General features: G+C 55.5%; 60 protein-coding genes. 56 read left to right on the plus strand and 4 right to left on the minus strand.

What is annotated here, in order from left to right; all coding sequences use genetic code 11:
* Positions 1–126: 126 nt before the first annotated feature.
* From cmk to rpsA, 3 genes are all read left to right on the plus strand, one after another.
* Positions 127–801 (plus strand): (d)CMP kinase, encoded by a 675-nt coding sequence (gene cmk, locus GJ1_RS04550; protein WP_066229078.1) that lies wholly within the window; start codon positions 127–129, stop codon positions 799–801.
* Positions 798–1,391 (plus strand): lysophospholipid acyltransferase family protein, encoded by a 594-nt coding sequence (locus tag GJ1_RS04555; protein WP_066229081.1) that lies wholly within the window; start codon positions 798–800, stop codon positions 1,389–1,391. The genes cmk and GJ1_RS04555 overlap by 4 nt, the downstream gene beginning before the upstream one ends.
* A gap of 179 nt (positions 1,392–1,570) precedes the next feature.
* Positions 1,571–2,734: a 30S ribosomal protein S1 gene (gene rpsA, locus GJ1_RS04560; RefSeq protein ID WP_066229083.1), complete on the plus strand. Its 1,164-nt coding sequence runs from the start codon at positions 1,571–1,573 to the stop codon at positions 2,732–2,734.
* A 296-nt stretch (positions 2,735–3,030) separates the two neighbouring features.
* Here rpsA and GJ1_RS17625 read toward each other — a convergent pair whose 3' ends face one another.
* On the minus strand, positions 3,031–3,165 hold the full coding sequence (locus GJ1_RS17625) for a YpzI family protein (protein ID WP_083509941.1): 135 nt from the start codon (positions 3,163–3,165) through the stop codon (positions 3,031–3,033).
* Between the two features lie 118 nt (positions 3,166–3,283).
* Between GJ1_RS17625 and GJ1_RS04565 the strand changes: the two genes are divergently transcribed.
* The 36 genes from GJ1_RS04565 (at position 3,284) to ypjB (ending at position 35,328) form a co-directional block, all read left to right on the plus strand.
* Complete coding sequence (locus tag GJ1_RS04565; protein ID WP_066229086.1) at positions 3,284–3,880, plus strand: YphA family membrane protein; 597 nt, start codon at positions 3,284–3,286, stop codon at positions 3,878–3,880.
* Entirely contained in the window at positions 3,877–4,779 is a 903-nt protein-coding gene (locus GJ1_RS04570; protein WP_066229089.1) for a YIEGIA family protein, read from the plus strand. The genes GJ1_RS04565 and GJ1_RS04570 overlap by 4 nt, the downstream gene beginning before the upstream one ends.
* Positions 4,769–4,954 carry a capping complex subunit for YIEGIA gene (locus GJ1_RS04575; protein WP_066229092.1) on the plus strand — a complete coding sequence of 62 codons (186 nt, stop codon included), beginning with the start codon at positions 4,769–4,771 and terminating at the stop codon, positions 4,952–4,954. The genes GJ1_RS04570 and GJ1_RS04575 overlap by 11 nt, the downstream gene beginning before the upstream one ends.
* Positions 4,955–5,074: 120 nt before the next feature.
* Positions 5,075–6,385, plus strand: a complete 1,311-nt coding sequence (der, locus tag GJ1_RS04580; protein ID WP_066229094.1) for a ribosome biogenesis GTPase Der — start codon at positions 5,075–5,077, stop codon at positions 6,383–6,385.
* Between the two features lie 244 nt (positions 6,386–6,629).
* Entirely contained in the window at positions 6,630–7,664 is a 1,035-nt protein-coding gene (locus tag GJ1_RS04585) for an NAD(P)H-dependent glycerol-3-phosphate dehydrogenase (RefSeq protein ID WP_066229095.1), read from the plus strand.
* A gap of 180 nt (positions 7,665–7,844) precedes the next feature.
* Complete coding sequence (locus GJ1_RS04590) at positions 7,845–8,048, plus strand: DUF2768 domain-containing protein (protein ID WP_066229098.1); 204 nt, start codon at positions 7,845–7,847, stop codon at positions 8,046–8,048.
* Between the two features lie 19 nt (positions 8,049–8,067).
* Positions 8,068–8,790 carry a YphF family lipoprotein gene (locus GJ1_RS04595; RefSeq protein WP_066229099.1) on the plus strand — a complete coding sequence of 241 codons (723 nt, stop codon included), beginning with the start codon at positions 8,068–8,070 and terminating at the stop codon, positions 8,788–8,790.
* Between the two features lie 157 nt (positions 8,791–8,947).
* Complete coding sequence (spoIVA, locus tag GJ1_RS04600; protein WP_066229102.1) at positions 8,948–10,426, plus strand: stage IV sporulation protein A; 1,479 nt, start codon at positions 8,948–8,950, stop codon at positions 10,424–10,426.
* 650 nt (positions 10,427–11,076) lie between these two features.
* Positions 11,077–11,349 (plus strand): non-specific DNA-binding protein Hbs, encoded by a 273-nt coding sequence (gene hbs / locus GJ1_RS04605; protein WP_008879623.1) that lies wholly within the window; start codon positions 11,077–11,079, stop codon positions 11,347–11,349.
* A 127-nt stretch (positions 11,350–11,476) separates the two neighbouring features.
* Positions 11,477–12,043 (plus strand): GTP cyclohydrolase I FolE, encoded by a 567-nt coding sequence (folE, locus tag GJ1_RS04610; protein WP_066229105.1) that lies wholly within the window; start codon positions 11,477–11,479, stop codon positions 12,041–12,043.
* A gap of 12 nt (positions 12,044–12,055) precedes the next feature.
* Positions 12,056–12,280: a trp RNA-binding attenuation protein MtrB gene (mtrB, locus tag GJ1_RS04615; protein WP_011231698.1), complete on the plus strand. Its 225-nt coding sequence runs from the start codon at positions 12,056–12,058 to the stop codon at positions 12,278–12,280.
* A 113-nt stretch (positions 12,281–12,393) separates the two neighbouring features.
* Entirely contained in the window at positions 12,394–13,173 is a 780-nt protein-coding gene (locus tag GJ1_RS04620) for a heptaprenyl diphosphate synthase component 1 (protein ID WP_066229275.1), read from the plus strand.
* Positions 13,174–13,177: 4 nt separating this feature from the next.
* Positions 13,178–13,882 (plus strand): demethylmenaquinone methyltransferase, encoded by a 705-nt coding sequence (menG, locus tag GJ1_RS04625; RefSeq protein WP_066229107.1) that lies wholly within the window; start codon positions 13,178–13,180, stop codon positions 13,880–13,882.
* Between the two features lie 15 nt (positions 13,883–13,897).
* Entirely contained in the window at positions 13,898–14,860 is a 963-nt protein-coding gene (hepT, locus tag GJ1_RS04630; protein ID WP_066229109.1) for a heptaprenyl diphosphate synthase component II, read from the plus strand.
* Between the two features lie 98 nt (positions 14,861–14,958).
* Entirely contained in the window at positions 14,959–15,408 is a 450-nt protein-coding gene (gene ndk / locus GJ1_RS04635; RefSeq protein WP_066229112.1) for a nucleoside-diphosphate kinase, read from the plus strand.
* 72 nt (positions 15,409–15,480) lie between these two features.
* Entirely contained in the window at positions 15,481–16,251 is a 771-nt protein-coding gene (locus tag GJ1_RS04640) for a CheR family methyltransferase (RefSeq protein WP_066229115.1), read from the plus strand.
* 99 nt (positions 16,252–16,350) lie between these two features.
* Entirely contained in the window at positions 16,351–17,517 is a 1,167-nt protein-coding gene (gene aroC / locus GJ1_RS04645) for a chorismate synthase (protein WP_066229118.1), read from the plus strand.
* Positions 17,518–17,519: 2 nt separating this feature from the next.
* Positions 17,520–18,659: a 3-dehydroquinate synthase gene (aroB, locus tag GJ1_RS04650; RefSeq protein ID WP_066229121.1), complete on the plus strand. Its 1,140-nt coding sequence runs from the start codon at positions 17,520–17,522 to the stop codon at positions 18,657–18,659.
* Complete coding sequence (aroH, locus tag GJ1_RS04655; RefSeq protein WP_066229126.1) at positions 18,616–18,996, plus strand: chorismate mutase; 381 nt, start codon at positions 18,616–18,618, stop codon at positions 18,994–18,996. Before aroB ends, aroH begins: the two co-directional genes overlap by 44 nt.
* Before the next feature lie 235 nt (positions 18,997–19,231).
* Positions 19,232–20,758, plus strand: coding sequence for an anthranilate synthase component I (gene trpE / locus GJ1_RS04660; RefSeq protein ID WP_066229129.1), 1,527 nt, complete (start codon positions 19,232–19,234; stop codon positions 20,756–20,758).
* Positions 20,752–21,771 carry an anthranilate phosphoribosyltransferase gene (trpD, locus tag GJ1_RS04665; protein ID WP_066229132.1) on the plus strand — a complete coding sequence of 340 codons (1,020 nt, stop codon included), beginning with the start codon at positions 20,752–20,754 and terminating at the stop codon, positions 21,769–21,771. The genes trpE and trpD overlap by 7 nt, the downstream gene beginning before the upstream one ends.
* Positions 21,764–22,540 carry an indole-3-glycerol phosphate synthase TrpC gene (trpC, locus tag GJ1_RS04670; protein ID WP_066229278.1) on the plus strand — a complete coding sequence of 259 codons (777 nt, stop codon included), beginning with the start codon at positions 21,764–21,766 and terminating at the stop codon, positions 22,538–22,540. The genes trpD and trpC overlap by 8 nt, the downstream gene beginning before the upstream one ends.
* Positions 22,527–23,168 carry a phosphoribosylanthranilate isomerase gene (locus tag GJ1_RS04675; RefSeq protein ID WP_066229135.1) on the plus strand — a complete coding sequence of 214 codons (642 nt, stop codon included), beginning with the start codon at positions 22,527–22,529 and terminating at the stop codon, positions 23,166–23,168. The genes trpC and GJ1_RS04675 overlap by 14 nt, the downstream gene beginning before the upstream one ends.
* A gap of 102 nt (positions 23,169–23,270) precedes the next feature.
* A complete protein-coding gene (gene trpB / locus GJ1_RS04680) occupies positions 23,271–24,488 on the plus strand; it encodes a tryptophan synthase subunit beta (RefSeq protein ID WP_066229137.1) in 1,218 nt (405 codons plus the stop codon).
* Positions 24,472–25,278 (plus strand): tryptophan synthase subunit alpha, encoded by an 807-nt coding sequence (gene trpA / locus GJ1_RS04685; protein WP_066229141.1) that lies wholly within the window; start codon positions 24,472–24,474, stop codon positions 25,276–25,278. The genes trpB and trpA overlap by 17 nt, the downstream gene beginning before the upstream one ends.
* Before the next feature lie 31 nt (positions 25,279–25,309).
* The gene (gene hisC, locus GJ1_RS04690; protein ID WP_066229146.1) at positions 25,310–26,407 is read left to right on the plus strand and encodes a histidinol-phosphate transaminase; all 1,098 of its coding nucleotides are present in this window, start codon (positions 25,310–25,312) and stop codon (positions 26,405–26,407) included.
* An 86-nt stretch (positions 26,408–26,493) separates the two neighbouring features.
* On the plus strand, positions 26,494–27,597 hold the full coding sequence (locus GJ1_RS04695) for a prephenate dehydrogenase (protein WP_066229149.1): 1,104 nt from the start codon (positions 26,494–26,496) through the stop codon (positions 27,595–27,597).
* Positions 27,598–27,623: 26 nt separating this feature from the next.
* On the plus strand, positions 27,624–28,907 hold the full coding sequence (aroA, locus tag GJ1_RS04700) for a 3-phosphoshikimate 1-carboxyvinyltransferase (RefSeq protein ID WP_066229152.1): 1,284 nt from the start codon (positions 27,624–27,626) through the stop codon (positions 28,905–28,907).
* A 284-nt stretch (positions 28,908–29,191) separates the two neighbouring features.
* Positions 29,192–30,448, plus strand: a complete 1,257-nt coding sequence (locus GJ1_RS04705) for a tetratricopeptide repeat protein (protein WP_066229155.1) — start codon at positions 29,192–29,194, stop codon at positions 30,446–30,448.
* A gap of 56 nt (positions 30,449–30,504) precedes the next feature.
* Complete coding sequence (locus GJ1_RS04710) at positions 30,505–31,038, plus strand: ReoY family proteolytic degradation factor (RefSeq protein ID WP_066229158.1); 534 nt, start codon at positions 30,505–30,507, stop codon at positions 31,036–31,038.
* Positions 31,039–31,127: 89 nt separating this feature from the next.
* Positions 31,128–31,583 carry a YpiF family protein gene (locus tag GJ1_RS04715; RefSeq protein WP_066229160.1) on the plus strand — a complete coding sequence of 152 codons (456 nt, stop codon included), beginning with the start codon at positions 31,128–31,130 and terminating at the stop codon, positions 31,581–31,583.
* Between the two features lie 144 nt (positions 31,584–31,727).
* A complete protein-coding gene (locus GJ1_RS04720) occupies positions 31,728–32,237 on the plus strand; it encodes a Rieske (2Fe-2S) protein (protein WP_066229162.1) in 510 nt (169 codons plus the stop codon).
* Between the two features lie 3 nt (positions 32,238–32,240).
* On the plus strand, positions 32,241–32,915 hold the full coding sequence (gene qcrB, locus GJ1_RS04725) for a menaquinol-cytochrome c reductase cytochrome b subunit (RefSeq protein ID WP_011231676.1): 675 nt from the start codon (positions 32,241–32,243) through the stop codon (positions 32,913–32,915).
* A gap of 50 nt (positions 32,916–32,965) precedes the next feature.
* Complete coding sequence (locus tag GJ1_RS04730) at positions 32,966–33,730, plus strand: menaquinol-cytochrome c reductase cytochrome b/c subunit (RefSeq protein ID WP_066229165.1); 765 nt, start codon at positions 32,966–32,968, stop codon at positions 33,728–33,730.
* 80 nt (positions 33,731–33,810) lie between these two features.
* The gene (gene lhaT / locus GJ1_RS04735; protein ID WP_066229167.1) at positions 33,811–34,431 is read left to right on the plus strand and encodes a lipoprotein heptaprenylglyceryl N-acetyltransferase LhaT; all 621 of its coding nucleotides are present in this window, start codon (positions 33,811–33,813) and stop codon (positions 34,429–34,431) included.
* A gap of 108 nt (positions 34,432–34,539) precedes the next feature.
* Positions 34,540–35,328, plus strand: a complete 789-nt coding sequence (gene ypjB, locus GJ1_RS04740) for a sporulation protein YpjB (protein ID WP_066229169.1) — start codon at positions 34,540–34,542, stop codon at positions 35,326–35,328.
* Positions 35,329–35,463: 135 nt separating this feature from the next.
* On the opposite strand, the gene GJ1_RS04745 is transcribed toward ypjB, so the two are convergent.
* Positions 35,464–36,336, minus strand: coding sequence for a YitT family protein (locus tag GJ1_RS04745; RefSeq protein WP_066229172.1), 873 nt, complete (start codon positions 36,334–36,336; stop codon positions 35,464–35,466).
* A 160-nt stretch (positions 36,337–36,496) separates the two neighbouring features.
* On the opposite strand from GJ1_RS04745, the gene GJ1_RS04750 reads away from it, so the two are divergent.
* From GJ1_RS04750 to nth, 17 genes are all read left to right on the plus strand, one after another.
* Positions 36,497–36,832, plus strand: a complete 336-nt coding sequence (locus GJ1_RS04750) for a nucleotide pyrophosphohydrolase (RefSeq protein WP_066229175.1) — start codon at positions 36,497–36,499, stop codon at positions 36,830–36,832.
* Entirely contained in the window at positions 36,829–37,626 is a 798-nt protein-coding gene (dapB, locus tag GJ1_RS04755; protein WP_066229179.1) for a 4-hydroxy-tetrahydrodipicolinate reductase, read from the plus strand. Before GJ1_RS04750 ends, dapB begins: the two co-directional genes overlap by 4 nt.
* Before the next feature lie 30 nt (positions 37,627–37,656).
* Complete coding sequence (mgsA, locus tag GJ1_RS04760) at positions 37,657–38,091, plus strand: methylglyoxal synthase (RefSeq protein ID WP_066229182.1); 435 nt, start codon at positions 37,657–37,659, stop codon at positions 38,089–38,091.
* Between the two features lie 5 nt (positions 38,092–38,096).
* Entirely contained in the window at positions 38,097–38,807 is a 711-nt protein-coding gene (gene bshB1 / locus GJ1_RS04765; protein ID WP_066229281.1) for a bacillithiol biosynthesis deacetylase BshB1, read from the plus strand.
* Positions 38,804–39,940 (plus strand): N-acetyl-alpha-D-glucosaminyl L-malate synthase BshA, encoded by a 1,137-nt coding sequence (bshA, locus tag GJ1_RS04770; RefSeq protein WP_066229184.1) that lies wholly within the window; start codon positions 38,804–38,806, stop codon positions 39,938–39,940. The genes bshB1 and bshA overlap by 4 nt, the downstream gene beginning before the upstream one ends.
* Complete coding sequence (locus GJ1_RS04775) at positions 39,937–41,151, plus strand: CCA tRNA nucleotidyltransferase (RefSeq protein ID WP_066229186.1); 1,215 nt, start codon at positions 39,937–39,939, stop codon at positions 41,149–41,151. Before bshA ends, GJ1_RS04775 begins: the two co-directional genes overlap by 4 nt.
* The gene (locus GJ1_RS04780) at positions 41,109–42,098 is read left to right on the plus strand and encodes a biotin--[acetyl-CoA-carboxylase] ligase (RefSeq protein WP_066229189.1); all 990 of its coding nucleotides are present in this window, start codon (positions 41,109–41,111) and stop codon (positions 42,096–42,098) included. Before GJ1_RS04775 ends, GJ1_RS04780 begins: the two co-directional genes overlap by 43 nt.
* Positions 42,099–42,364: 266 nt before the next feature.
* The gene (panB, locus tag GJ1_RS04785) at positions 42,365–43,201 is read left to right on the plus strand and encodes a 3-methyl-2-oxobutanoate hydroxymethyltransferase (protein WP_066229191.1); all 837 of its coding nucleotides are present in this window, start codon (positions 42,365–42,367) and stop codon (positions 43,199–43,201) included.
* Entirely contained in the window at positions 43,201–44,103 is a 903-nt protein-coding gene (gene panC / locus GJ1_RS04790; RefSeq protein WP_066229284.1) for a pantoate--beta-alanine ligase, read from the plus strand. The genes panB and panC overlap by 1 nt, the downstream gene beginning before the upstream one ends.
* Complete coding sequence (gene panD, locus GJ1_RS04795) at positions 44,085–44,468, plus strand: aspartate 1-decarboxylase (protein ID WP_066229194.1); 384 nt, start codon at positions 44,085–44,087, stop codon at positions 44,466–44,468. Before panC ends, panD begins: the two co-directional genes overlap by 19 nt.
* Before the next feature lie 52 nt (positions 44,469–44,520).
* Positions 44,521–47,286 carry an ATP-dependent DNA helicase DinG gene (gene dinG / locus GJ1_RS04800; protein WP_066229198.1) on the plus strand — a complete coding sequence of 922 codons (2,766 nt, stop codon included), beginning with the start codon at positions 44,521–44,523 and terminating at the stop codon, positions 47,284–47,286.
* Between the two features lie 287 nt (positions 47,287–47,573).
* Positions 47,574–47,744 (plus strand): YpmA family protein, encoded by a 171-nt coding sequence (locus tag GJ1_RS17635; RefSeq protein ID WP_083509942.1) that lies wholly within the window; start codon positions 47,574–47,576, stop codon positions 47,742–47,744.
* Between the two features lie 5 nt (positions 47,745–47,749).
* Positions 47,750–48,226, plus strand: a complete 477-nt coding sequence (locus GJ1_RS04810) for a cell wall elongation regulator TseB-like domain-containing protein (protein WP_066229208.1) — start codon at positions 47,750–47,752, stop codon at positions 48,224–48,226.
* Positions 48,227–48,247: 21 nt separating this feature from the next.
* Positions 48,248–49,429 carry a pyridoxal phosphate-dependent aminotransferase gene (locus GJ1_RS04815; protein ID WP_066229211.1) on the plus strand — a complete coding sequence of 394 codons (1,182 nt, stop codon included), beginning with the start codon at positions 48,248–48,250 and terminating at the stop codon, positions 49,427–49,429.
* 230 nt (positions 49,430–49,659) lie between these two features.
* Positions 49,660–50,955: an asparagine--tRNA ligase gene (asnS, locus tag GJ1_RS04820; protein ID WP_066229214.1), complete on the plus strand. Its 1,296-nt coding sequence runs from the start codon at positions 49,660–49,662 to the stop codon at positions 50,953–50,955.
* Positions 50,956–51,019: 64 nt separating this feature from the next.
* A complete protein-coding gene (locus GJ1_RS04825; protein WP_066229218.1) occupies positions 51,020–51,727 on the plus strand; it encodes a DnaD domain-containing protein in 708 nt (235 codons plus the stop codon).
* Between the two features lie 94 nt (positions 51,728–51,821).
* Complete coding sequence (nth, locus tag GJ1_RS04830; RefSeq protein WP_066229286.1) at positions 51,822–52,493, plus strand: endonuclease III; 672 nt, start codon at positions 51,822–51,824, stop codon at positions 52,491–52,493.
* Positions 52,494–52,658: 165 nt separating this feature from the next.
* Here the strand turns inward: nth and GJ1_RS04835 are convergent, their stop codons facing one another.
* Both GJ1_RS04835 and recU read right to left on the minus strand, forming a co-directional pair.
* Positions 52,659–55,358: a PBP1A family penicillin-binding protein gene (locus GJ1_RS04835; RefSeq protein ID WP_066229221.1), complete on the minus strand. Its 2,700-nt coding sequence runs from the start codon at positions 55,356–55,358 to the stop codon at positions 52,659–52,661.
* Positions 55,359–55,376: 18 nt separating this feature from the next.
* On the minus strand, positions 55,377–55,994 hold the full coding sequence (recU, locus tag GJ1_RS04840) for a Holliday junction resolvase RecU (RefSeq protein ID WP_066229224.1): 618 nt from the start codon (positions 55,992–55,994) through the stop codon (positions 55,377–55,379).
* Positions 55,995–56,193: the final 199 nt, after the last annotated feature.

Here is a 56,193-nt window from a genome sequence, read left to right on the forward strand (position 1 = left end):
CACCGTTGAAACGGCCGTCGACCGTTGACGGCGGATATGGTACAATGAACATGGGAACATGCAGGGTTTTCCTGCATTTTTCTTTGTGCACTCATCAAGCGATTTTAGGCAAAGCAGGAGGAAGTCATGAAACGACGAATAAGCATCGCGATCGACGGACCTGCAGCGGCGGGGAAAAGCACGGTCGCCAAACAGATCGCCAAACGGCTTTCTTACGTATACATCGATACCGGCGCCATGTACCGCGCGCTGACGTACCGGGCGCTTGCATGCGGCGTTGACATCCATGATGAGCAAGCGCTCTTGTTGTTGCTTCGCGATACATCGATTGAGCTCAAGCCGTCGCCGCACGGACAAATTGTCCTCGTCAATGGCGAAGACGTCACCGACATCATCCGCAACGAGGCGGTGACGAATGCCGTGTCGTTTGTCGCGAAGCATCCGCTTGTGCGCGAGGAGATGGTCGCCCGTCAGCGCGCCTTGGCCGAAGGAGGCGGTGTCGTCATGGACGGGCGTGATATCGGAACGCATGTGTTGCCAAACGCAGAAGTAAAAATTTTCCTGAAGGCTTCGGTCGATGAGCGGGCGCGGCGCCGGCATGAGGAAAATCTTGCCCGCGGCTTTCCGTCCGATCTTGAAAAGCTGAAAGAAGAGATCGCCCGCCGCGACCGGCTTGACTCCGAACGGGAGACAGCGCCGCTTCGCAAGGCGCCGGATGCAGTGGAAATCGATACGACGTCGCTGTCGGTCGAAGAGGTGGCGGAGCGGATTATGGAAATTGTCAACGAAAGGATTGGATGACGGTGGATTTTTATTCATTCGCCAAGGGAATCGTCAAGGGAGTGCTTACTCCTTTGTACCGCATTCAAACAATCGGGGTTGAACAATTTCCGAAGGAAGGCGGCGTGCTTCTTTGCGCCAACCATATCAGCAACTTAGATCCGCCGATCATCGGCATTACGGCGCCGCGGCCGATTCGGTTTATGGCGAAGGAAGAGCTGTTCCGCGCCCCGGTCGTGAAAACGCTCGTAAAGAACTTGCACGCCTTTCCGGTCAAGCGCGGCATGAACGACCGCCAGGCGCTGCGCACCGGGCTTGAGGTGCTGAAGCAAGGCGAAGTGCTCGGCATTTTTCCGGAAGGGACGCGCAGCAAAGACGGTCGGCTGAAAAAGGCGCTGCCCGGTGTTGGTTTTTTTGCTTTGCGCACCGAAGCCGCCGTCGTCCCGTGCGCAATTGTCGGCCCGTACCGGCCGTTTGTGCCGCTTAAGGTCGTGTACGGAGCGCCGATCGATATGGCGCCGTTGCGCGCGCGGAAGGCGAGCCCGGAAGAAGCGGCCGATTACATTATGGAACATATTCGCCGGTTGCTGGAAGAGCATCAGCGAGCGTGAATGGAACATGCTGTTCGAGACATCCCTTTCGCCGCCTCAATGAGCATTATAGTACATGTTGATTGAGAAAATATGGTATACTAACTAGAAAAGCGTCCTTATTTTGCCGACAGCCGGCCGCGGCCTCGGCGCGAGGCGCGCTTTTGACAGTTGTCAGTCGATGAAGGAGGGTTTTTGCGATGACAGAAGAGATGAATGTGCAAGTCAATGTGTATGAAGTGGGCGACATCGTCCGCGGCAAAGTGGTGAAGCTTGAGGACAAGCAAGTGCTTGTCGAGGTGGAAAACAGCAAGCAAAGCGGCATCATTCCGATCAGCGAGCTGTCGAACTTGCATATTGAAAAGCCGAGCGATGCCGTCGCTGTCGGCGATGAAGTGACGGCCAAAGTAAAAAAAGTGGAAGAAGGAAAAGACGGGGAAGAAGGGTTGCTCATTTTATCGAAAAAAGCGGTGGACGCCGAGCGGGCATGGGAAGACCTTGAGCGCAAATTTGAAAGCGGAGAAACGTTCGAAACGGTCATTAAAGACATCGTCAAAGGCGGGCTTGTCGCCGATGTCGGCGTGCGCGGCTTCATCCCGGCGTCGCTTGTCGAGCCGCACTACGTCGAAGATTTTTCTGATTATAAAGGAAAAACGCTCGCCGTAAAAGTCGTTGAGCTCGACCGCGAGAAAAACCGAGTCATTTTGTCGCACCGCGCGGTCGTTGAGGAAGAGCAAGCCCGGCAGCAAAAAGAGCTGCTCTCGCGCCTTGAACCGGGGCAAGTGTTGGATGGCGTCGTCCGCCGCATTGCCGATTTCGGCGTCTTTGTCGATGTCGGCGGGTTTGACGGGCTCGTACATATTTCCCAGCTTTCCCATACGCGCGTCGCTCATCCGTCGGAAGTGGTGAAAGAAGGCGATGCGGTAAAAGTGAAAGTGTTGGCCGTCGATCCGGAGAACGGCCGTCTGTCGCTGTCGATCAAAGAAGCTCTGCCGGGTCCATGGGAAGGTCTCAGTGAAAAAGTGAAACCGGGCGATGTCGTCACTGGCACGGTGAAACGGCTCGCTTCGTTCGGCGCGTTTGTCGAAGTTTTCCCGGGCGTGGAAGGGTTGGTTCACGTATCGCAAATCGCCAACCGCCGCATCGGCTCGCCGCATGAAGTGCTGAAAGAAGGCGATGAAGTGAAGGCGAAAGTGCTTGATGTCAACGAGGCTGAACATCGCCTATCCTTGAGCATCCGCGCCCTGCTTGAAGAAGAAGCGGCCGCGCCGGTTGAGGACTACAGCCAATACACGAGAACGTCGGAAACGCGCGGCTTCCAGCTTGGCGAAGTGATCGGCGAGCAGTTGAAAAAGTTGAAGTAACGAACTGTTAAGCAACCCCATTTTGGTGGCGTTCGCCATTAAAATGGGGTTGTTTGTTGGTTTCGCATTGGTCTGAGGCAGCGATATGGAGCAAATTGAACGCTCTCCCGCCTGCGCAAACGCTTAGAGGCAGGAGATTCTTGGGGGATCCTTGCCCAACGGCAGGCTGTTGACCAAGCCATCCCCGTGCGTCCCACGGTTCCGCTGTTCTCACTTACGCTGATCGCGTTGAAGTGGGGGCTTCTCGGTTGTTAGAAATGATAAAACGTTGGCCGCCGGTCTGGGCGGCCAACGCGTTAAACACCGTTTCGTTCCCGCGCTTCGTCCGGCGTATCAAGTCGGTCCGCTCCTTTGTACGAGAGCGATTGGTCGCGGTCCGACTCGACGCGCCGCGACTGTTTCAACTTTTTCTCCTGCCGGTCTTTGCCCACTGAATTCCGCTCCTTTCTATGTGCGAATCATTTTTACTATGGCCAAGCGCTCCTTTTTGTATGCATGAATGAACGCTCATAAAAGATGGCATAATGAACATCATAAGGGGTGGAAACAATGGAAGGGGCCTGTTTTTATTTCTTTTTTTGGTCATTATGGATTATAGCGACATTTTTGATGAAAAAGAGCGCCGACCGGACGAAGCTGGCCGCATTTGCGCTTTTGATGATCAGTTCGGCCTCATTGACGGTGAAGGTCGGCCCGTTTCATGCGGCGGCATCCTTTTTTGTCCTTTTTTTCTTCTCTTGTTACGCCGCGGTCAAGCAACGGCCATGTGGATGGCTGCGGATGGCGCTGGCATCATCCGGTTTGGCGTTTGCCTACGCCGCTTTTCGCCTGCTTGCCTTGTTTGATCCAGTTTGGATTTGGCTTGATGGCCAGTGGATGCTCGCGTGGTGGCTCGCTTTTGTCAGCGTCCTGTTTCATCGCAACGTGTTGGCCCGCCTTCTTTGCCTGGCGCTTGGTGGTTGCCAAGGGGAAATCGTGTACGCCATGGCCGTTTCCCGCATGGCATCGGATGATGTACTCGGATCGTTTTCGTTTTTGGATGCGATTTCCATCGGCGCATCATCTTTGCTCGTTTGGGAATCGATCCGCTTCCTCTCGATGCAGTTTGAGGAAAAACGGTCTGTAGGGGGGATGAGGCAGCCGTGAATGAATATACGCTTCCCATTTTATACGGCGTTGCTGCTGGGGTGTTGACGCGGCTCTATTTGCTGCGCACCGATTACCGGCAATACCCAACCTATTTGCACGGCCGGACGATCCATATCGCGCTTGGGGCCATCGCCGCCGGTTTGGGCACGGTTGCGGTGCCAGCGATTATGGAAAAAGAGTTTGCAGCGATTACGTTTTTGGCCTTGGCGGCTTCGCAGTTTCGCGATGTGCGCAATATGGAGCGCAATACGTTGAACGAGCTCGACCAGTACGAGCTCGTGCCGCGCGGCAAAACGTATATTGAAGGGATCGCCATCGTGTTTGAGGGGCGGAACTATTTAGTCATTTTCGTCTCTTTTTTATCGACGCTCTTTTATTTAGTATGGAACATTGGGGCCGCGCTCGTCGCCACCGCCATCGGCCTGATCGCGGCGCGGCGGTTTATGAGCGGAAGCCGGTTGAAAGACATTGCCGACGTCCAATATGTCAAGCCGCATTTTGAAGGCGTGGGGCTGTATGTGGACAACATCTACATCATGAACATCGGCTTGCCGGCGCGGCGGGAAGAAATTTTGCGCTATGGGATGGGGTTTATTTTAACGCCGAAAAACTTTAACGCCCGCACGACGATCGCCAATCTCGGGCAGCGGCAGGCGATTTTGCATGATGTATCGACCGCCCTTGGTATTTACCGCGATTCCGGAACGCCGGCGCTCGTGCCGCTCGCCAAGCGCGATTTGAACGATGGGCGCGTCGGCATTTTCATTTTGCCGCAAGTCGAGGATGTCGAAAAAGCAAAAGCCGTCATCGAAAACGTGCCGGTGCTTGAGAGCGCCATCCGCATGCCGAAGAAACGGCGTTGGAAGCGGAAAGGGGGGAGCGGCGATGACGCATGAAAAAATGATTTTGGCCGTCATTGCGATGGACGGCGGGCGCGTCGCCGGCGGTGCGCCGATCTTTATTTGCCAAACGAAAGAGGAAATGGAGAGAGTCGCTGCCAATTTGGAGGCGATTTTGGACGGCATCGCCCATGAGCTGGCGGAGGGGCTGCTTGTTATCGTCAAGCATTAAGCGGTTGTTGAGCGTTTTGCTTTTTGATAAAATAAAGCAGCTGTCATATGCCCTTTCCGAAAAGGGCGTTTTTTTTCAACTAATGAAACGATGCAAAAAATTGGGATAAAGGGTGATAGCATGGCAAATCCAGTTGTGGCCATTGTCGGCCGTCCGAATGTGGGAAAATCGACGATTTTCAACCGCATTGTCGGGGAACGAATTTCCATCGTCGAAGATGTGCCCGGAGTGACGCGCGACCGCATTTACAGCCGAGCCGAATGGCTGAACCATTCGTTTTATTTGATCGACACCGGCGGTATTGATATCGGCGACGAGCCGCTGCTTGTGCAAATTCGCCAACAGGCGGAGATCGCTATCGATGAGGCGGATGTCATCATTTTTATGACGAACGGCCGCGACGGCGTGACGGCGGCCGATGAAGAGGTGGCGAAGCTGCTCCGCCGATCGAACAAGCCGGTCGTGCTGGCGGTGAACAAAATCGACAATCCAGAGATGCGCGATTTGATTTACGACTTTTACGCTCTCGGTTTTGGGGAGCCGTATCCGATTTCCGGGGCTCATGGGACGGGGCTTGGCGATTTGCTTGATGCTGTCGTCCGCCATTTCCCGAAAGGCGGTGGGCAGGAGTATGAGGAAGACGTCATTAAGTTTTGCCTCATTGGCCGGCCGAATGTCGGCAAATCATCGCTCGTCAACGCCATTTTAGGGGAGGAGCGGGTCATCGTCAGCGACATCGCCGGCACGACGAGGGATGCGGTTGACACCTCGTTTGTGCGCGAAGGGCAGGAATATGTTATCATTGATACGGCAGGGATGCGCAAACGGGGAAAAATTTACGAAAGCACGGAAAAATACAGCGTCTTGCGCGCGTTAAGGGCCATTGAGCGCTCGGACGTTGTGCTTGTCGTGTTAAACGCCGAGGAAGGCATCATCGAACAGGACAAAAAAATTGCCGGCTATGCGCATGAAGCTGGGCGCGGCGTCATTCTCGTCGTCAATAAGTGGGATGCGATCGAAAAAGACGACAAAACGATGGCCGAATTTGAGCGGAAGATTCGCGACCATTTCCCATTTTTGGACTATGCGCCGATTTTGTTCGTATCGGCGAAAACGAAGCAGCGGCTGCATAAGCTCTTGCCGCTCGTCCAGCTTGTGAGCGACAACCATGCGATGCGCGTCCAGACAAATGTGCTCAATGAAGTCATCATGGATGCGGTGGCGATGAATCCGACGCCGACGCATAACGGGCGGCGCTTGAAAGTTTATTACATGACGCAAGTCGCCGTCAAACCACCGACGTTTGTCGCGTTTGTCAACGACCCGGAACTGATGCACTTTTCGTATGAGCGGTTTTTGGAAAACCGCATCCGCGATGCGTTCGGCTTTGAAGGCACGCCGATTAAAATCATCGCCCGCCCGCGGAAATAAGAAAAGCGGAGGCGCCGAGATTAGCTCTCGAAGCCAAATGTTCTTCCCCCTTAGTGGTGCTTGCGCCTCGAGGGGGGAAGGTTATTTGGCAGAAGAGAGCTAGGCGCCGCAGCTAGACAAAAGAAAAGCGGAGACCGTCATTTCGTCTAAAGGCGGCCCGCGGCCTGCGGGGAACGGCGAATGGTCGCCGTCCTAGCGATCTATTTTTTCAGTTGCGACAATCGGATAAAGGAAGTGGAAAACGATGGAGAACATCGCCGTATTGGGGGCTGGAAGCTGGGGGACGGCGCTGGCGCTCGTTCTGGCCGACAACGGGCACCGCGTCCGGCTTTGGGGCCATCGGGCCGAGCAGATCAACGAAATCAACGAAAAGCGGACGAATGAAAAGTATTTGCCGGGCGTCCGTCTGCCGGACGCCATTATCGGCTATGAAGACCTTTGCGCTGCGCTTGACGGTGTTGCGATCGTTGTGCTTGCTGTGCCGACGAAGGCGATCCGCGCGGTGCTTGCGGACGTGCGCGCCTGCTTGGCGGAGCCAATCACCGTTGTTGCCGTCAGCAAAGGAATCGAGCCGGGGACGCATAAGCGGGTGTCGGAAATGGTCGCCGAGGAAATGGGGGAATGGCTCGAGGATGTCGTCGTCCTCTCCGGACCGAGCCATGCCGAGGAGGTCGTGCTTCGCCATCCGACGACGGTGGCTGTGTCATCGCCGAACATGGAAGCCGCGCGCCGCATTCAAGACATCTTTATGAATCATCAATATTTTCGCGTGTATACGAACCAGGATTTAATCGGCGTCGAAGTCGGCGGGGCGCTGAAAAATATCATCGCCTTGGCGGCTGGCATCAGTGATGGGCTCGGTTACGGGGATAACGCCAAAGCGGCCCTCATCACGCGGGGGCTCGTCGAGATCGCCCGTCTCGGCTGCGCCCTTGGCGCCAACCCGCTGACGTTCGCCGGTTTGACGGGAGTTGGCGATTTGATCGTTACGTGTACGAGCGTCCATTCTCGCAACTGGCGGGCCGGTTACATGCTCGGCCAAGGAAAAAAGCTCGATGACGTGCTCGAAGGCATGGGGATGGTCGTCGAAGGGGTGCGGACGACGAAAGCCGCCTATGAGCTGGCGAACAAACTCGGGGTGAAAATGCCGATCACCGAAGCGCTCTATGAAGTGCTGTTTGCGGGGAAAGATCCGAAAGAGGCCGTCGATTCGCTCATGGCGCGCGGAAAAAAAGAGGAAATGGACGACTTAAAAAACATTTTTGCCGAACAAGAATGACGAAAATAGGCCAATGGCGGTACAAGTCGTCTTCGTTTTGCATACAATATGACGAACCATCATTGGCTTGAGCTTCCGGAAGGGTATGAGGCGATGCTGGAGTAAAGAAAGCCCCGCTTTACTTCAGCTTTTTTTTTGTCGATGCTATAATAGTAGTTGTCGAAAAAAGGAGGAGCGTCCATGTCACCGGCGTTAGCGAAAATGTGGATCGCCATCGCTTCGATGGTGTTTATGTTTATTTCCGTCGGCTTCATTTATTTAAGCCGCTATAAAGTCAAGATGAAATGGCTTCGCTTTCTGTTGGCGCTCGTCGCCTACGTCCTGTTAATTTTGGCTGGCATCATCATCATTTTCGTTGTGTTCAGCGGACCAACGCCGCAATAGGCAAAAAGGTGGAGGAAAGATGAAGCGAATCGTTCGTTTGCTGTTGTCATGTATATGTTTGGCGCTGCTTTCCGGCTGTTTGTATCCGGAAGAGCGGCTGAAGCAAAACCAAATTCCTTACAAAGATCAAGTGGCGGCTGTCCAATCGGCGGTTGACGAATACCGGAGGGCGACCGGCGGGCTTCTGCCGATTAAAACGCGCGACATGAACACGCCGATGTATTTGAAGTATCCGGTTGATTTTCAAAAGCTCGTTCCCCGCTATATGCAGGAGCCGCCGGGAAACGCCTATGAAAGCGGAGGCGTCTTTCAATATATGATTATCAATGAGGAGACGAACCCGACGGTCAAGCTGCTCGATTTGCGTTTGGCCGAGCGCGTCCGCGACTTGAAGTTGCGGCTGCGTATGTATACGGACGAGCATCGCTATCCGCCGTTTAAAGATGTCGTTGCGCCAGGCGTATTTACGCTCGATTACAAAAAGCTCGGCTACAAAGAGCCTCCGTATGCGGTCAGTCCGTTTTCCGGCAACAACTTGCCATTTGTCATCGACGGCAATGGGGAAGTTTACATTGACTACCGTTCTGATTTGTATGCGGCGTTGAAAAAATATCCGCACCGCTACAAGCCGGGCGACGACATTCGCCCGATTTTGACCGACCATTCGCTCTTTGTGCCGGCGTATTCGTTGCCGTATACGATCGACGCCAAGACGAACGAACCGATTTTTTTCACAAAATGAGTCATCATCCCTTCTCTAGGAAAATACATTCTAGAGAAGGGATTTTTTATATGTTTAGTCATAACTGAAACGGACAACATCATATGCATATAGTGTCCGACTATGCTAGCTCATTCCACTGTTTCTTATAACGACCGAAGGACTGGAGGGGAGTCATTTGGAAAAGGTCGATATTTTTAAAGATATCGCCGAGCGGACCGGCGGCGACATTTATTTAGGGGTCGTCGGCGCCGTCCGCACCGGAAAATCGACGTTCATTAAACGGTTTATGGAGTTGGTCGTCATTCCAAACATTAAAAATGAAGCTGATAAAGCACGCGCTCAAGATGAACTGCCGCAAAGCGCCGCTGGCAAGACGATCATGACGACAGAACCGAAGTTCGTGCCAAACCAGGCGGTGACGGTGAAAGTCGATGAGGGGCTTGAAGTCAACATCCGTCTTGTCGACTGCGTCGGCTACGCCGTGCCCGGCGCCAAAGGATATGAAGACGAAAACGGGCCGCGGATGATTCACACTCCTTGGTATGAAGAGCCGATTCCGTTCCAAGAGGCGGCGGAAATCGGGACAAGAAAAGTCATCCAAGAACATTCAACGATTGGGGTCGTCATTACGACGGACGGCACGATCGGGGAAATTCCGCGCCAAGACTATGTCGAAGCGGAAGAGCGGGTCATTAGCGAGCTGAAAGAAGTCGGCAAGCCGTTTATTATGATTGTCAACACCGTTCGGCCGCATCATCCGGAAACGGAGGCGCTCCGCCGCGAGCTTGCGGAAAAGTATGACATCCCCGTGCTCGCTATGAGCGTTGAGAGCATGCGCGAAGCCGATGTGTATAACGTGCTTCGCGAAGCATTATATGAATTCCCGGTGCTTGAAGTGAACGTCAACTTGCCGAGCTGGGTGATGGTGCTTCGCGAAGATCATTGGCTGCGCGAAAGCTACCAAGAGGCGGTGCGCGACACAGTGAAAGACATTAAGCGGCTGCGCGATGTCGACCGGATCGTGCAGCAGTTTGCCGAGTACGATTTCATCGAAAAAGCGACGCTTGCCGGCATCGAAATGGGGCAAGGGATCGCCGAAATTGACTTGTATGCGCCGGATGAGCTGTACGATCAAATTTTAAAAGAAATCGTCGGCGTCGAGATTCGCGGCAAAGACCATCTGCTTCAGCTCATGCAAGACTTCGCCCATGCGAAAGCGGAATATGACCAAATCGCTGACGCCTTGAAAATGGTGAAACAAACCGGTTACGGCATCGCCGCGCCCGCTTTGTCCGATATGAGCCTTGACGAACCGGAAATCATCCGCCAAGGTTCGCGTTTTGGCGTCCGTTTGAAAGCCGTCGCGCCGTCGATCCATATGATCAAAGTCGACGTTGAATCGGAGTTTGCTCCGATCATTGGCACGGAAAAGCAAAGCGAAGAGCTTGTCCGCTATTTAATGCAAGACTTCGAAGACGATCCGCTGTCGATTTGGAACTCCGACATTTTCGGCCGTTCCCTCAGCTCAATCGTCCGTGAAGGCATCCAAGCCAAACTCGCACTCATGCCGGAAAACGCCCGCTACAAGCTGAAAGAAACGCTTGAGCGCATCATCAACGAAGGCTCCGGCGGCCTCATCGCGATTATTTTATAGAAAAGCGGAGGCCGCGCGCCAAGCTCCCGAGGCAAAATGTTCCCCGCCCGCAGAAGTGCTTGCACTTCGAGGGCGGGGGTTATTTTGCGGAAGGGAGCTAGCGGCCGCAGCTAGACAGAAAGAAAAGCGGAGGCCGCGCGCCAAGCTCCCGACAAGGGGGCTCTTTTTTTGCCGCCGTTCTTTTTAAGATAAAAAGAGGAAAAAATCGCCGAACCCCTTGAGAAATCAGGTTTGGCACTTGATTATGCGCATGGCGTTATGGTAATCTTTTATCTGAAATCGTTGTTTTGGTGAAATATGCCTAAAATTGGTCGTTTTTGCGAAAAAAGAGGTTGAATTCCCGCGGCCAATTGGTTAAGATTAGGCATGTCACCGCCTGTTGGCGGGAAAAAGGCGGCTTCTCATCCTTCGCTTCGTTTGCGTCCGGCGAAAGAACAGGCGAAGTCCAAACCGTCAGGAAAGGGCTTCAGCCGGCAGCGTAGACGCCTCTTCTGTGGGCTGTCGCAAGACGGCCATAGAATGATTGGCTGCGCCGGCGCGGCGTGCAAGCCTTTTTGCCGCTCGATTTTGCCGCCGATGTATAGAAAAGCAGAAAAGTGTGAACAAATGGTAGTAAACAAGACAAGCTCCCTTGGGAGGAGGTGAATGGCATGAACAAAACGGAATTGATCAACGCAGTCGCTGAAACAAGCGGCCTGTCCAAAAAAGATGCAACCAAAGCCGTTGATGCGGTGTTTGATTCGATTACAGAAGCATTGCGAAAAGGCGATAAAGTGCAATTAATCGGTTTTGGGAACTTTGAAGTGCGCGAGCGCGCTGCTCGGAAAGGGCGCAACCCGCAAACGGGCGAAGAAATGGAAATTCCGGCTAGCAAAGTTCCTGCATTCAAACCGGGCAAAGCGTTGAAAGATGCCGTCAAGTAAGCCTACATAGCAGGAGCGTAGGAGGGAAGGGCAGGTGATTGACCGCCCTTCTTTTTTGTTTTTTTTGGCTCCCTATGCTAGAATCGGATTACATGCAGCTTTTATGACGCAGGAGGATGTTGTTTGTATGCCAGAGATCAATTTTGCACAAATTGAATATGCGGTCCGCCTCATTCTCGAGGCCATCGGGGAAGACCCGAACCGCGAAGGGCTCGTCGATACGCCGAAGCGGGTGGCGAAAATGTATGCCGAGGTGTTCGCCGGCCTGCAGGAAGACCCGAAGCAACACTTTCAAACTGTATTCAGCGAGCAACATGAGGAGCTTGTGCTCGTCAAAGATATTCCGTTTTATTCGATGTGCGAACATCATTTAGTGCCGTTTTTCGGCGTCGCCCATGTCGCCTATATCCCGCGGGAGGGAAAAGTGACGGGGTTGAGCAAGCTTGCCCGGGCTGTTGAAGCGGTGGCGCGCCGACCGCAGCTGCAAGAGCGCATCACGGCGACGATCGCCGATTCGATCGTCGAGGCGCTTGAGCCGCACGGGGTGATGGTCGTCGTTGAGGCGGAGCATATGTGCATGACGATGCGCGGGGTGAAGAAACCGGGGGCAAAAACAGTGACAACAGCGGTGCGCGGCGTGTTTGAAACCGATGCCAACGCCCGCGCTGAAGTGCTTTCGTTAATCAAAGCGTAAGGAGGGAAGAGAATGTACACAAACAGCGATTTTGTCGTCATTAAAGCGCTCGAAGACGGGGTGAACGTCATCGGGCTGACGCGCGGCGCGGACACAAGATTTCACCATTCAGAAAAGCTTGACAAAGGCGAAGTGTTGATCGCTCAGTTCACGGAACATACGTCGGCGATCAAAGTGAGAGGCAAAGCGTATATTCAAACGCGCCACGGTGTGGTTGAATCCGAAGGGAAAAAGTAAGCCGGCAAATTTCTAGCAAACTAGAGCGTTTTCGACAAAATTATGTTATAATGAGTCCGACATGGCGGTGCGGATATTTTTCGGGGACAAGGGTGATTCATGTGAATGACATCATGGTGAAGTTGGCGTCATTGAAGGAACAAATCGAACGGTGTCTTGACCACCCATTTTTGCGCGCGCATGTGCCGACTCCGGCTGTTGACGAAGACCGGCTGCTGCTTTCGCTGTCGATGATGACTGACGCTCCCGCGGTGCCGAATGAGCCGGACCGGTGCATCATCGCCATGATGCTCATGCAAATCGCCCTTGACACCCATGATGCGGTGACAGACCGCGGCGGCGATTTGCGGACGCGGCAGCTTGTCGTTTTGGCCGGCGACTTGTACAGTGGGTTATATTACGACTTGCTGGCGCGCTCGGGCGATGTTGCGCTCATCCGTTTGTTCGCCGAAGCGGTCCGGGAAATTAACGAGCAAAAGGTGCGGCTGTATGAAAGAAAGACGGAGCGGCTCGAGACGCTGTTCGCTGCGGTCGGCACGATCGAGTCGGCGCTGCTGGCGAAGCTTGCCGAGCGCATCGGGGCGCCGCAATGGGGGGAATTTGCCGGCCATTACTTGCTGTTGCGGCGCTTGTTGCTCGAGCAGGAAGCGTTCGTTCGCACCGGGTCATCGGTGCTGTTTGAGCAAATGGCGCATATCGCCTTTCCTCGGGCCAAGGTGCTGACGAAAGAACAAAAGCGGCATTTGCTTCGCCTTTGCGAGCGTTATATCAACCATTGCAAAGAAGCGCTGCCGGCGGCCAATTTGCCGATGAACGACGTGCTGCGGCTCCGCATGGCGGAGCTTGCCGGCGGATTTCAAGCCATCGTCAAAAAGTCGGTGGAAGAAGGGTAGAACGATGCATCAATCGAAAGAAGAGCGAGTCCATCGCGTATTTGAAAAAATTTCTGCACATTATGACCGAATGAATTCGATCATCAGCTTCCGCCGCCATTTGAAATGGCGCGAAGACGTCATGCGGCGAATGAACGTCCAAAAAGGGAAAAAGGCGCTTGACGTCTGTTGCGGAACGGCCGACTGGGCGATCGCGCTGGCGGAGGCGGTGGGGCCGGAGGGGGAAGTGTACGGCCTTGATTTCAGCGAAAACATGCTGAAAGTTGGCGAGCAAAAGGTGAAGGCGCGCGGCCTCGGCAACGTCAAGCTCATTCACGGCAACGCCATGCAGCTTCCGTTTCCTGACAATTCGTTCGATTACGTGACGATCGGTTTCGGCTTGCGCAACGTTCCTGACTATATGACGGTGCTTAGGGAAATGCATCGCGTCACGAAGCCGGGCGGCATGACCGTCTGCCTCGAAACGTCGCAGCCGACGCTGTTTGGCTTCCGCCAGCTTTACTATTTTTATTTTCGGTTTATTATGCCGCTGTTTGGCAAGCTGTTGGCGAAAAGTTACGAAGAATACTCGTGGCTGCAGGAGTCGGCGCGCGAATTTCCAGGGCGGGACGAGCTGGCTGAGATGTTCCGCGAAGCCGGTTTCGTTGATGTCGAGGTCAAACCGTACACGTTCGGCGTAGCGGCGATGCATTTAGGCTATAAACGATGAGTCAAGGTGAACACCATGAAGTTAAAGGCGATGTATTCGTTTTTAAACGATGATTTGGCGGCGGTCGAAGAAGAGCTGGAGCGGACGGTGCGCTCGGAATACGGGCCGCTCGGGGAAGCGGCGCTCCATTTATTGCGAGCGGGCGGAAAGCGGATCCGTCCCGTTTTTGTCTTGCTGGCTGCCCGCTTTGGCCGGTATGATTTCGAGCGGGTGAAACATGTTGCTGTCGCGCTTGAGTTGATTCATATGGCATCGCTCGTCCACGACGATGTCATCGATGACGCCGACGTGCGCCGCGGCCGGCCGACGATCAAAGCGAAGTGGAGCAACCGCTTTGCCATGTATACAGGCGATTACCTCTTCGCCCGTTCGCTCGAGCGGATGGCGGAGCTTGCCAGTCTGCGCGCTCATCAAGTGCTGGCGAAAACGATCGTTGAAGTGTGCCGCGGGGAAATCGAGCAAATTAAAGACAAATACCGGTTTGACCAGCCGCTTCGTACGTACTTGCGGCGCATCCGCCGCAAAACGGCGCTATTGATCGCCGCGAGCTGCCAGCTCGGCGCCCTGGCCGCCGGCGCGCCCGAGACGGTGGCCAATCGGCTGTATTGGTTCGGCCATTACGTCGGCATGTCGTTTCAAATTACCGATGATATTCTCGACTTCACCGGCACGGAAGAGCAGCTCGGCAAGCCGGCGGGAAGCGACTTGCAGCAAGGAAACGTCACTCTCCCGGTGCTGTATGCCCTTTGCGATGAACAGGTGCGGGCAAAAATTACGGCCGTCAACGCGGACACGGATGCCGAGGAGATGGCGGCGGTGCTGGCGGCCATTAAACAGACGGACGCCATCGAACGATCGTATGAGCTGAGCGACCGCTACCTGGAAAAGGCGTTGCGCATGCTTGGCGAGCTGCCGGCCAACGAAGCGCGCACGCTGCTTCATGATCTCGCCCTCTACATCGGAAAAAGGGATTATTAGCGCTTTCAAGGACGTTGTTGCCAACGGCGAGAAACAATGATACTATGATGGGTGGGAACCCGTTTCCCAGTACATACGACAGTAGAGGTGGAGAGCGAATGGCAGAACGGACATTTGTGATGGTGAAACCGGACGGGGTTCAGCGCAATTTGATCGGCGAGATTGTCGCACGTTTTGAAAAAAAAGGCTTCCAGCTTGTCGGCGCGAAACTGATGCAAGTGTCGCGCGAACTCGCCGAGCAACATTACGCGGAACATAAAGAGCGCCCGTTTTTCGGCGAGCTCGTCGACTTTATCACCTCGGGGCCGGTGTTTGCGATGGTGTGGGAAGGCGAAAACGTGATCGCCGCCGCCCGGCAAATGATGGGGAAAACGAATCCGCAGGAGGCTGCTCCTGGCACGATTCGCGGCGATTTCGGCCTCACAGTCGGCAAAAACGTCATTCACGGCTCCGACTCGCCGCAAAGCGCCGAACGCGAAATCAACTTGTTCTTCAAAGAAGAAGAACTCGTCAGCTATTCGAAACAAATCAATGCATGGCTGTACTGATGCGAAGACCGGCCGCGACTCGGCCGGTTTTTGCCGTTTTTGTACATTGACAGGGGAGAGGAACAGGCGAAGATGGACGATTATGCACAGTTCATTGCCAAAGTGAAGCGGAAAACGGGCATTGACTTATCGTTATACAAAGAAGCCCAAATGAAGCGGCGTTTGGCGTCGTTGTACATGAAAAAAGGGCTAAAGAGCTTTGCTGAGCTGTTTGCAGCGATGGAGAAAGAGCCGGCGCTATGGCATGAATGTTTGGACCGGATGACGATCAACGTCTCGGAGTTTTACCGCAACGCCAAGCGATGGGAAGTGCTTGAGGGCGTGATTTTGCCGCGGCTTTTGGCGGAAAACCCGCGCCCGAACGTATGGAGCGCCGCCTGCTCGACGGGCGAGGAGCCGTATACGCTTGCGATGGTGCTCGCCAAACGGCTGCCGCTTCACCGGGTGTCCGTATTGGCGACCGATATTGACGACAATGCGCTCGCCCGCGCGCGCCTAGGGCTGTATAGCGAGCGGTCGCTCGTGGAGCTGCCGGAAGAGATGAAACAAACATTTTTTACGAAAGACGGCGAGTATTATAAAATAGACGAAAAGATTAAACAAACGGTCAAGTTTCAAAAGCACAACTTGCTCGCGGATCCGTTTCCGCGCAACATGGATTTGATCGTCTGCCGCAACGTGCTCATTTATTTTACGGAAGAGGCGAAGCGAATGCTGTATCGCAAATTTCACGACGCGCTTCGGACGGGAGGCGTGCTGTTTGTCGGCAGCACCGAACAGATTTTCAATCCCGGCCTGTACGGTTTTGAAGTCGAAGAGACGTTTTTTTACCGAAAAAAATAGCTTGCGCCGGCTTCTTTTTTTCCTAAAACTATTTTCATTTTTCGAATTTATGATATATTTTTACTTAAACGCGTTAAAGACCTGAAGGGAGAGACAAACATGCGGTATTTGACGGCAGGGGAATCGCATGGGCCGCAATTGACGGCCATTTTGGAAGGAGTGCCGGCCGGGCTCGCGCTATGCGCCGAGCATATCAATAAAGAGCTGGCGCGCCGGCAAAAAGGATACGGACGCGGCCGCCGCATGCAGATTGAAAAAGACGAAGTGAAAATCACAGGCGGCGTCAGGCACGGGAAAACGCTTGGCTCGCCGATTGCGCTCGTTGTCGAGAATCGCGATTTTAAACATTGGCAAACGATTATGGCGGTTGAGCCGATTGATGACGAAGCGGAAGTGAAGCGGAAAGTGACGCGTCCGCGCCCAGGGCATGCTGATTTAAACGGCGCCTTGAAATACGGACATCGCGATATGCGCAACGTGCTAGAGCGCTCGTCAGCAAGAGAAACAACGGTGCGTGTGGCGGCCGGGGCGGTGGCAAAGCGCATTTTGGAAGAGGTCGGCATCCGCGTCGCGGGCCACGTCATCGAAATCGGCGGCGTGCGCGCAGAGAAGCTCGATTACCGTTCGCTTGAAGAATTGCAGGCAGTGACGGAAGAATCGCCGGTGCGCTGCTTTGACCCGGAGGCGGGGCAAAAAATGATGGAAACGATCGATTGGGCGAAGAAAAACGGCGATTCGATCGGCGGCATTGTCGAAGTGATCGTTGAAGGCGTTCCGGCCGGAGTCGGCAGCTATGTCCATTACGACCGGAAGCTTGATGCAAAAATCGCCGCTGCGATCGTCAGCATCAACGCGTTTAAAGGCGTTGAATTCGGGATCGGCTTTGAAGCGGCGCGCCGTCCGGGAAGCGAAGTGCACGATGAAATCATTTGGAGCCCAGAACAAGGCTTTTCGCGCCGGACGAACCGGGCGGGCGGCTTTGAAGGAGGAGTGACGACCGGGATGCCGATCGTCGTGCGCGGAGTGATGAAGCCGATTCCGACGCTGTATAAGCCGCTTCAAAGCGTGGATATCGAGACGAAAGAGCCGTTTGCGGCAAGCATTGAACGGTCGGACAGCTGCGCCGTGCCGGCGGCGAGCGTCGTCGCCGAGGCGGTCGTCGCCTGGGAAGTGGCGGCGGCGATCGTTGAGCAGTTTGGGCAGGACCGGATGGACTTGATTAAGGAAAATGTCGAGCGCGCCCGCCGTTATGCAAAGGAGTTTTGACGATGATCGAACGGACGATTGAAACGGCGACAAAGCGTTATCCGCTTCTGTTGGGCGACGGAGCGGCCCGCGAGCTGCCAAGCTTGCTTCGGTCGCTCGCCTGCCCGCCGGGGACGAAGCTTTTCATCATCACCGACGATACAGTAGCGCCTCTTTATTTGGACGAGGTGCGCGCGACGCTCGCCGCCGCTGAGTATGATGTGTACGCCTACGTCATTCCAAGCGGGGAAGCAGCCAAGTCGTTTGACAACTATTACGCCTGCCAGACGGCGGCCATCAAGTGCGGGCTCGACCGCCGCTCGGTGATTGTCGCGCTTGGCGGCGGCGTCGTCGGCGATTTGGCGGGATTTGTCGCCGCCACCTATATGCGCGGCATCCGTTACATTCAAATGCCGACAACACTTTTGGCCCATGACAGCGCCGTCGGCGGCAAAGTCGCGATCAACCATCCGCTCGGCAAAAATATGATCGGCGCTTTTCACCAGCCGGAGGCAGTCGTATATGACACCGCCTTTTTGCGCACGCTGCCTGAGCGCGAGATTCGATCCGGGTTCGCTGAGGTGATCAAGCACGCGCTCATCCGCGACCGTCGGTTTTACGAGTGGCTGCGCGCAGAAATCAAGACGCTTGCTGACTTGCATGGCGACAAGCTCGCCTATTGCATTGAAAAGGGTATTGACATTAAGGCCTCCGTCGTGCGTGAGGATGAGAAGGAAACCGGGGTGCGCGCCCATTTGAATTTCGGCCATACGCTCGGCCATGCGCTGGAAAGCGAATTAGGCTACGGCACGCTTACTCATGGGGAGGCGGTCGCGATCGGCATGCTGTTTGCCGTCTTTGTCAGCGAACGGTTTTACGGCCGGTCGTTTGCTGAACACCGGCTGGCCGACTGGTTTTCTGGATACGGATTTCCAGTGTCGCTGCCGGCAGCGGTGCAGACGAGCCGCCTGCTCGAAAAGATGAAAAGCGACAAAAAGGCGTACGCCGGCACGGTGCGGATGGTGCTTCTCTGTGAGATCGGCGACGTCGAAGTGGCGGAACTCGAAGACGACAAACTGCTCGCGTGGCTGAACGAGTTTGCCAGACGGGGGGAGAACGATGATTCGCGGCATTCGCGGAGCGATTACAGTGGATCGAAATGACGCCGAGGAAATCGTGGCGGCAACTGAAACGTTGCTTCGTGAAATGATCCGCGCAAACGATGTCGCCGCTGCCGACGTGTCGTTTGTGCTCATTTCCGTCACCGACGACATCACCGCCGCGTTTCCGGCGCAGGCGCTGCGCCGGTTGGACGGCTGGACGTATGTTCCGGTCATGTGCATGAGGGAAATTCCGGTTCCCGGTTCATTGCCGCGCTGCATCCGCGTCATGATGACGGTGGCGACGGAGAAGAAGCAAGAAGAGATTTGCCACGTGTATTTAAAAGAGGCGGTCGTGCTGCGCCCCGATTTGTCGTTGACAAAAAAAACAGAAATGTAATATAGTTAAAATAACCTCTTTGCCCCCCTGAAACAGCGGGGACGTTAGAAGCTGAGCGAGAGCAGAGAGCGAGCGTAGGGTAGATGAGAATGAGCGAGTTTAGCTGAGGTGAGCGTTTTTTTTCATTCGCCGACATCTGCCCAAAGACGGTCGTCTTTGGGCATTTTCTTTCCCCATTGTTTCGCCTCATAAACCCTCATTCTTCGCCCGTCGATCACGAAAGGGAGGAGAAGCGATGTCTGCTGATGAGCTCGCCGCTTTTTTGGCGGAAGCGAACGAATTTCGCACCATCCCGATTGTGCGCAAATTTTTAGCCGATGTTATTGAACCGCTCGGTGTTTTTGCCAATTTGCGCGAGGAAGCGGTGTTTTTGCTTGAAAGCAAGGATGACGAATCGCCGTGGGCGCGCTATTCGTTCATCGGTGTGGCGCCGTTTTTGACGCTCGAAAGCGAAACAGGAGAAACGTTTTCGGTGAAAGACGAAAACGGGGTGGAACGAATCACGGCGCCGACGCTGAAAGAAGCGTTTCAATGGGCCGAGCGGATGCTTGCCGTCAAGCCGCTCGTCGGGACAGTGCCGTTCACAGGCGGCGCGGTTGGTTTTTTAGGGTATGATTTCATTTCCGCCATCGAGAAAGTGCCGCGCCATAAAAACTGCGATGTGCCCATGAAAGCGGGTTATTTCGTGTTTTGCGAATCGCTGTTTGCGTTTGACCATCAAAAGCGCGAGCTGCTGCTCATTCACTACATTCGGTTGTGCGGCAATGAAACAGAGGAAGAGAAAATCGAAGCGTACCGCGCGGCCGAACGGCGCATGGCCGATCTCGCGGCGAGAGCGGCCCGCGTTCGCACCGAGCAGCCGCTCTTGCCGGCGGAAGGCGAATCGGGGCGGGCCGCCTCGTTTGCCAAAGCGGCGTCCAATTATGACAAAGAACAGTTTTTGCGCGATGTTGAGGCCGTGAAACAGTACATCGCGGCCGGCGATGTGTTTCAAGCCGTCTTGTCGCAGCGCTTTTCGGTGCCTGTCCATGTTGGCGGGTTCGCCATTTATCGGCTTCTTCGCCATATCAATCCATCGCCGTACATGTTTTATTTCCGGCTGGACGATGCGGAAATTGTCGGCAGTTCGCCGGAAAAACTCATTCAAGTGCGCCATCGGCGCGTCGAAATCGACCCGATCGCCGGCACACGGCGGCGCGGCCGATCTCCAGAGGAAGATGCGAAACTTGCTGATGAGCTGTACCATGATCCGAAAGAGCGGGCCGAGCATTATATGCTTGTCGATTTGGCGCGCAACGACATCGGCCGGGTCGCCAAGTACGGCACGGTCGAGGTGCCGATGTTGCTTGAGATCGGCAAGTTTTCACACGTGATGCATTTAATTTCCAAAGTCGTCGGTGAACTGAACGACAACGTTCACCCGATCGACGCGCTTCTTGCCGCGTTTCCGGCTGGGACGGTGAGCGGGGCGCCGAAAGTGCGGGCGATGCAAATTTTGCAAGAGCTCGAGCCGACAGCGAGGGGGTTGTATGCCGGAGCGATCGCCTATATCGGGTTTGACGGTAACATCGATTCGTGCATTGCCATCCGGACGGCTGTCGTTAAAGACGGCTATGCCTATGTGCAAGCCGGCGCCGGCATTGTCGCCGACTCGATTCCGGAACTCGAATGGAAGGAAACGCGCAATAAGGCGAGCGCTTTGATGAACGCGATTGAACAAGCGGAACGATTATTTGCCAAAGGAGAGAGAGTTATATGTTAAAGCAGTTGCTGTCAAAATGTGCGGAAGGGGAAGCGTTGACGGAAAGCGAAGCGTATGCGGCAATGAATGTGATCATGTCCGGAGAGGCGACGGACAGCCAGATCGCCAGCCTGTTGTCCATGCTCCGTCTGCGTGGAGAGACGGTCGATGAGCTTGTCGGATTTGTGCGGGCGATGCGCGATCGAATGACCTCCATCGAAGCCGGCGATGATGTCATCGACACGTGCGGAACGGGAGGCGACGGGGCGGCGACATTCAACGTTTCCACCGCCGCGGCGATCGTCATTTCATCGCTCGGCGTCAAAGTCGCCAAGCACGGCAACCGCGCTGTTTCCTCAAAAAGCGGCAGCGCCGATGTGCTCGAGCGGCTCGGCATTGACATTCAAACGTCGCCGACTGCCGCCAAACAGGCGTTGGCGACGAAAGGGCTGGCGTTTTTGTTCGCCCCGCTCTATCACGCGGCGATGAAACACGCCGCCGGGCCGCGGAAGGAAATCGGTTTCCGCACCGTTTTCAACTTGATCGGTCCGCTCGCCAATCCGGCGCGCTGCAAACGGCAAGTCGTCGGCGTCTATTCGACCCGCTACGCCGAAAAGCTGGCGGAAGCGATGCACCGTCTCGGCTCGGAGCACGTTTTGTTCGTCACCGGGCGCGACGGGCTTGATGAATGCAGCATCGCGGCGGAAACGGATGTTGTGGAGCTGAGAAACGGCTCGATCCGCCGCTTCGTCCTCGCGCCGGAAGATGTCGGTTTGCCGCGCGGCGCGCTCGCCGACGTGCAAGTGCGCGATCCGGAAGAGAGCGCTGCGCTTCTTGAAGCGGTGATGGCGGGAACGGCGCCGGAGAGCGCCATCAATATCGTGGCGCTGAACGCCGGCGCTGCCTTGTATGTTGCCGGAAAAGCGAGGACGATCGCTGACGGAGTAGTGATGGCAAAAGACGCCATTTTATCCAACGCTGCGTACGAACAATTGCAGCGCCTCCGGGCAAAGGAAGTGGTTCATGATGCTTGAGCAAATTTTGGCGACGAAACGGGAAGAAGTGGAAACATTGACGCTGCCGGAGCCATTGCCAAAGCGGAAGCGCCGTCCATTTGCGGCGGCGCTTCGCCAGCCGCGGCGGGCGCTTGGCTTGATCGCCGAGGTGAAAAAAGCGTCGCCGTCAAAAGGCGTGATTCGCGCCGATTTTGATCCGGTGGCCATCGCGAAAGCGTATGAACGCGCCGGCGCCGACGCGATCAGCGTGCTGACGGATGAACGGTATTTCCAAGGACACCGCTCCTATTTGCGGGCGGTGAAAGAAGCGGTCGACCTCCCGGTTTTGCGCAAAGACTTCATCATCGACCGCCGGCAAGTCGAAGAAAGCGCTCGGCTCGGAGCAGATGCGATTTTGTTGATCGGCGAGGCGCTTCCGCCGGAAACGCTTGAAGCGCTGTATAACGAAGCGTACAGTTTGGGGCTTGAATGTTTGGTTGAAGTGCATGCGAAAGAGACGCTTGAGCGCATTTTGGATCGATTTACGCCGGAAGTGGTCGGCATCAACAACCGCGATTTGCATACGTTTGTGACGACGCTGGAGGCGACGAAAGCCCTCGCTTCGCTCGTTCCGCCGTCGTGCGTCATCGTCAGCGAAAGCGGGATTGGTTCTTACAACGACGTACAGGCGGTTCAGTCGTACGGAGCACAGGCGGTGCTCGTCGGTGAGTCGCTCATGCGCCAAGACGATGTGGAGCGGGCGGTCTATCGGCTGTTCGGAGAGGAAGATGGCGATGGTTCGGCTTAAATATTGCGGCAACCGTTCCGCTGAAGACGTGCAAGTGGCCATCGCCAGCGGCGCCGACTACCTTGGCTTTATTTTCGCTGAGAGCAAGCGGAAAGTTTCGCCAAGCGAAGTGCAGCAATGGCTTGCGCCGCATGAGCTTGGCGCCAAACGGCTTGTCGGCGTCTTTGTCAACGCGCCTGCCGAGCAAATCGCTGCCGTCGCCGCCCAGCTGCCGCTTCATGTCATCCAATGCCACGGCCGGGAAACGCCGGCGGAGTTGGCGGCGGTGAAGGAGGCGGTGCCGCTTTCGGTTTGGAAGGCGATCCACCACGGCGACGGGGCGCTTGACGCCATGAAGCGGTATGCCGGGATCGCCGATGGCTACGTCGTCGACAGCCGCGTGGCCGGCGCATGGGGCGGGACGGGCGTCGCCTTTGATTGGGCGGCGGTGCCGCGCTATTTGGAAGAGGCGGCCCGCCAAGGTGTGCCGTGCTTCATCGCCGGCGGCGTCACTCCGGACAATATCGAGCGGCTGCTCGTCTACCGCCCGGATGGCATTGATATCAGCAGCGGCATTGAAACGGACGGACGCAAAGATCCAGTGAAGATGAAGCGAATCGAAGAAAAAATGAAACATTGTTCTAAATAACACGGATTGAAAAGAACAGCGCCGCTCAGGCGACTGGCAAGCGCTCTCTTTTGAAGAAGCGTTGCTTTGTCTTTCAACCTTATAAATGAGAAGGTGGATTTGATGATCGAATGTGTTCCGAATGAATACGGCCGGTTTGGCGATTTTGGCGGCAAGTTTGTTCCTGAGACGCTCATGCTTCCGCTTGAAGAAATCGAAGCGGAGCTTGACAAAGCGCTTGCTGATGAATCGTTCAAACAAGAATACATCCGCATTTTGCAGCATTATTCCGGCCGCCCGACCCCGCTCACGTTCGCGCCGAATTTGACACAACGGCTTGGCGGCGCGAAAATTTATTTAAAGCGCGAAGATTTAAACCACACTGGCGCCCATAAAATTAACAACGCGGTTGGCCAGGCGCTTTTGGCGAAACGGATGGGCAAGAAAAAGCTGATCGCTGAAACCGGTGCCGGCCAGCACGGCGTCGCTGCGGCGACGGTGGCCGCCCATTTCGGCATGGATTGCATCGTCTTTATGGGCGAAGAAGATATCAAGCGGCAAGAGTTGAACGTGTTTCGCATGAAGTTGTTAGGCGCGGAAGTCGTGCCGGTGTCAAGCGGCAACCGGACGTTGAAAGATGCGACGAACGAGGCGATTCGCTATTGGGTCGCTCATTGCGACGACCATTTTTACATGATCGGCTCGGTCGTCGGTCCGCATCCGTACCCGAAAATGGTGCGCGAGTTTCAGCGCATCATTGGCGATGAGGCGAAGGAGCAGTTTCTTGCCCGCGAGGGGAAGTTGCCGGATGTCATCGTCGCCTGCGTCGGCGGCGGCAGCAACGCCATCGGCATGTTTTATCCGTTTTTGCAAGATGACGTCCGTCTTGTCGGCGTTGAGGCCGCCGGCAAAGGAATCGACACCCCGCATCATGCGGCGACGATTACAAAAGGGACGAAAGGGGTCATCCACGGGGCGATGACCTACTTGTTGCAAGATGAGTACGGGCAAATTCTCGAACCGTATTCGATTTCCGCCGGCTTGGATTACCCCGGCGTCGGCCCGGAACACGCGTATTTAGCGAGCATCGGCCGCGTCCGCTACGAAAGCGCGACCGATGACGAGGCCGTCGCCGCGTTCCAATTGTTGGCGCAAACGGAAGGCATCATTCCGGCCATCGAATCGGCCCACGCGGTGGCGAAAGCCGTCGAGCTCGCCCGCGGGATGTCGCCGGATGAAACGGTGCTTATTTGTCTGTCCGGCCGCGGCGATAAAGATGTGCAAACGATGATGCGCCATCTCAGCGCAAAGGAAGGTGAAGACATTGCCGCTGTCCGTTAATCCGCCGCTATTTATCCCGTTTATCGTCGCCGGCGATCCGACTACCGATGTGACGATTGATCTCGCCTTGGCGCTTGAGGAAGCTGGGGCTGACATCTTGGAGCTTGGCGTGCCATACTCCGACCCGCTCGCCGACGGGCCGACGATTCAACGCGCCGCCGCAAGGGCGCTTGATGGAGGCATGACGCTGCCGAAAGCCATCCAGCTTATTGGCGAGATGCGAAAAAAAGGGGTAAACATTCCGATTATTCTCTTTACGTATTACAATCCTGTGTTACAATTAGGAGAAGAATCCTTTTTTGCTTTAGCGCAGGAAAATGGCGCCGACGGCGTGCTCATTCCCGATTTGCCGTTTGAAGAAAGCGGCCCGATCCGCGAACTTGGCGAACGATTTGGCCTCCCGCTCATTTCGCTTGTCGCGCCGACGTCGAAGCAACGGATCGAGCGGATCGCTTCGGCGGCGAAAGGGTTTTTGTATTGCGTCTCCTCGCTTGGCGTTACCGGTGTGCGCGAGACGCTGCCGGAGACGCTTGGCGATTTCCTCCGTGAAGTGAAGCGGCATAGCCGCGTCCCGGTCGCTGTCGGCTTCGGCATTTCGACGCCGGGGCAAGTCGCGATGTTAAAAGAGGTGTGCGACGGTGTTGTCGTCGGCAGCGCTCTCGTGCAAAAAGTCGAGCAGCTGGCTCTCCGTTTGCAGAAGCCGGACGAAAGGGAAGCGGCTGTCGCTGAGTTTGCCGCCTACGCCCGTTCGCTTGCTGCGCCGCTTCGGGAGCCGTGTTCTTCGCGCTAAAAGTTCCAAATTGAAGGAGTTGGCGACATCGATGCAAGTAAAGGAATCGCTCCAGGGGCTTTCCCCGTACCAGCCGGGAAAATCGATTGAAGAAGTCAAGCGGGAATACGGCTTGTCTGATATTATTAAACTCGCTTCTAACGAGAATCCGTACGGTTCGTCGCCAGCGGCAAAAGCGGCCATCGCCGCTGAGCTTGACCGCCTCGCTGTTTATCCGGACGGCTACGCCCGCGCGTTGCGCGAGAAAGTAGCCAACCATCTTGGCGTCAAGGAAACGCAGCTTCTGTTTGGCAACGGCTCGGATGAGGTGGTGCAAATTTTTTGCCGCGCCTTTTTAGAGCCGGGAACAAATACAGTGATGGCGGCGCCGACGTTTCCGCAATATCGCCATAATGCCATCATCGAGCGGGCCGAGGTGCGCGAAGTGCCGCTTGTTGACGGGCGGCATGACTTGGAGGCGATGCTTGCGGCCATCGATGAAAACACGCGCATCGTCTGGGTTTGCAATCCGAACAACCCGACCGGCACGTATGTGAACGAAGCGGAATTGCGCGCCTTTTTGGACCGCGTGCCGCCGCACGTGCTCGTCGTCGTGGATGAAGCGTACTACGAATATGTGACGGCGCCCGACTATCCGCAAACGGTGCCGCTGTTAAACGAGTACGAGCAGCTTGTCGTGATGCGCACATTTTCGAAAGCGTACGGCCTTGCCGCGCTCCGCGTCGGCTACGGCGTGGCGAGCGAGGCGCTCATCCGCGCCGTAGAGCCGGCGCGCGAGCCGTTTAACACGTCAACCATCGCTCAAGCGGCCGCGGTGGCCGCGCTTGATGACCAAGCGTTCATCCGCGCCTGCGTCGAACGAAACCGCGCCGAGCTCGAGCGGTATTACCGCTTTTGTGAGGAACATGGCCTGAAATATTACCCGTCGCAAACGAACTTTTTGTTCATTGACTTCGAGTCGGATGGCGACGAAGTGTTCCGTTATTTGTTGGAGCGAGGTGTGATCGTCCGCTCGGGCAAAGCGCTCGGCTTGCCGACCGGCGTGCGTGTGACGGTCGGCGCGAAAGAGCAAAACGACCGGGTGTTGGAACTGATTGCGCAGCTGCTTCGGGAAAAACAGCTTGCCTGACGATTCGCGGCGAGATGGATAAGAAAGACCGGCCCGTTGCTTTTTGAAAGCAGCGGGCGCATGTTTACATAAAGTAGGTGGGACGGTTGGAAGGAAAGGTGTTCATTGTCGGCCTCGGTTTGATCGGTGGGTCGATTGCGCTGGCGATTAAAAAAACGCATCCTGAGGCGATGATCATCGGCTATGATGTCAATGAGCGGCAGCTCGGCTTGGGGCGCTCGCTCAAGGTGATCGACGAAGCTGCCCGTTCGCTTGAAGACGGATACGAACAGGCAGATTTGATCGTTTTGGCTGTTCCCGTCATGCAGACGGAGGTGCTTCTTTCGTCGATGCCGCTCGAGCGGTTGAAGCGCGGCGTGATCGTCACCGATGTCGGCAGCACGAAGCAGCGCATCGTCCAAGGCGCCCGCCGCCTGTTGGACCATGGCGTAGTATTCATCGGCGGCCACCCGATGGCCGGGTCGCATAAAAGCGGCGTGGCGGCGGCGAGGGCGCATCTGTTTGAAAACGCCTTTTACATTTTGACGCCGACGGACGATGTACCGCTGAAGCAAGTCGAGACGTTGAAACAGTGGCTTGCGGGAACGAAAGCGCAATTTGTCATCTTGACGCCGGAGGAACACGACCGCATCACTGGGGTGATCAGCCATTTTCCGCATTTGATTGCGGCGAGCCTCGTTCATCAGGCGCGTGAATATGAGAGCGAAAACGCCCTCGTCAGCCGGCTGGCGGCCGGCGGTTTTCGCGACATCACCCGCATTGCGTCGAGCAATCCGGAAATGTGGCGCGACATTTTCATCCATAACAAGCATGAACTGCTTGCGCTCTTTGACCGCTGGATCGCTGAAATGGAGAGGCTGCGCTCGTTTGTCGAAGAGGAGAACAGCATCGCCATTTACCATTACTTTTTGGAGGCAAAGCAGTTTCGCGACGGACTGCCGACACGGACAAAAGGAGCGATTCCGTCGTTTTACGATTTGTATGTCGATGTGCCGGATTATCCGGGCGTCATTTCCGAAGTGACCGGCTATTTGGCTGAGGAAAACATCAGCATTACGAACATCCGCATCATCGAGACGCGTGAAGAAATTTACGGTGTGCTCCGCCTCAGCTTCCAAAGCGAAGACGATCGGGCGCGGGCGAAAGCGTGCCTTGCCCAGCATACGAATTATGCCATCTATGAAGGGTAGCAACAAAAAACAGTGGAGGGGTTTCGATGCAGCTGCCAACGAACGTATCATCGCTTCGAGGGACGATTGAAGTGCCCGGCGATAAATCGATTTCCCATCGCGCCGTCATGCTCGGGGCGCTCGCTTCGGGACGGACGGTGATTGATCATTTTTTGCCTGGGGCGGATTGTTTAAGCACGATCGACTGTTTCCGGAAACTCGGCGTCGACATTCGTCAGGACGGGACGCGCGTCGTTGTGGAAGGAGCCGGCTCCTGCGGGCTGCGCGAGCCGGCCGCCGTGCTTGATGTCGGAAACTCCGGGACAACGGCGCGCCTGTTGCTCGGCATTTTGGCCGGCCAGCCGTTTCACGCCTGCCTTGTCGGCGATGAATCGATCGCGAAGCGGCCGATGGGGCGGGTGACGAAGCCGCTTCGCGAAATGGGTGCGCATATTGATGGGCGCGATGGGGGCAATTATACGCCGCTTTCAATCCGCGGCGGTGCGCTTCGCCCGCTTCATTACAACTCGCCGGTGGCGAGCGCGCAAGTAAAATCAGCCATTTTGCTCGCCGGCTTGTTTGCTGACGGCGTGACGTCCGTTACTGAACCGCACCGCTCGCGCGACCATACGGAGCGGATGGTTCAGTTGTTCGGCGGCGAGGTGAACGTCGACGGCTTGACCGTTTCCATCGCCGGGAGGCAGCCGCTATCCGGGACGCATATTTACGTTCCCGGCGATATTTCGTCCGCTGCCTTTTTCCTTGTCGCCGGCGCCATTGCGCCAAACAGCGAAATTACGCTGAAAAACGTCGGCTTAAACCCGACGCGGACCGGCATCATCGATGTGCTCGAACGAATGGGGGCGGATATCGCGATTGACAATGTGCATAACGAAGAAACGGAGCCGGTCGGCGACATTACGGTCCGCACGTCGGCGCTCCAAGCCGTCGAAATCGGCGGCGATTTGATCCCAAGGCTCATTGACGAAATTCCAATCATCGCTTTGCTTGCGACGCAGGCGGAAGGAACGACGGTCATCAAAGATGCGAGCGAACTGAAAGTGAAAGAGACAAATCGGATCGATACGGTCGTCACCGAGTTGAAAAAATTCGGCGCTGACATTGAGGCGACCGATGATGGCATGATCATCCGCGGCAAAACGCCGCTTTACGCTGATGGGATCGTTGTCGACAGCCATGGCGACCACCGCATCGGCATGATGCTCGCTGTTGCCGCCTGCATCGCCAAAGGGGCGGCCCGCCTCGAGCGCCCGGAAGCGGTCGCGGTTTCCTATCCGGCGTTTTTTGCCGATCTCCGTTCGCTTCTGTAAGGTCTCCCGCCCCAAGCGGGCGGGCGGTCATATTTTGCTTCGCTCGTTCATATGTTGTCAATGAGAGGAATGGCTCCGTATTTTTTGAAAGCGTATACATTTTCCGCTGCCGGCCGAAAAAACGGCGCGCTTCGCAGGCGGCGAGCGGTTTGGTTGCGGAAACGGCCATGATCGATTATCATCATTCATGTTCCTATGCAAGAGTACATAACGATTTTGAATGGCAAAGGCGGCGATCGGCGTCTTCCGCCGTCCGCCGCCTGCTGCAAGAGAGGGTTGAAAACATGACACGCGTCGAACAAATCATTCGTCTAGTGGAAAACGGAAACATCGATCAGGCGCTGAAACTTGTGCCCAAAGTGAAAAAATACGGAAGTGATGAAGAAAAGTATGAGCTCGCCGACTGTTTGTACAGATGGGGAATGCCGGAAGAGGCGAAAGAGCTGCTTGAGGAGCTGGCGTCCCGCTATCCGGACGACGGCGACATCCGCCTGTTTTTGGCGGAAGTGTATACGGAGCTCGAAGCTGAAGAGGAAGCGCTCGCCATTTTGTCGGAGATCGATGAAGACGATCCGCAGTTTGTCCGCGCGTGCCTTCTTGCCGCTGACTTGTACGAAATGCAAGGGTTGGCGGAAGTGAGCGAGCGGAAGCTGCGCCAAGCGTACGAGAAAGCCCCTGACGAGCCGATCGTGCAGTTTGCTTTGGCCGAGCTGTATTTTTCGCACGGTGAATACACAAAAAGCGTGCCGCTTTATGAACAAGTGCGGAAGACGAACAAGGAGATGGCCGGCGTCCTCATCACCGAACGGATCGCCGAGGCGCTCAGCCGCTCTGGTGAGTTTGAGGCGGCGCTTCCGCATTACGAAGAGGCGCTCAACGAAAAAACAGACAGCCGGACGCTGTTCGCCTACGGATTCACTGCGTTGCAGGCCGGCTATACGCAAACGGCCATCGATAAGCTCAGCGCTTTAAAAGAGCTCGATCCGGACTACACCCCGCTTTACCTTTATTTAGCCAAGGCGTATGAGCAGGAAGGGCGGCTTGAGCAAAGCTATGAAACGGCGCAGGCCGGCATCAGCGTCGATGAATGGAACAAAGAGCTCCGCCTTTACGCCGGCAAGCTGGCGCTCAAGCTGAACAAGCCGGAGGAAGCAGAAGAGCACTTGAAAAAGGCGCTTGAGATCGATGGCGGATACATTGAAGCGCTCACGGTTTTATCGGCGCTTTGGTTAAATGAACAGCGCTATGAGAACGTCGTAGCGCTTCTTGAGCAGGCCATGGCCGATGGCGAGTACGATCCACAGTTTGAATGGGATCTCGGGCGCGCCAAACATCGACTTGAGATGTATGACGATGCATTAAACCATTACAATGAGGCATATAATTTCTTTAAGCATAACATTGATTTTCTCGAAGAGTACGGATATTTTCTCATCGAGGAAGGAAATCGGGCGGCGGCGAGAGAAATATTTCAGCAGATCGTCCGTCTCGACCCAACCCATACGGAGGCGGCGGAGACGCTGCTTGAGCTCGAAGAGTAGGGGAGAAGCGGTGGCCATACCTCTTTCTTGGAAACCGATCGAGGGGGAAGCGCACAATGACACACGTATCCGTCAATGAGAAAAAAGAGTTTATCCGTTGGTTTTTAAGCCACTATCAGTTGAAGCGACGCGAGTGTGTCTGGATTTTAAACTATTTGATGAGCCATGACCAGCTCATGCAAAAGGTGCATTTCGTCGAGAATGCCCAATATTGCCCGCGCGGCATCATTATGTCGACCCATTGCGTTGATGATGTGCCGTTTCGCTTTTACAAAGGCAATGTCATGACGACTGATGCAGAGAAGTCGTTCCACGACATCCGTTTAAACCGCGACGAAGATATTTACATTCAACTGAATTTCCGCGCTTCTTTTCACTCGCCGCAATATGTCGCCGTGCTTGAGGAAAACCCGTATGCGCCGAAGCAGGCGCAAGTGAGCGAAAACGACCAGCGCCTTGCCGAGCAGTTTTTGGAGCGGTCCATTTACGAATTTCGCCGCGGGCGGCTCATGAAGCTGATCGATGAGGCGCTTGACCGCCGTGATGAAGAGGAGTTCCGCCGCCTGAGCGACGAATTAAACAAATTGTAACAGCCTTGCCGCAGGCAAGGTTTTTCTTTTGCCGAAAAATATGGTATGGTGATGGAGGGAATAAACTTTAAAGGCAAAGGAGAGTACGAATGAAGTGGACAGGAGAAGATGTCGCCATCTATGAACGAGAGCGCGACTACATCGACACAGCGCTCCTTCCGCTTTTGCCGGTGGCTTTCGGCCAAGGAACGAGGCGGCTCGCTTCCGGCGGGGAGCTTGTTCAGCTCATCGCGGCCGAGGTCGAGCGGCAGCTAAGGGGGCGGGTGTTTTTGCTGCCGCCGTTTGTGTATTTCGCCGATGAACCGCGGGCACAGCTTGTAGAAAGGCTGTCGGATTGGACAAGCCGACTCGAGCGGGAAGGGATGAGGCAAGTGTTTTATGTGACATGCGATCGTGCGTGGCAAGAGGAGGGGGAAGCGAGCCGCGTTTGGCTCATCCCGGCTGTTCCGCTCGAAAGCATGGAGGAATCGTACAAGCATGAGCTGGTCAGAGAGCAGGCTGCCGAGCTGCTCCGTTTTCTCGTCGGCCGCTGGGCGCAAAGGTAAGTAAGGCAAAGTCCGACGTTTTGCCGCCTGCGATATTGACCTTGTCCGGCAATTGAGCTATCATTAGAATGTCCTAGTTTTCCATATGTGTTATACATACAATCGTCCGGTGCGGACTTGATTTTGCATAGAGGGGGGAAGACGATGAGCGACAACAAACATCGCGTAACGAGACGTCAATTTTTAAACTACACGCTGACCGGCGTCGGCGGTTTTATGGCAGCCGGGATGCTTATGCCGATGCTCCGCTTTGCCTTTGATCCGATCTTGAAGGACGAAGCGGGGACGGAAATGGTCGCGGTAGCGGACGTCAAAGAGATTACGACCGAACCAAAGCGCTTCGATTTCAAAGTAAAGGTGAAAGACGCTTGGTACGAGTCGGAAGAGCCGAAATCAGCATGGGTGTATAAAACGGACAAGGGGGAGATCATCGCCCTGTCGCCGATTTGCAAACACCTCGGCTGTACGGTTGACTGGAACACGGACAAAGAGCATCCGAACCAGTTTTTCTGCCCATGCCACTACGGGCGCTATGAAAAGGACGGCACGAACGTTCCGGGAACGCCGCCGCAAGCTCCGCTTGACCGTTACGAGTACAAAGTGAAAGACGGCAAGCTGTACTTAGGCAAGGCGAAACCAAGAGGGGAGGCGTAATGCGTGTTAAACAAGCTGTATGACTGGGTCGATGAACGCTTAGATATTACGCCTTTATGGCGGGATATCGCCGATCACGAAGTTCCGGAACACGTCAACCCCGCCCATCATTTTTCCGCCTTTGTCTATTGTTTCGGGGGTCTGACGTTTTTCGTCACAGTCATTCAAATTTTGTCGGGCATGTTTTTGACGATGTACTACGTCCCGGATATTAAAAACGCGTGGGAGTCGGTGTATTACTTGCAAAACGAAGTGGCGTTCGGCCAAATCGTGCGCGGCATGCACCACTGGGGGGCAAGCCTCGTCATCGTCATGATGTTTTTACATACGCTGCGCGTCTTTTTCCAAGGGGCTTATAAAAAGCCGCGCGAAATGAACTGGATCGTCGGCGTATTGATCTTCATGGTGATGATGGGCCTTGGCTTCACCGGCTACTTGTTGCCGTGGGATATGAAAGCGCTGTTTGCGACGAAAGTCGGTTTGCAAATTGCGGAAGCGACGCCGCTCATCGGCCCGGCCATTAAAACGCTGTTAGCCGGGGACCCAGAAATTGTCGGCGCCCAAACGTTGACGCGCTTCTTTGCCATTCATGTCTTCTTCTTGCCAGCGGCTTTGCTCGGCTTAATGGCAGCGCACTTTTTAATGATTCGCAGACAAGGCATTTCCGGTCCGCTATGATCGGTCGGCCCGACGTTTGCAGGCGATAGAAAAAAGGAGGGAACCACGCAATGCATCGCGGAAAAGGAATGAAATTCGTCGGCGATTCCCGTGTTCCCGCGGTGAGAAAACCGAATATTCCAAAGGACTATTCGGAATATCCCGGGAAAACAGAAGTGTTTTGGCCGAACTTCCTGCTCAAGGAATGGCTGGTCGGCTCGGTCTTTCTCGTCGGTTTCTTATGCTTGACGGTCGCCCATCCGTCGCCGCTTGAGCGGATCGCCGACCCGACGGACACGACGTACGTGCCGCTGCCTGACTGGTATTTCTTGTTCTTATATCAATTGCTCAAATATTCGTATGCGTCCGGTCCGTATACGGTCGTCGGCGCGATCGTCATCCCGGGGTTGGCGTTTGCTGCGTTGCTTTTGGCACCGTTTTTGGACCGCGGCCCGGAGCGCCGTCCCTGGAAGCGTCCGGTAGCGACCGGGATGATGCTGTTGGCGCTTGCAGCGATGATTTATTTGACATGGGAAGCGGTTGTCACGCACGACTGGAAAAAAGCGGCTGAACAAGGGAAAATTCGGGCGGAAGTGAAAATTGACACGAACGCAGAAGGCTATAAAATCGCCCAAGCGAACACATGTACATCGTGCCACGGACAAAACTTGTCCGGCGGCGCTGGCCCGTCGCTCATCGGTACCGGCCTGAAGCCAGAAGAAATTGCGAAAATTGCGAGAGAAGGGAAAGGCAGCATGCCGGCTGGCATCTTTAAAGGCACGGATGAAGAGTTGAAAAAATTGTCGGAATTCATCGCCGGCTTAAAAGCGGAATAAATCGTTTCGGCGCGAAAAAAGCTGACTTGCCACAGTCAGCTTTTTTCGTGCCAACATGAAACCGAGGCGAGGTGCAGATGATGGCATGGCTTTATGCGCTGTTGGCTTCCCGGCCGGTTGTTTGGCTGCTCTTGTTCGTCAACGCGGCCGGCACCATCTATGGATATTATTGGTATCGTTATCAACTTGCCGATACGCCGCCCGTCTTTTTGCCGTTTGTTCCCGACAGCCCGACGGCGAGCCTTTTTTTTCTTGTCGTCCTTGCGGCATGGCTTTTCGGCAGGTCGGCGCCGCTTTTTGAAGCGTTGGCTTTGGTGACGCTTGTTAAGTATGGAATTTGGGCGGTCGTCATGAATGTGCTCGTTTGGCGCGTCACCGGCACGCTCGATTGGGCCGGCTGGATGCTCATCGTTTCGCACGGAGCGATGGCGGTCGAAGGAATGCTGTATGCCGGGTTTTATCGATTTCGCCTTTTTCACCTTATGCTGGCGGCCGTTTGGACGCTGCATAACGATGTCATCGACTACGTCTTTGGCATGATGCCGCGCTATAGTGTGCTGGCTGACTACGCCGACGAAATCGGCTATTTTACGTTTTGGTTGAGCATCGCATCGATTGCCGTTGCGTATCAGCTTGGCGTCCGCCTCCGGCGCCAGCCGCTTCTGCCGGGCGGCATGTCTTTCCGGCAGGCAGCAGAGTAGAGCGTTGAACACAAGAAGGAACGTTGGGCGGCGGCTTTCTGGCAGTTGCCTGGTCTACTCTTGTCCACTCCTTCATACATTGTAATAGTGAATGAGGGAGGGACGATGATGAAGCGAATCGGGCTGGCTATGCTGTTGTCGCTCGCCTTTTTATGGCCAGCGCCCGTTGGCGCGGCCGGACAAACAAACGGTTGGGAGCAGTTGGACGATATTTCCGACGAGGCGCTGCAATTGGCGAAAAACGGGCGTTTTGCCGAAGCAAAAGAAGTGCTCCGCTATTTTTCCGAGCGGTTTTACGCTCTTGAAGCGAAAGAACGGTTGAAATCGGCCGATGAATTGCGGGCGGTGACCGTGACGCACGAGCAGGCGGTCAAGGCGATGGCGGCGCCGATCCCCGATGAAGACAAAGTGGCGGCGATCACTCAATTTCGCCTTGTCGTGGACGCCATCCATTCGACCTACCAGCCGCTTTGGTCGGAAATGGAGCCGGCGGTTATGGAGGCGTTTGCCGCGGTCGAAAAGGCGGCGGAACAAGGTGAGCAGAAAGCGTATGCCGCTGCCCTTCGCCAGTTGCTTGACCGCTATACATTGATTGAGCCGAGCGTGAAAATTGACGTGCCGCCGAAGGTCGCGATAAAGGTGGATGATGACCTTGAGGAGCTGCAGTCCGTTTCGTTTTGGCAGCTTGGCGAAAGCGAGCAGCGCGAGCAACTCACCGATGCGCGGCATGATCTAGAAGCGCTGTTTGCCGGGGTGAAAAAGGACGAAGCGGACCCATCGCTGATTTGGGTGATGATTTCGACCGGCGGGGTGATCGTATTGACGCTGACGTACGTCGGCTGGCGGAAGTACAAAGGGGAAAAAGAGGAGAAGCGGGCGCGGCAGCCGGAAGACTAAGCATCGGCGCTTTTTACGAGGGGGATGTTTCCCTCTCTTTTTGTTTTTCCACAGCTTTCCCAAGCGCCGCCCCGGCATTTCCAAGCGGCGCTTGCCGGGCTTGTCCCGGTTTTGGGCTTTCGCGCCAGCGGCTTTTCATGGTTCGAGCGGCCGTTTCTGTTCGTCGAGCGTAAACCCTTCGCCGAGCACATCGTGCACATCGGTGACCGCGACGAACGCATGCGGGTCGACGGACATAATGACGTTTTTTAAACGCGGCAGTTCATTTTTGGCGACGACGCAATACAAGACATCGCGGTCGCGCTTCGTATACGAGCCGCGGCCTTTGAGTACGGTGACGCCGCGCTCCATATCCGTCAAAATGCGGTTGGCGATCTCTTCGCTTTTTTCTGAGATGATCGTTGCCCCTTTTGCCGCATAGCCGCCTTCCTGCATAAAATCAATGACCCGGGCGGCGATAAAGACGGCGACCAACGTATACATCGCCTCGCGGTATGATAAGTAAAGCAGAAGCGATAACGTGATGACGGTGGCGTCAAAGGCAAACATCGTTTTGCCCATGCTGATGCCTTTATATTTATGGACGAGGCGGGCGATAATGTCGACGCCTCCAGTCGTGCCGCCGTAGCGGAAAATGATGCCGAGGCCGACGCCGATAAAGACGCCGGCAAACAAGGCTGCGAGCGTCATGTCGTGCCGAAGCGGCATATGGATCATGTAGCGTTGAAAGATGGATAAAAATACGGAAACCGCGACCGTGCCGATGACGGTATAGAGAAACGTCTGGCGGCCGAGCAGCTTCCAGCCGATAAAAAAAAGCGGAATGTTGAGCGCCAAGTTCGTGATGGCTGGGTCAAAACCGAACAAAAAATAAAGAAGAAGGGTAATGCCGGTAAACCCGCCTTCCGCTAAATTGTTTTGCATGTTGAAATGGACGAGCCCAAAGGCGAAAATGGCGGCGCCAAGCAAAATAAACAAGCAGTTTTTGACCTTTAGTCCGAAAATCATACCTTCCCTCCGTCCGCAAAAATAGTCGGCGCCCTTAATTATAGAGGAACTTGTCCGCATAGGCAATGATGGACGAAAACGGACGGAATTGGCAGCGGGCGAAAACATTTGTCAAATGCGCCGCTTTTCGCTAACATGGAAGCAGGCGAGGTGACAAGCCATGCAGGAGAAAACGATGAAACAAATGCAACAGGAAGTGGATCAATATATCAGCCAATTTAAAGAAGGCTATTTCAGCCCGCTCGCCATGCTGGCGCGGCTGACGGAAGAGCTCGGCGAGCTGGCGCGCGAAGTGAACCATTACTACGGTGAAAAGCCGAAAAAGGCAACCGAAAAAGAAAAAACGGTGGAAGAAGAGCTGGGCGATTTGCTGTTTGTGCTCATTTGCTTTGCCAATTCGCTCGGCATTGATTTGCAGGCGGCGCACGACCGGGTGATGGATAAGTTCCGCACCCGCGACCGTGACCGCTGGACGCGGAAGGAGGAAGGATCATGACGATTCGCATCGTCATCGCGGGGCCGCGCGGCCGCATGGGCCGTGAAGCGGTCGCGCTCGTGCAACAAACGGATCACTTTGAACTGGCCGCGGTCATCGACCGCCGCCACGATGGCCAAAACTTAGCGGAGATCGACGGGTTTTCCGGCGTCAATGCCCCGATTTACACCGATGCCGCCCGTTGTTTTACCGAGGTGAAGCCGGATGTATTGATCGATTTGACAACGCCGGAAGCTGGAAAGCGGCATACCGAGCTGGCGCTGCGTTATGGCGTCCGTCCGGTCGTCGGCACGACCGGATTTACGCCAGAAGAGATCGAGCGGCTCACCGAGCTGGCCGAGGAGAACGAAATCGGCGCCATCATTGCACCGAACTTTGCCGTCGGCGCGGTGTTGATGATGAAATTTGCCCGAATGGCGGCCAAATATTTCACCGATGTGGAAATCATCGAACTGCACCATGATCAAAAGCTGGATGCCCCGTCCGGAACGGCGCTGAAGACGGCCCAGCTCATCGCCGAGGTGCGCCCGTCGAAAAAGCAAGGCCACCCGAACGAAAAGGAGACGCTTGCCGGCGCGCGCGGCGCCGCTTACGACGGCATCCCGATCCACAGCGTCCGCCTGCCGGGCTTTGTCGCTCATCAAGAAGTGATTTTCGGCGGCAACGGCCAGACGTTGACGATCCGCCACGATTCGTTCGATCGCCGCTCGTTTATGTCCGGGGTGAAGCTGGCGGTCGAAACGGTGATGCACTTGCGCACGCTCGTCTACGGGCTTGAACATATTTTGGAATAGAGCGGACAGTCTAGAAGGGGAGAGGAAACGATGAAGATCGCTTTGATCGCCCATGACAAAAAAAAGGAAGAGATGGTCGCCTTTGCGACCGCCTATGCGCCTCTGCTCGCCAACCATGAGTTGTACGCCACCGGCACGACTGGCTTGCGCATTCAGGAAGCGACCGGCCTTCCGGTTCACCGTTTCCAGTCGGGGCCGTACGGGGGCGATCAAGAAATCGGGGCGATGATCGCCCGCAATGAAATGGACCTGGTCATTTTTTTCCGCGATCCGCTCACCGCCCAGCCGCATGAGCCGGACATCAGCGCTTTGATGCGTCTTTGCGACGTCTATGCCGTGCCGTTGGCGACGAATATCGGCACGGCCGAGCTGCTCGTCCGCGCGTTGGAGCGCGGCGATTTGGCATGGCGCAGCATCGTGCGCGGCCGGACAAAAGGCGGGGAGGAAAAGGAAACAGAAAGGTGACAGCGATGATGGAACGATGCGACTTATTGGCGTTTGGCGCCCATCCGGATGACGTTGAGATCGGCATGGGCGGGACGATCGCCAAATATGTGCACCGCGGCTTTCGCGCCGTTATTTGCGACTTGACGCAAGCCGAGCTGTCGTCCAATGGCACGGTCGACGAGCGGCAGAGAGAGGCGGCCGAGGCGGCCCGTCGGCTTGGCGTATCGGAGCGGCTCAATCTCGAGTTGCCTGACCGCGGCCTTTACGTCGAGGAAGAGGCGATCCGCCAGATCACAGCGGTCATCCGCCGCTACCGGCCGCGCCTTGTATTCGTCCCGTATTGGGAAGACCGGCATCCGGACCACGGGCGATGCGCCCGCTTAGTCGAAGAAGCGGTCTTTTCCGCCGGCATCCGCCGCTATGGCGCTGGAGAGCTTGGCGATGCGCACCGCGTCCGGGCGGTGTATTATTATATGATCAATGCCTTTTGCCGCCCGCATTTTCTCATCGATATTAGCGAAACGATTAGCGACAAGCTGGCCAGCCTGCGCGCATACGAAAGCCAGTTTCAAAAGCGGCTTGGCTCGGTTGATACCCCCCTCAACAACAGCTACATCGAGATGATTGAAAGCCGCGAACGCTGGTTTGGACAACAAATCGGCGCGGCGTATGCGGAAGGGTTTTTGACGAAAACGCCGATTCATCTTACCAATTTATTTGAGGAGGAACGATGAAGCTGAAAATCGGGATTGTGTGCTATCCGACGGTCGGCGGCTCCGGGGTGGTCGCGACTGAGCTCGGCAAACTGTTGGCGGAGCGCGGGCATGAGATTCACTTCATCTCATCGAGCATGCCGTTTCGTTTGAATAAAGTGTACGGCAATATTTATTATCATGAAGTCAGCGTCAACCAATATTCCGTCTTTCAATACCCGCCGTACGATTTAGCATTGGCGAGCAAAATTGCCGAGGTGGCGAAACGGGAGCGGCTTGATGTGCTCCATGCCCATTACGCTGTTCCGCACGCTGTTTGTGCAGTCTTGGCGCGGCAAATGGTCGGCGAGCTGCCGATCGTCACGACGCTGCACGGCACCGACATTACAGTGCTCGGCTATGACCCGTCGCTTTCTGACATGATTAAGTTCGGCATTGAGCAGTCCGACATTGTCACAGCGGTGTCTAACGCTCTTGTCCGGCAGACGTACGAACTGCTTGATGTGCAAACGCCGATCCACACTGTTTACAATTTTGTTGATGAACGGATCTACCGCCGCCGGGAAGCAAGTCATCTCCGACGGGAGTACGGCATCGGCGAAAGCGAAAAAGTCATCATTCACGTGTCCAATTTTCGGAAAGTGAAGCGCGTGCCCGATGTGGTGCGCGCGTTTGCCGTCGTGCGCCGGCACGTGCCGGCGAAGCTCTTGCTTGTCGGCGACGGCCCGGAAATGACCGTCGTCTGCCGGCTTGTCAAGGAGCTTGGCCTGCAAGAGGACGTCCGTTTTTTAGGTAAGCAGGACAAACTCGAAGAGCTGTATTCGATCAGCGATGTGATGATGCTTTTGTCGGAAAAAGAAAGCTTTGGGCTTGTGCTGCTTGAGGCGATGGCGTGCGGCGTCCCGTGCATCGGCACGGCCATCGGCGGGATTCCGGAAGTGATTGAGGATGGAAAAAGTGGGTTTTTATGCCCGCTCGGCGATGTCAAAGAGGCGGCAAGACAGGCGATTGCGCTTTTGACGAACCCCAAGCTGCACGCTGAGATGGCGAGACAGGCGGCGCAAACAGTCGAGCGCAAGTTCCGCTCGGCCGACATCGTCGGACAGTATGAACAGCTGTACGCTTCGCTTGTGGCAAGGAAGGTGAAACGATGAAACCGCCGTTTGAGCAGGCGCTCGGCATTATCCAGCAATTGAAGCGGCATGGCCATGAGGCGTATTTTGTCGGCGGCGCGGTGCGCGACTTGTTGATCGGGCGCCCGATCGGCGATGTTGATATTGCGACGAGCGCGTTGCCGGAAGAAGTGATGCGCCTGTTTCCGAAAACGATCGACGTCGGCTCGAAACACGGCACGGTCGTCGTCGTATACGAAGGAACAGCGTACGAAGTGACGACGTTCCGCACGGACGGCGACTATGAAGACCACCGTCGACCGGAGTCGGTGACGTTCGTCCGTTCGCTTGAGGAAGACTTAAAGCGGCGCGATTTCACGATGAACGCCATCGCCATGGATGAATGCGGGACGATTATTGATCCGTTCGGCGGGCATGAAGCGATTAAACAGCGGCTCATTTGCACGGTCGGGGCGGCGGACGAACGGTTTCGCGAAGATGCGCTCCGCATGATGCGGGCCGTTCGCTTCGTCAGCCAACTTGGATTTGCGCTTGCCGAGGACACGAAGCGGGCGATCGTCGCCAACGCCCCGCTTCTCGCCCACATTTCTGTCGAACGGATGACGATGGAAATGGAAAAACTGCTCGCCGGCCCGTTCGTTGCCGAAGCGTTGCCATTGTTGGCCGATACGGGGCTGTTTGCTTATTTGCCGGGATTGGCCGAAAAAGAGCGGCAGCTGCGCTCGGCTGCCGCCTGCTGTTGGCCGTGGCTGAAGACGCGCGAAGAGCGCTGGGCGCTTCTTTGCCGCGCGCTTGATGTCAAAGACATCCGTCCGTTTTTGCGCGGCTGGAAGCTGCCGAATAAAGTGATCGATGAAGCCAGCGCTATTTTGGCGGCGCTCGATGAGGTCTCGGAGCCGGAGGTGTGGACGAACGAACAACTGTTTTTGGCCGGTCTCAAGCGGGCGCTTTCCGTCGAAGCGGTGCGCGCCGCGGTGACCGGCGCACCGCCTGAACCGCATCATGAGGAGCTCCGCCGCCGCTTTGCGGCGCTGCCGATCAAAACGAAAGGGGAGCTTGCCGTCAACGGAAAAGACGTCATTCGCTGGACTGGAAAACCGGCCGGCCCATGGGTGAAAGAGACGCTTGACGCCATCTGGCGGGCGGTCGTTGGCGGCGAAGTTGAAAACGAGAAGGAGCGGATTTACGCATGGCTCATGGAGCGCAATCGGACACAAGAAAAAAACTGTTAGAGTTGTTTGCCGAGGCGAACGGCGGGTTTTTGTCCGGGCAAAAAATCAGCGAACAGCTCGGCTGTTCGCGGGCGGCGGTATGGAAGCATATCGAGGAGCTGCGCAAAGAAGGATTTGAACTCGAAGCAGTGCGCCGTCTTGGCTACCGGATTATCAGCACGCCGGACAAAGTGACGGCCAACGAAATCCAGCTCGGCTTAAAAACGAAAAAGCTTGGCCATACGATCCATTTTTTTGATGAAGTCGATTCAACGCAACGCATTGCGGCAAGGCTCGCGTATGAAGGGGCGCCGGAAGGGACGCTTGTCGTTGCGGAAGAGCAAAAGGCTGGGCGCGGGCGTTTGGACCGAAAATGGTTTTCTCCGAAAGGAACAGGCATTTGGATGAGCCTTATTTTGCGGCCAGCCATCCCGCCGCAGCGGGCGCCGCAGTTGACGCTGCTTGCCGCGGTGGCCATTAGCCAGGCGATTCAGGAAGTGACCGGGCTTGTCCCAGACATTAAATGGCCAAATGACATTTTGCTTGACGGCAAAAAATGCGTCGGCATTTTAACGGAGCTGCAAGCTGACCCTGATCGCGTCCATTCGGTCATCATCGGCATCGGCATCAACGTCAACCAAACGATCGAGCAGTTTCCAGAGGACATTCGAGCCATTGCGACATCGCTGGCCATTGAAAAGGGCGAGCGTGTGAAGCGCGCGCCGCTCATTCAAGAAATTTTGTTGCGGCTTGAGCGGCTGTATGAGCAATATTTGGCGCACGGCTTTCGCCCGATTAAGCTTCTTTGGGAAGGGTACGCCGTATCGATCGGCAAGCCGGTGACAGCAAGAACGCTGAGCGGTGTGATTCGCGGCATCGCCCGCGGCATCACCGACGATGGGCTGCTGATTCTCGAGGATGAGCAGCATAACATTCATTATATTCATTCGGCCGATATTCAGTTCTAATTTGCCACTAGAAAAATTGTGACAATTTTGTTAAAATACAAAGCGAGGAAAAGGGCAGTATCTTTCGTGAAAAGAACTGCACCGAGGCTGACAGCACGAATAGGTGAAGGAAATGATCTGCCTTGATCCTTTTTCGAAGGACTAGGACAGAGGGATGAACGAAACCGACGGCGGTTTTATGGCGTCCTTCTTTCTCAAGGCGGGAAAGAAGGACGTTTTGTTTCGGGCGGTTCATCTCCTCTGCAACAAAAGAGGAGGGAACGAACATGAAGACGAAAACCGACTTTTTCCGCATGAAGCAGGCAGGCGAGCCGATCGTCATGGTGACCGCCTACGATTTTCCATCCGCGAAGCTTGCTGAGCAAGCCGGCGTTGACATGATTTTGGTCGGCGATTCGCTCGGCATGGTTGTGCTCGGGTATGATTCAACGATTCCGGTGACGGTCGATGACATGATCCACCATACGAAGGCGGCCCGTCGCGGCGCGCCGAACACGTTTATTGTCACCGATATGCCGTTTATGTCGTACCATGCGTCCAAAGAAGAGGCGCTGCAAAACGCCCGGCGCATCATGCAGCAGTCGGGGGCGAATGCTGTCAAGGTCGAAGGGGCGGATGAGGTTGTCGACATGATCGCCGCGCTGACGAAGGCCGGCGTTCCGGTCGTTGCCCATCTCGGGCTGACGCCGCAGTCAGTCGGCGTTCTTGGCGGCTATAAAGTGCAAGGAAAAGATGCCGAAGGGGCGAAAAAGCTGCTTGCGGATGCCAAGGAGTGCGAGCGGGCGGGGGCGATCGCCCTTGTTCTCGAGTGCGTGCCGAAGCAGCTTGGGGCGGCCATGGCCCAAGAGCTCCACATTCCTGTCATCGGCATCGGCGCCGGGGCGGAGGTCGACGGCCAAGTGCTCGTGTATCACGACCTGCTTGGCTACGGCGTCAGCCGCGTGCCGAAGTTTGTGAAACAATACGCGTCCATCCAAGAGACGATCGTCGAGGCGTTAGCCAACTATGTTGCGGATGTCAAACTGCGGCAGTTCCCGGAGCCGGCGCAGACGTTTACGATGAAGGAAGAAGAATGGGTGGCGCTTTACGGAGGAAAGCAATGATGATTGTGATGAACGAGATTGCGGCGATGCAGGCGCTCATGCGCCAATATCGCCGCCAAGGAAAGACGGTCGGCTTCGTTCCGACGATGGGCTATTTGCATGAAGGGCATACCTCTCTCATCGATCGGGCGCGTGCGGAAAACGACATCGTCGTCTTAAGCATTTTCGTCAACCCGCTTCAGTTCGGACCGAACGAAGATTTTGCCCGTTATCCGCGCGATTTCGAACGCGACCGGCGCATCGCCGAACAGCATGGGGTCGACGTCTTGTTCCATCCGGAAGCGGACGAGATGTATCCGGAGCCGCTGACCGTACGAGCGATTGTTCAAGCGCGCGCCGACGTGTTGTGCGGGCGGTCGCGGCCCGGCCATTTTGACGGTGTGGCGACGGTGCTCATTAAGCTGTTCAACATCGTCATGCCCGATCGCGCATACTTCGGGATGAAAGATGCCCAGCAGGTGGCAGTCGTCGACGGGTTGATCCGCGATTTCAATTTTCCGATCGAGCTCGTGCCAGTGCCGACGGTCCGCGAGGCGGACGGGCTGGCGAAAAGCTCGCGCAACGTCTATTTGTCGCCGCAGGAACGGAGCGAGGCGCCGGCGCTGTATGCGGCGCTTCAAGCGGCTGCTTCCGCCGTCGAAGAAGGGGCGCGGAGCGCAGCGGTCATCCGCCGGCTCGTCAGAGAGCATATTGAAGCGCATACCCATGCAGAGATCGATTATGTCGAAGTATGCTCATATCCGGACTTGACGCCGCTTGAGACGCTTGCTGGGACAGTGCTGATCGCTGTCGCCGTCCGATTCGCGAGCGCCCGGTTGATCGACAACATCATCATTGAGCTGCCCAAAACCGGCGAACAAGGGGATGGAAAGGGGGAGCAACCATGTTTCGCACGCTCATGAACGCCAAAATTCACCGTGCCCGTGTAACAGAGGCCAATTTGGATTACGTCGGCAGCATTACGATCGATGAAGACATTTTGGATGCGGTCGGCATGGTCGCTAATGAAAAAGTGCAGGTGGTCAACAATAATAATGGAGCCCGCTTTGAAACGTACATCATCCCCGGCGAGCGCGGCAGCGGCGTCTTTTGCTTGAACGGCGCCGCCGCCCGCCTCGTGCAAAAAGGGGACATCATTATCGTCATTTCGTATGCGCTCGTTCCGGAGGAAAAAATCGCCGTGCATCGGCCGAAAATCGCCATTATGGACGAAAACAACCGGATCGCGCAGCTCATCACCGCGGAGCCGGCACATACGGTTTTGTAATGAGGGCAAAAAAGGGGCTTTTCCGCCCCTTTTCGCTTTGAGGTGATCGTTTATGGCAACGCGCTTTGTCATCATTGATTTAGAGACAACTGGAAACGGGCCGAAAAAAGGCGACCGGATCATCCAGCTCGGCATGGCGGTCGTCGAGGACGGCTTGATCGTCAAAAGGTTTTCCAGCTTTTTCAATCCAGAACAGCCGATTCCATTGGTCATTCAGCAGCTGACGAATATCGATGAACAAATGGTTGAAGAGGCGCCGCTGTTTGCCGATAAGGCGGGCGAGATTGCCGCGATGATGCACGGCGCTTACTTTGTCGCCCATAATGTCGACTTTGATTTGCCGTTTTTGCAGGCCGAGCTTGAGCGGGCCGGTTGTCCCCTGTTTGCCGGCCCGACGATCGATACGGTCGAGCTCGCCCGCATCGTGCTGCCGACCGCTGAAAGCTATAAGCTCGGCGATTTGGCGAAGCGGCTCGGCCTCCGCCACGACCGTCCGCATCAAGCGGACAGCGATGCGGAAGTGACCGCCAAGCTGTTCATCGCCTTGCTTGAGCGGCTGCGCCGCCTGCCGCTTATGACTCTTGAGCAGCTGCGCCGTTTCGCCCGCCACTTAAAAAGCGATATTTACTTGCTCCTTGATGCAGTCATCGCCGAAAAGCGGAACGAGCCGCCGGCAGACCGCACCGTCGCCGCATACCGCGGCATTGCGTTGAAAAAACCAGCGCCGGAGCCGGAGGAGAACGGTCGGCGCCCCGCTTCGGCTTCGTTTTCCACCTTTTGGAAGAAGAAGCCGCCTCTTCCGCTTTCGGGCTACAAGCATCGCGCGGGGCAGTGGGAGATGATGCGGCTCGTTTACGAGGCGCTGTCGACGTCTCAACATGCGCTCATTGAAGCAGGAACCGGACTTGGCAAATCGCTCGCTTATTTCATTCCTGCCGCCTTTTTTGCTTATGAGCGGCAAGAACGGGTTGTCATCAGCACGCACACCCTTCAGCTGCAGGAGCAGCTCATCCGCCGCGATTGGCCGGTATTGAGTCAAATCGCGCCGTTTCCGCTCCGCGTTGCCGTTTTGAAAGGAAAGCAAAACTATTTGTCGCTTGATAAGTTTGCTTCGTTTTTGGCGGAGCCGTCTGACACGTACGATGCGGCGCTGTTGAAATGCCAGCTGCTCGTTTGGCTGCTGGAGACTGACAGCGGCGACTTGGACGAATTGAATGTGTCATCCGGCGCCCGTCTTCTTTTGTCGGCGCTCGCCATCGGCGAAGAGGAAGACGGAGGACGGCACCATTTTTTCGCCCAGGCGAAAGAGCGCGCTGAACAAGCGGATGTGGTCATTACCAACCACGCGTTTTTGCTGCATGATTTGACCGGCCCAGCGCCGCTTTTGCCGCCGTTTCGCCATCTTGTCATTGATGAGGCGCACCGGCTCGAAGAGGTCGCCGCCCGCTGTTTTGGCGAACGGATCGACTACGTGTCGTTTCGCCTGTTGACCGCCAAAATGTCACAGACGATCGCGAAATGGCTGGAAACAGAACAGGACGGAACGAATGAGACTCTTGTCCGTTGCCAGCGGCGCCTTGAGGAGCTGCAGTTTGAGGGGGATGAGCTGTTTCGGCTGCTTCGCCGCTATGCGCTCGAGAAAAAGCCGGCCCGCGCCGGACGTTGCCGCTATCGCTTTTCACCGATGAACGAACAAAACCGGACGTGGCAGGCGGCGGTCGATCTATGTTGGCGCTTGCGAGATTTGGCGGCAGCGCTATGCGCTGAAGCGAGACCTCTCCTGTCCGCTGACATCACTGGCGATCTCGCGCCGCCCGCTTTGCTGTCGGCCGATTTGGCGGCGCTCAACCGGCAAATGGTTGCGCTCGTACGGCTGTTGACCGAAACGGAGCCGGGCATTATCCGCTGGATCGAAGCGGATGAAAAAGGGGCGGCGAACGCCGTCCGCCTGTACTCGCAGCCTGTTGACCTCGCTGACTTTTTCGCCGATCAGCTGTTTATGAAAAAGCGGAGCGTTATTTTGACGTCGGCGACGCTCACTGTCCGCGGCCGGTTCACGTATATGGCGGCGCGCCTCGGCCTTCAAGACTTTTATCCGCTTTGCCGCTCGTTTCCGGCGCCATTTCGCTACGAGGAACAGGCTGCACTCTTCGTTCCGGCGGATATGCCGCTCGTTTCCGCCGTGCCGCTTGAAGATTACGCCGAAGCGGCGGCCGCTTCGGTGCTGGCGATCGCCCGGCGCCTCGGCCGGCGGGTGCTTGTGTTGTTTCCATCGTATGAACTGTTGAAACTGACGGTTGATGCGCTGAAGACGGTGGAAGAAGACGAACCGTTTGTTTTCATCGCACAAGGGGTGCAAAGCGGCAGTCCGGCAAAGCTGTTGCGGACGTTTTTGCAGTTTGAGCATGCGGTGTTGTTTGGGACGAGCAGCTTTTGGGAAGGAATTGATCTGCCAGGTTCGGCGCTCGATGTGCTTGTCATCGCCCGCTTGCCGTTTGCGCCTCCGGACGATCCAGTGATGGAGGCAAAAAGCGAGTGGATCCGCGCTGACGGCGGCGATCCGTTTTCCGAGCTGGCGCTTCCTGAGGCGGTGCTTCGTTTTAAGCAGGGGATTGGCCGCCTCATCCGCACCGAAGGAGACAAAGGGATTGTATTTGTGCTGGACCGGCGGCTTATGGCCGCTTCGTACGGAGCGGATTTCCTCGCTTCCTTGCCGCCGCTTCCAGTGCATGAGGGCGCGCTTTCCGAGCTGCTCGACAAGGCGAGAACTTGGCTTTCTGAAAGTTTTCATAAAGATGGACGAAACGGCGCAATCTAAAGGTGTCAGGCGGCAAAAATCCCCGCATGAAGCGGGGAAAAAACAAATTGGCGTTGACGGTGTAGGCGGGCAAATTTTTTATGAAATGGTCGGACAAACCTGTTATAATAGGGAAGAAGCACAACTGCGATGACAGTTGCGGCCTTGCCGTTTGGTTTGATCGGCTTGGCCGCAGAGGTGTGAAGAAGCACGCCTTTGATGTCACCTTCGCTGTATTTGTATTGTTGCCGGAGCTGCCGGCGTGTATAAGTAACAAAATTTGCGCCGCACAGGAGGAAACGACGAAAATGGAAAGCAAAATTGAAGTGCTCGCTACCGTCAAAGTTCAGCATTCCGACGACTTGTACAAAATCGTCGACTGTTTGAACCGAACGCTAAAGCGCGACAATTTGATGTTTGGCCTTGCCTTGGATGAACACGACAAGCGCCAGGCCATCTTTACGATTTATCGGACGTGATCACGATGAAAAAGTGGGGTTGGTTCGCTCTGCTTTTTTTTGGATTCCTCATTTGGCAGGCGTGGTCGATTTATGACGAGGCGATGGCGCCCAAACGGCTGATGGTGGAAAATGCGTTGGCGCGGGCGAAGGAAGCCGCTGGGCTTGTTGATGTGAAGAAAGTCTATACATATTATGGCGACGAAGCGTGCACCGTATTCATCGGGAAAACGAAACAAGGGAAAGCGGTCGTTGTTTGGGTGCCTGAAAAAGAAGGGAATGTCGTTGTCAAGCGCGTGGACAGCGGCATCAGCGAGGCGGAAGCGCGCGCCATCTTGCAGCGCGACCGAAGCCCGCGGCGCATCATTGACGCGACGCTGGGCATGGAAAAAGGCGTGCCTTTTTGGGAGTTGACATATATTGATGCAGAAGGAAGGTATTCGTTTTATTACCTTTATTTTGCGGATGGAGCCTTCCTGAAGAGGTACAGTTTTCAACAGTGAGGACGTGAGGGGGAAGAAGCGATGAAACTGGCAAAACGGGTGGCGTCGCTGACGCCATCGGCGACATTGGCCATTACGGCGAAAGCAAAGGAACTGAAAGCGGCCGGATACGACGTGATCGGCCTTGGGGCCGGGGAGCCGGACTTCAACACGCCGCAGCACATCATCGAGGCAGCCGTCAAGGCGATGAATGAAGGGCATACGAAATATACGCCGTCAGGCGGGCTGCCGGCGCTGAAAGCGGAGATCATCAAAAAGTTTGTCCGCGACCAAGGGCTTTCGTACGAGCCGGCGGAAATCATCGTCTGCGTAGGGGCGAAGCATGCGCTGTATACTCTCTTTCAGGTGTTGCTTGATGAAGGCGATGAAGTGATCATCCCGACGCCGTATTGGGTGAGCTACCCGGAACAAGTGAAGCTGGCTGGCGGCGTTCCGGTTTATGTTGAGGGGCTGGAGGAAAACGATTTTAAAATTACGCCGGAACAGCTGAAAGCGGCCATTACGCCGCGGACAAAAGCGGTCATTCTCAACTCCCCGAGCAATCCGACCGGCATGATTTACAGTGCGGAAGAACTGAAGGCGCTCGGCGAGATTTGTTTGGAACATGGCGTGCTGATCGTTTCGGACGAAATTTATGAAAAATTGATTTACGGCGGGGCGAAACATGTGTCGATCGCCGAACTGTCGCCGGAGTTGAAGGCGCAGACGGTCATCATCAATGGCGTATCGAAATCGCACTCGATGACAGGGTGGCGCATTGGGTACGCGGCTGGGCCGAAAGATATCATAAAAGCGATGACGGATTTAGCAAGCCATAGCACATCGAATCCGACGTCGATCGCCCAATATGCCGCTATTGCCGCCTACAGCGGTCCGCAAGAGCCGGTTGAACAAATGCGCCAGGCGTTTGAAGAACGGCTCAACATTATTTACGACAAGCTGGTGCAAATTCCAGGCTTCACTTGCGTCAAACCGCAAGGAGCGTTTTATTTGTTCCCGAACGCCCGCCAGGCGGCGGATATGGCCGGTTGCCGCACGGTCGACGAGTTCGTCGCCGCCTTGCTCGAAGAAGCGAAAGTCGCGCTCGTGCCCGGATCGGGGTTTGGAGCGCCGGACAACGTTCGCTTGTCGTACGCGACATCGCTTGAGGCGCTCGAAACAGCGATCAAACGCATCCGCAAGTTTATGGAGGCGCGCGCCTAAGGCGGCTTGCGCCAAGGTGCCAGCAGAAAGAAAAGGGCGGCTTTGTTTGGTGCAAAGCCGCTTTTTCCGCGCGGTTGGCACCTCGGACGTTGCGCGGAGGGAGATTGCAGCCGCAGCATTGTTTGGCGCCGCTTGGCGTTGCGGCCGACTCTCATGGTCGTTGCCGTGACGCCGACGGAACGGTATAATAGCGAATGATGGACGTGTCAATTATTGGAGGGAATTAGCGCGTGAAAACGACGACGATTGCGGAAGTGAATCAATACGTAGGACAACAAGTGACAATTGGCGCTTGGCTGGCGAACAAGCGCTCAAGCGGAAAAATTGTCTTTTTGCAGCTGCGCGACGGCACCGGCTTTATTCAAGGCGTCGTCGAAAAGGCGAACGTCTCGGAAGATGTGTTTCAGCGGGCAAAAACATTGACGCAAGAAACGTCGCTCTATGTGACCGGCACGGTGCGCGTCGATGAGCGCTCCCCATTTGGCTATGAGCTGTCGGTTGTCGATTTGCAAGTCATTCAAGAAGCAGTGGACTATCCGATTACACCGAAGGAGCACGGCGTCGAATTTTTGATGGACCATCGTCACCTTTGGCTTCGGTCGCGGCGCCAGCATGCGATCATGAAAATCCGCAACGAAGTGATCCGGGCGACGTACGAGTTTTTTAACGACCGCGGCTTTGTCAAAGTCGACGCCCCAATTTTGACTGGAAGCGCACCGGAGGGAACGACCGAACTGTTCCATACGAAATATTTTGATGAGGATGCCTATTTGTCGCAAAGCGGCCAACTCTACATGGAAGCGGCGGCGATGGCGCTCGGCAAAGTGTTTTCGTTCGGTCCGACATTCCGCGCCGAAAAATCGAAAACGCGACGCCATTTGATCGAGTTTTGGATGGTGGAGCCGGAAATGGCGTTTTATGAGTTTGAAGACAATTTGCGGCTGCAAGAAGAGTACGTTTCCTACCTTGTGCAGTCGGTGCTCGAGCATTGCCGGCTTGAACTCGGGCGGCTCGGGCGCGACGTGTCTAAGCTTGAGTTGATCCAACCGCCGTTTCCGCGCCTGACGTATGACGAAGCGATCAAGCTTTTGCACGACAAAGGGTTTACCGACATCGAGTGGGGCGACGACTTCGGCGCCCCGCATGAGACGGCCATCGCGGAAAGCTTCGATAAGCCGGTGTTCATCACTCACTATCCGACATCGTTAAAGCCGTTTTACATGCAGCCGGACCCGAACCGCCCCGACGTTGTGCTATGCGCTGATTTGATCGCGCCGGAAGGATATGGAGAAATCATCGGCGGCTCGGAACGGATTCACGATTATGAGCTGCTCAAGCGCCGTCTTGAAGAGCACCATTTGCCGCTGGAAGCGTACGAATGGTATCTGGACTTGCGAAAATACGGTTCTGTGCCGCATTCTGGGTTCGGGCTTGGCCTTGAGCGCACCGTCGCTTGGATTTGCGGCGTCGAACATGTGCGGGAGACGATTCCGTTTCCGCGGCTGCTCAACCGTCTTTATCCGTAACCCCCCTGCAAAAAGGGGGTTTTTTCGCCGCCGTTATGTTATACTATAGTTGAGGTGCATCGGCATGGAAAAGAAAAAGGTGGCCGAATGGCTGGCGCAAGGAAGCGTCGCCGTCCCGAAGCTGCTGCTTGGCCATTACAAGCAGCTTGGGTTGGGAGAAGGGGAGCTCGTGTTGCTTTTGCATATGCAGTCGTTTTTCGAAGAAGGCGTCTTGTTTCCGACGCCGGCCGAGCTGGCTGAACGAATGACGGTTTCGGCGGCGGAATGCATGGAGATGGTGCGCCGGCTCTTGCAAAAAGGGATGATCGCCATTGAAGAGCATACGGATGAACAAGGCATTCGCAGCGAAAAATATACGCTCGAACCGCTTTGGGAGAAGTTAGTGCATTATTTGTACACCCAAGCGGCTCAAGAGGGGGAAATCGGTCGGCAGGAGGAAGAAGAGAGTTTATACACCGTTTTTGAGCAGGAATTTGGCCGTCCGCTCTCTCCGTTTGAGTGCGAAACGCTCGCGATGTGGATCGATCAAGACGGACATGAACCGGCCATCATTAAAGCGGCGCTGCGCGAGGCGGTGCTGTCGGGAAAGCTGAATTTCCGCTACATCGATCGCATTTTGTTTGAATGGAAAAAGAACGGCATTCGCACGATTGAACAGGCGCATGACTACGGCAAAAAATTTCGCAAGCCGAAACCGTCCGCTCGTCCGATGAGGCAGGCGACGGGGGAATTTCAACAGACGATCCCGTTTTTCAACTGGCTTGACTCGTAACGAGAGGCGCTGTCTCTCGTTTTTGTTTGGCCAAAAACAGCGGGCGCTGCCGCTCGCTTTTGTCGGGCCCAACGATGCGAAAGGGGGGCAAACGGTGCTGACAAAGCAACAAATCCGCTACTGTTTGGACGAAATGGCGAAAATGTTTCCCAATGCACGTTGCGAGCTGGTGCACCGCAATCCGTTTGAGCTGCTGATTGCGGTCGTTTTGTCGGCGCAATGCACCGATGCGCTCGTCAACAAAGTGACGAAACGGCTGTTTGAAAAATATCGGACGCCGCACGATTATATTTCCGTGCCGCTTGAGGAGCTCGAGCAAGACATCCGGTCGATCGGCTTATATCGGAACAAAGCGCGAAACATTCAAAAGCTGTGCGCGATGTTGATTGACAAGTACAACGGCGAAGTGCCGCGCGACCGCGATGAGTTGATGAAGCTGCCGGGCGTCGGGCGGAAGACGGCGAACGTCGTTGTGTCCGTTGCGTTCGGCGTGCCGGCCATCGCCGTCGATACACACGTCGAGCGCGTCAGCAAACGGCTCGGTTTTTGCCGCTGGGACGCCTCGGTTTTGGAAGTCGAGAAGACGCTGATGAAAAACATCCCAAAAGAAGAATGGTCGATCACCCACCACCGAATGATTTTTTTCGGCCGCTACCATTGCAAGGCGCAGGCGCCGCAATGTCCAGTATGCCCGCTTCTTCATTTATGCCGCGAAGGAAAAAAACGAATGCGGAAGCGGGAGAACGAGACGACAAGCGGCGGATGAAGCCGGTCAGCCCTGCGGCCGCGCTCATCCATCGGTCAAGCCGGCTGTTTGACGAAATCCGAAGCAACAGTTGAAGCTGTTCATTGGCTGGCTCGCAAATGGGCGGTCATGAAAAAACGGATGGCTCAAAAGAGCCATCCGTTTTTTGGCGACTGGGGATGATCGTTATTGACGGCTTCCGATGCTCGCTCCAGGGCCGTTTCTTAACGGCGGGGAGACTGACGTCGCAGCTCCGCTGGAGCCGGCGCCGCTGTTTGTTCCATTCGTTTGCCCGCTGTTATTCGCCCCTTGGCCGTTCGGTTGGCCGTGATCCGTGTCGGTCTCGCCGTTATTGCCGTTTTCTTGTCCGCCGCTATTGCCGCCGTTTTGCCCGCTGTTGTTCCCCTGTCCGCCTTGGTTTTCGCCATTTCCATTGGTTTCATTTCCATTGCCTTGGTTATCGTTTCCGCTGTTTTGCCCGCTGTTGCCTTGGTTGTCGTCGCCTGGCGGTTGCGGCGAAACAGGGGTGTGATCTTGCTCGCCGGGGATATGAACGCTGGCAATAGCCGGCTTGCTCATTCGTTCGCCGTCTTTCGCGTACACGGCGATCGTGTAGGTTGCGCCTGGCGTCGGATTGGCAATTGAGATCGACCGGTCTTTCGTGGTGACCGTGTTCGTTTGGCCTTGACTGTCTTTCACGCGCACCTCAAAGATCGTCTCGTCCGTTTGTTCATCGTATGACCAGGAGACGGAAATGGCGTTCGCTGCTTGGTCGTACAAGGCGGTCAAGCCTTTCACCGCCGGCAGCTCTTTCGGCTCGTCGTTCGCCGTCTCCGTCGGCTCGGTGCCCCGCACGAACAATTCATACGTAATTTCGCTTTCCGGCGTGTATTTGCCGGCAAGTTTCGGCGGGTTCGTGCCTTTTTTGATCGGCAGTTTGACGACGCTGTCCGGCTGTTGAAATTCCCCGCGTCCGTCGTCGATGTGGGACATCAAATCTTTTAGCAAGTATTTCGGAATTTTTTGTTCGTGCTTATCGAGCTTCGCTGTGCTGCTCCGCTTGCTGAAGCCGACCCAGATGGCCGCTGTATAGTTCGGCGTATAGCCGACAATCCAGCTATCCGGCACATCGTCTCTTTTGAGGCCAAATTTGGCGCCGTCTTCGCCGTAGTTCGTCGTTCCTGTTTTGCCGGCGAGCTCTAGCCCTGGAACGTAGGCAAGCTGGCCTGTGCCGGAACGGATGGCTGATTTGAGCACATCGGTGATCATATAGGCTGTGTAGTCATGCATCACCCGTTTCGGCTTTGACTTCAAATCCATTTCCGTACCGTCTGGGAAGACGATTTTCGTCACGGCATACGGCTTTGTGTAAATCCCGTTGTTGCCAAAGGCGGTGTAGGCGCCGGCCATTTGCAGCGGCGATACGTAGCGGGCGACGCCCCCGATGGCGTATGCTTCTTCCACTTTATCAAACCCCATGCCAAGGCGGTTGGCAAACTCCATCGCCCGTTCTTTGCCGACGGCTTGGAACGTTTTTAACGCCGGGATGTTGCGCGACCAAGTGAGCGCATAGCGCAGCGTAACCGGTCCGGCGTATCCCCCGCCGGCGTTGCGGATCGGTGTGCCGTCCGAATACGTATACGGCTCATCAACAAGAATGTGTGCTGTTGACCATTTTAAATATTCAATCGCCGGTCCATAGTCCAAAATCGGCTTAATGGTGGAACCAGGCTGGCCGACCGGCTGAATGGCGTAGTTGAAGCCGAACTCGACACGGTCACGGTTGCGCCCGCCGCCTAACGCGCGAATGGCGCCTGTTTTCGTGTCGACGACGGCGATGCCAGATTGCAAATCTTTCTTATCAGTGAAGTACTTATCAGAGTTTAATAGCTTTTCCACATACGCCTGAGCGTTTTGGTCGAGCGTTGTGTAAATTTTCAACCCGTCTTCAAAGACGTTGACGTTCGCTTTGTCGGTCACTTCTTTGATCACTTCGTCAATAAAGGCGTCATACGGCACAGAAGTTTGCGGTTTTTTCCGTTCGGCAAGCATCGACTGAATCGGCACTTGCTTCGCTTTTTCCGCTTCTTCTGCGCTGATAAGACCGTGTTTTGCCATGAGCGACAACACGGTGTCGCGCCGCTTTTTCGCTGCCTCCGGATGGTCATACGGATTGTACCGGTTCGGGCTTTGCGGCATGCCGGCGAGCAACGCCGCTTCCGGAAGCGTCAACTCTTTTAAGTTCGTTTTGCCGAAGTAATACTCCGCGGCGCGGGCGACGCCGTAAATGCCGTCGGAGTAATAAATTTTGTTCAAATACATTTCCAAAATCTCATGCTTCGAATATTTTTGCTCAAGCTGCAGGGCGAGCCATGCCTCTTGCGCTTTTCGCTTCAACGTTTTCTCCGACGACAAAAACGTCATTTTGACGACTTGCTGCGTGATCGTGCTGCCGCCTTCCGCGCCGAACCCTTCCTTGATATTCGCGACGACGGCGCCGGCCAAGCGGACAACGTCAATGCCGTGATGCTCGTAAAAACGGGCGTCCTCGGTCGCCAGCACAGCGTCTTCGAGCACTTTAGGCACGTCTTTATACGAAATGTACGTCCGCTTGTAGCCGCCAAGTTCAGCGACTTTCTTCCCGTTCATATCGTACACGATCGAAGAGAGAGGGTCTTTAATTTTCGCCTCATCAAGCGGAGGGGCGTCCTTGACGAAGTAGGCGAACGCCGCCACGCCGCCGACAGCAGCGAGGGTGATGAACAGTAAGATCGCAGCAGCGATCGTTTTCAGCCACCCTGTTCCCTTTTTCGCTTTCGCTTTTTTTTGTTTCCCTTGTTTCGCTGCCTGCTTTCGTTCCACGCGAGAACGATATTCACCAGACATAAGCAAATCCTGCCTTTCTTACAAGTTTTCACCTCGGCCGGTGAAGTACACGCTGTCTACTACACTAATATAATCAATTCTTGGCTGGTAGCCAAGCGGGATGGAATGTCCGCGCCGCTCGATCTCTTGCTTCGGAATCGACTTTCGTCCGCCGTTTTCTTGTTCGTTCCACCAGGCGATCAAATGGGAGGCGTCAAGCAAATACGTTTCATTGAGCAAAGAAAAGCGCAAAATCGCAAAACAAATGCCGCCGTGGGCGACGACTTGCTCCATATGGCGGATTTGGTGGGCATGGAAATTTTTCAGCGGAAACGCCGTTTTGTTTCTTGTCTCTTTTGCCTCAAAGTCGATGTATTTGCCGCGATAGACGCCGTTGTAATCGGTCGTCGACGCCTGCCGGAAGTAGGCTTCGGTAATGACGGCGGCGCTCCGTTTTGGATAGTCGACGCGCACGATTTGCACCGGGGTCGGCTTTTTATGGATGACAGCGATGCCGTGCTCTCGGTAATATTCATTCGTTGCGTTTAAGTCGTCTTCGAGCGTCATGCCGCGATTGGCATAATCGGCCGCCGGCTTGAGCGCTGCGTCCAGCTTGTTTCCGCGATACTCTTTTCCGCTTGGGTATTTGAGTGCCATCGCGTTCATCTCCTTTGAATGGTTTTTATTATACCATACGCTCCGGTCATATGCGCCCTTTTTTCTTTTTTATCCTCTCTGACCGAGAAGGCCCTCATTTCGGCCGAAGGCAAGCGGGGGGAGAGGTCAATGTCGAACGGCGGCTGCTAGCCGCTTTCTTTGCCGAATTCGTTCTACTTTTGTCGCCGCGGCAGGAGTC

Source organism: Geobacillus jurassicus NBRC 107829 (assembly GCF_001544315.1).
Lineage (GTDB): Bacteria > Bacillota > Bacilli > Bacillales > Anoxybacillaceae > Geobacillus > Geobacillus jurassicus.

Excerpts from the sequence above, each read along its gene's own strand:
- hbs (WP_008879623.1), top strand. The coding sequence starts at position 11,077 with ATGAACAAAACGGAATTGATCAACGCAGTCGCTGAAACAAGCGGCCTG.
- aroC (WP_066229118.1), top strand. The coding sequence starts at position 16,351 with ATGCGGTATTTGACGGCAGGGGAATCGCATGGGCCGCAATTGACGGCC.
- panB (WP_066229191.1), top strand. The coding sequence starts at position 42,365 with ATGAAGACGAAAACCGACTTTTTCCGCATGAAGCAGGCAGGCGAGCCG.
- ypjB (WP_066229169.1), top strand. The coding sequence starts at position 34,540 with ATGAAGCGAATCGGGCTGGCTATGCTGTTGTCGCTCGCCTTTTTATGG.
- aroA (WP_066229152.1), top strand. The coding sequence starts at position 27,624 with ATGCAGCTGCCAACGAACGTATCATCGCTTCGAGGGACGATTGAAGTG.
- GJ1_RS04825 (WP_066229218.1), top strand. The coding sequence starts at position 51,020 with ATGGAAAAGAAAAAGGTGGCCGAATGGCTGGCGCAAGGAAGCGTCGCC.
- hepT (WP_066229109.1), top strand. The coding sequence starts at position 13,898 with ATGAAGTTAAAGGCGATGTATTCGTTTTTAAACGATGATTTGGCGGCG.
- GJ1_RS04705 (WP_066229155.1), top strand. The coding sequence starts at position 29,192 with ATGACACGCGTCGAACAAATCATTCGTCTAGTGGAAAACGGAAACATC.
- dinG (WP_066229198.1), top strand. The coding sequence starts at position 44,521 with ATGGCAACGCGCTTTGTCATCATTGATTTAGAGACAACTGGAAACGGG.
- aroB (WP_066229121.1), top strand. The coding sequence starts at position 17,520 with ATGATCGAACGGACGATTGAAACGGCGACAAAGCGTTATCCGCTTCTG.
- GJ1_RS04750 (WP_066229175.1), top strand. The coding sequence starts at position 36,497 with ATGCAGGAGAAAACGATGAAACAAATGCAACAGGAAGTGGATCAATAT.
- bshA (WP_066229184.1), top strand. The coding sequence starts at position 38,804 with ATGAAGCTGAAAATCGGGATTGTGTGCTATCCGACGGTCGGCGGCTCC.
- GJ1_RS04620 (WP_066229275.1), top strand. The coding sequence starts at position 12,394 with ATGGTGAAGTTGGCGTCATTGAAGGAACAAATCGAACGGTGTCTTGAC.
- bshB1 (WP_066229281.1), top strand. The coding sequence starts at position 38,097 with ATGATGGAACGATGCGACTTATTGGCGTTTGGCGCCCATCCGGATGAC.
- GJ1_RS04810 (WP_066229208.1), top strand. The coding sequence starts at position 47,750 with ATGAAAAAGTGGGGTTGGTTCGCTCTGCTTTTTTTTGGATTCCTCATT.
- panD (WP_066229194.1), top strand. The coding sequence starts at position 44,085 with ATGTTTCGCACGCTCATGAACGCCAAAATTCACCGTGCCCGTGTAACA.
- hisC (WP_066229146.1), top strand. The coding sequence starts at position 25,310 with ATGCAAGTAAAGGAATCGCTCCAGGGGCTTTCCCCGTACCAGCCGGGA.
- GJ1_RS04780 (WP_066229189.1), top strand. The coding sequence starts at position 41,109 with ATGGCTCATGGAGCGCAATCGGACACAAGAAAAAAACTGTTAGAGTTG.
- GJ1_RS04565 (WP_066229086.1), top strand. The coding sequence starts at position 3,284 with ATGGAAGGGGCCTGTTTTTATTTCTTTTTTTGGTCATTATGGATTATA.
- GJ1_RS04720 (WP_066229162.1), top strand. The coding sequence starts at position 31,728 with ATGAGCGACAACAAACATCGCGTAACGAGACGTCAATTTTTAAACTAC.
- der (WP_066229094.1), top strand. The coding sequence starts at position 5,075 with ATGGCAAATCCAGTTGTGGCCATTGTCGGCCGTCCGAATGTGGGAAAA.
- mtrB (WP_011231698.1), top strand. The coding sequence starts at position 12,056 with ATGTACACAAACAGCGATTTTGTCGTCATTAAAGCGCTCGAAGACGGG.
- rpsA (WP_066229083.1), top strand. The coding sequence starts at position 1,571 with ATGACAGAAGAGATGAATGTGCAAGTCAATGTGTATGAAGTGGGCGAC.
- GJ1_RS04595 (WP_066229099.1), top strand. The coding sequence starts at position 8,068 with ATGAAGCGAATCGTTCGTTTGCTGTTGTCATGTATATGTTTGGCGCTG.
- GJ1_RS04575 (WP_066229092.1), top strand. The coding sequence starts at position 4,769 with ATGACGCATGAAAAAATGATTTTGGCCGTCATTGCGATGGACGGCGGG.
- GJ1_RS04590 (WP_066229098.1), top strand. The coding sequence starts at position 7,845 with ATGTCACCGGCGTTAGCGAAAATGTGGATCGCCATCGCTTCGATGGTG.
- GJ1_RS04715 (WP_066229160.1), top strand. The coding sequence starts at position 31,128 with ATGAAGTGGACAGGAGAAGATGTCGCCATCTATGAACGAGAGCGCGAC.
- dapB (WP_066229179.1), top strand. The coding sequence starts at position 36,829 with ATGACGATTCGCATCGTCATCGCGGGGCCGCGCGGCCGCATGGGCCGT.
- GJ1_RS04555 (WP_066229081.1), top strand. The coding sequence starts at position 798 with ATGACGGTGGATTTTTATTCATTCGCCAAGGGAATCGTCAAGGGAGTG.
- GJ1_RS04585 (WP_066229095.1), top strand. The coding sequence starts at position 6,630 with ATGGAGAACATCGCCGTATTGGGGGCTGGAAGCTGGGGGACGGCGCTG.
- lhaT (WP_066229167.1), top strand. The coding sequence starts at position 33,811 with ATGGCATGGCTTTATGCGCTGTTGGCTTCCCGGCCGGTTGTTTGGCTG.
- GJ1_RS04745 (WP_066229172.1), bottom strand. The coding sequence starts at position 36,336 with ATGATTTTCGGACTAAAGGTCAAAAACTGCTTGTTTATTTTGCTTGGC.
- cmk (WP_066229078.1), top strand. The coding sequence starts at position 127 with ATGAAACGACGAATAAGCATCGCGATCGACGGACCTGCAGCGGCGGGG.
- menG (WP_066229107.1), top strand. The coding sequence starts at position 13,178 with ATGCATCAATCGAAAGAAGAGCGAGTCCATCGCGTATTTGAAAAAATT.
- panC (WP_066229284.1), top strand. The coding sequence starts at position 43,201 with ATGATTGTGATGAACGAGATTGCGGCGATGCAGGCGCTCATGCGCCAA.
- recU (WP_066229224.1), bottom strand. The coding sequence starts at position 55,994 with ATGGCACTCAAATACCCAAGCGGAAAAGAGTATCGCGGAAACAAGCTG.
- GJ1_RS04730 (WP_066229165.1), top strand. The coding sequence starts at position 32,966 with ATGCATCGCGGAAAAGGAATGAAATTCGTCGGCGATTCCCGTGTTCCC.
- aroH (WP_066229126.1), top strand. The coding sequence starts at position 18,616 with ATGATTCGCGGCATTCGCGGAGCGATTACAGTGGATCGAAATGACGCC.
- trpE (WP_066229129.1), top strand. The coding sequence starts at position 19,232 with ATGTCTGCTGATGAGCTCGCCGCTTTTTTGGCGGAAGCGAACGAATTT.
- GJ1_RS04815 (WP_066229211.1), top strand. The coding sequence starts at position 48,248 with ATGAAACTGGCAAAACGGGTGGCGTCGCTGACGCCATCGGCGACATTG.
- trpD (WP_066229132.1), top strand. The coding sequence starts at position 20,752 with ATGTTAAAGCAGTTGCTGTCAAAATGTGCGGAAGGGGAAGCGTTGACG.
- GJ1_RS04640 (WP_066229115.1), top strand. The coding sequence starts at position 15,481 with ATGGACGATTATGCACAGTTCATTGCCAAAGTGAAGCGGAAAACGGGC.
- mgsA (WP_066229182.1), top strand. The coding sequence starts at position 37,657 with ATGAAGATCGCTTTGATCGCCCATGACAAAAAAAAGGAAGAGATGGTC.
- GJ1_RS17635 (WP_083509942.1), top strand. The coding sequence starts at position 47,574 with ATGGAAAGCAAAATTGAAGTGCTCGCTACCGTCAAAGTTCAGCATTCC.
- GJ1_RS04775 (WP_066229186.1), top strand. The coding sequence starts at position 39,937 with ATGAAACCGCCGTTTGAGCAGGCGCTCGGCATTATCCAGCAATTGAAG.
- trpC (WP_066229278.1), top strand. The coding sequence starts at position 21,764 with ATGCTTGAGCAAATTTTGGCGACGAAACGGGAAGAAGTGGAAACATTG.
- GJ1_RS04675 (WP_066229135.1), top strand. The coding sequence starts at position 22,527 with ATGGTTCGGCTTAAATATTGCGGCAACCGTTCCGCTGAAGACGTGCAA.
- ndk (WP_066229112.1), top strand. The coding sequence starts at position 14,959 with ATGGCAGAACGGACATTTGTGATGGTGAAACCGGACGGGGTTCAGCGC.
- GJ1_RS04835 (WP_066229221.1), bottom strand. The coding sequence starts at position 55,358 with ATGTCTGGTGAATATCGTTCTCGCGTGGAACGAAAGCAGGCAGCGAAA.
- GJ1_RS04710 (WP_066229158.1), top strand. The coding sequence starts at position 30,505 with ATGACACACGTATCCGTCAATGAGAAAAAAGAGTTTATCCGTTGGTTT.
- trpB (WP_066229137.1), top strand. The coding sequence starts at position 23,271 with ATGATCGAATGTGTTCCGAATGAATACGGCCGGTTTGGCGATTTTGGC.
- folE (WP_066229105.1), top strand. The coding sequence starts at position 11,477 with ATGCCAGAGATCAATTTTGCACAAATTGAATATGCGGTCCGCCTCATT.